Below are 57671 nucleotides of genomic sequence, written 5' to 3'. Positions count from 1 at the left end.
TGCATGCTCATTAGCAGAAGACGTTATTTGAGGGTTATATCCAAATAACATCCAAAGAAGCAGAAAACAAATGAACGCCATAAAAATATTATTATTATATTTACGCATTGGATTCCCCTCCATGGTTGAATGGTTTTTATAATTTAAATAATTTTCTTAAAATTAATTGCAAAAGTACCCTTTAATTTTCTTTTGCAACACCTCGAAAATAAAAACATCCGTTCGTTTACTTGATTATAAACGAACGGATGACAATCTTCCATATTTAATAGCATTATTATTTTTAGACAGGGGTAATTTCAAATTCTCTTATATTTACTCCACAGTCACGCTCTTTGCCAAATTCCTTGGCTTATCTACATCACAATCCCGATGTAATGCAGCATAGTATGCAAGCAGTTGTAACGGTACCACACTTACAAGTGGAGTGAGCAATTCATGGACATGTGGGATAACAAATGCGTCTGTATCCTGTTCCAAGCCTCTCATACTGATCACTAAAGCATTCGCTCCACGGGCAACTACTTCCTGCACGTTACCGCGAATGGAGTAGTTCACATTGTTCTGTGTTGCCAGTGCAATAACTGGTGTACCTTCTTCAATTAGAGCAATGGTACCGTGCTTTAATTCTCCACCGGCAAACCCTTCTGCTTGAATATAAGAAATCTCCTTTAGTTTCAAGGCCCCCTCCATACATACATGGTAGTCAGTGCTTCTACCAATAAAGAATGCATTACGGGAGGTCGGCAAATATTCACGTACCAGTTCTTCAATTCCTTCTTTTTGATCTGTTAATATTTCCATGGCATTTGCCACAATGGCTAGCTCCTGCATCGGATCGAAGTCCAATGTAATGCCTTGGGCTTTTGCGGTATCTACTGCCAGTATGGCAAGCACGGCAATTTGAGCTGTGTATGCTTTTGTTGAAGCAACAGCAATTTCCGGACCTGCATAAAGATTTAGCGTATAATCGGCTTCACGAGAAAGGGTGGATCCCGGCACATTGGTAATCGTTAGTGACGGATATCCTAATTCTTTAATTTTTACTAATACAGCACGACTGTCTGCTGTTTCACCACTTTGCGAAATAAATACGAACAGTGGCTTTTCTGATAATAAAGGCATGTTATAAGAAAACTCACTGGCTACATGTACTTCAACTGGAATTTTTGCCAGCTTTTCAATAAATTCTTTTCCAACCAATCCAGCATGATAACTGGTTCCCGCTGCAATAATATAAATTCGATCACATGCTTTCATAGCAGCACGGATATCTTCATCGAGTTTCAGTTCATTGTCTTCTGTTTGGTATTCGTTAATGATTTTACGCATAACGAAAGGTTGTTCATCAATTTCCTTCAGCATAAAGTGCGGATAGGTTCCTTTTTCAATATCACTCACATCAAGCTGAGCAGTGTACGCTTCACGTGTGATGACTTCCCCATCGAGTGTTTGAATTTCCACGGAATCACGTTGAACAAGTACAATTTCCTGGTCATGAATTTCCACATATTGATCCGTTTCTTTTAGTGTTGCCATTGCATCACTTGCTACAAGGTTGAAACCTTCTCCGATACCTACTAATAAAGGGCTCTTATTTTTTGCAACATATAGTGTATCTTGATCCTCGTGGTCAATGAGTCCAATTGCATAGGACCCTTTTAGCAATTTCAATGCTTGACGGAACGACTCCTTCGTATCCTGGTATTCATCATGTAGTTTTTCAACTAGCTGAACGATAACCTCTGTATCTGTTTCACTCACAAAATTTGTACTTTGCAGATGGTCTTTTTTTATATCATGGTAATTTTCAATAACACCATTATGAACAAGTGTAAATCTGCCAGACGCGCTTTGATGCGGATGTGCGTTCTCTTCACTTGGCACACCGTGTGTTGCCCAGCGGGTATGGCCGATCCCCATTGTTGCATGAATAGAAGGCTCTACTCGGTCGCGAAGTACTGCAATACGACCTTTTACCTTTGTAACATGGACTCCTTCGTTGTTTAACATAGCTATTCCAGCCGAATCATAGCCACGGTATTCCAATTTCTCCAGCCCATTTAATAAAACTTCTTTTGTATCATTTTGTCCGATATATCCTACAATTCCACACATCGTTTGATGGCCTCCTTCGTAAAGGGGCAGAAAACGACCTCATATCTAACAAATCGTGTTCAAAAGGAGGATAAAAAGAACTAATAAATTCCATGTAACATTTTTACCGGTCCTTTTGAACATCCTCTAACAGGGGCCGCTAAACTGCCCCTTTCTCGTGTTCGTATTGGACATCTTACTTCTTCCCTTTGTGCAATGAGTCACCCCACTGTTTTGAGAAAAAAGCCTGACGACTGAGATGTGCAATCGGGAGGTACCCGCCGAAAAAATTCGATAACCCCCACCTCGTCAACTATTTTCCATTGCGGACGGAAAATAGTTCTGGCGCTTTAAAAACTTACTTAAACTTTAATGCCCCTTTCTATGTTTGAATAAACCTTCTTTTTCCAAAAGGCTACATCACATTTTAACCGATTTATCCTGTTTCGGTCAATTGTTTTTTTGTGATGTTATTGTTTAGTTTATGTTAGCGGACATCTTACGTGAGTGAAAATGGTGTAATGGCCATACTCCTATGACTTAAACGCCCTACCGAAATGGCAGGGCGCTAAATTTTCATTTAACTATTTACTTGCTTGATGCTTTTCCATGAAATCAAGCATCCGCTTATAAACATTAATTTCGTTTTCTTTTTTGGAGAAGCCATGTCCTTCATCTTCCAACACAAGATATTCGACATCTCTGCTTTTTTCTTTTAACTTAGCAACAATTTGATCTGATTCTTCTTTTACTACCCGAGGATCTTTTGCACCTTGAATGACGAGCATCGGTCTGGTCATCCCCTCCAAATACGTAATTGGAGAGTCCTTGATAAATCGTTCTTTATCACGTTCCGGATCACCTATCCAACGGTCCATGATTGGTTTCCAATGAGGCGGTACCGAATTTACGAAGGTGAACAAATCGGACGGTCCAAAAATATCTACCACTGCCTTAAAATAATCTGCGTGACGGCCATGTAGCAATAATGCCATATAGCCACCATAGCTTCCTCCCACGAGGAATAATTTTTCCCGGTCAGTGATCTTTTGGTCAAATAACCATTCGATTCCTGCTACACAATCTAATCGTGGTCCTTCTCCCCAATCCTGTTCCACTAATTTTACAAAATTGGAGCCATAGCCCGTACTGCCTCGGAAGTTAGGTGCAAAAATGGTATAGCCCTGGTTGAGAAAGCTTTGGAACATCGCACGATATGTCTTTCTTTCTGCGGCCTGTGGACCACCGTGTGGCCAGAAAATGGTGTGGCCATTGTCATTTTCCGGTAAGGCTTTGAATAAGAGTGCTTCAATTTTCTTTCCGTCAAAGGAAGGGTAGGAAACTACTTCCGGATCCACCATATGTTCTTTGCTTACACCCAATACGGTATTATTCGTAAGCTGCTCCCACTCTATGCCATCCATAGAATAAAAGATGTTAATTGGCTGAATACCACTTGTACCAAGAAGATAAATTGCCCCGGACTGCCCAATACTTAATTGTCCAACTACTTCTGCAGGAGCTTCTAATTTCAAGCACTTTTCTGAATGAAGGTCATAACGATACAACAGGTCAGAAACGCCCTTTTCAGTAACAATGTAAAACGCATCATTTGTCTGATCCCACTTCAGGGAAGTAACACTTTCCTCTTCAAATTTTTGTACAGTTGAAAATTCCTTTTTAGTTATATCAAATTTAGCTATATAACTATACTCACTTTCATAATCAGTTACAAAATATACCGTCTTTTCATCTGTGAATACAGGATCAAAAACGACATGAACTTTCTCGGGGTCTGGTGTTAAAGAAAATTTTTCTGCTCCAATGCTTACAAATCCAGTTACATAGGTATTCGCATATGATTGAAGATATACAAACGAAGACTCCTTCTCTGAAACAGCGGCCAGCTCTGTTAAAGCATCTTTTCCTGTATGGATAAGCTCATCTGAGTTATCCTTAAGGTTGCGGACACGCGTATTTAAAAAAGAAGGGTTTTCCTCTGATGTCATATAATATAATCTTTCACCATCTTTACTCAAATGGGAAAAGAAAAACTTATCCGAGGCTTCCCCGGTAATTAATTTTTGAGAAAGACCGCCTGTAACAGGCAAGCTATAGATATGATGATTTTCGTCACCATCTTTATCAAACCCAGCAAGTACATATCTGTTTTCAGGATCAAACTTAATAAAACTGCACGATTCATCAACATGTGCAAAAAGATATGGAAAGTTTCCTGGCAAATCCATTGCCCATAAGTTCATCTTGCCATTTAAATTTGTACTAAATACGAGTTGTTTCTCATCCTTACTTACTGCAAAATTAGTAATCGCATAGCTACGGAAAAATTGCTCGACAGTTGGTTTTGGAAATGTAATCATGTGTACGCCTCCTGATTTTTTTAGACTTTCATATGTATTTTTCCATGTTGTGGAAAATTACTCCCTTTAAATTATATAATACTTTTGTATGTTCTGAAAATGATAAGAATAGTGTAAGTATAGCAAGCCTTCCCATCAAAGGAAACAGACTCCAGTCGGTTTTCAACTCCGACTTAAGCCGGAAGAATATTTTATATATAGATAAAGTAGAGAGGGGTATCCTGCATGCGATTAATAGCATTACTTTTATCCTGGTCACATATTTACATTTTGTATCTATGGCTTGCTAACTCTCCATTATTGTTTTCCCAATATGGAATCTCAATTTGGATATTTACAGTTGTTCTCAGTATGATTATCATTTACAAAATGAGAAAAGCATCTGCTTTTAAGACGATTCTGCTTGTATCAACTGGTGTCATGCTATTTCTTGTTGCTGTAACTATTGCTATCCATTTCATTACTACTTCCATGCCTTAGGGATACATAATTCCATGTTTGTTGTGCAAACTATAATCATTATCTAATAAAAATGGGGGTTCTATTTATGCCAAATCAAAACCTGCATGAGCAATTACAATCTGCAAGCAGACAAATTAAAGAAGCGCAGGATGCTATTTTACAGGCGCAAGGTAGAGACGCTGAATTATTACAACAGGCACATGATCAATTACAACAAGCAGAGCGAGAATTGCAGCATGCGCAGCAGCATTCAGGGAAAACAGCAACCGAAAACCCACAATTTCAACAAGCTTATGAAAGCTTGCATGATACACGCCAGCAAGTACAGGAAGCACAGCAAAATAATAGTGATGTCCTATAGATTTGGAAAAGCGAAACACCAGCTATCTGGCAATAGCTGGTGTTTCGCTTATTAACTCATTGCTTCTCTATTTTCCCATCCCGAATAGATATGACCCTATCACATACATCAAGCACGCGTTCATCATGTGTGACCATTATTCCAGATTTACCTCGGTTCTTTATTTCATCTGCCAATAATTCCACAACTTCACGACCCCGTTTTGAATCCAGACTTGCTGTTGGTTCATCAGCAAGGATTAACTGTGGATCATTAATTAATGCTCTTGCGATAGCGACACGCTGTCTTTCTCCTCCAGATAGTTCATTTGGATACTTATTAATACGATGTGCTAAACCAAAATGCTCTAATAGTTCAATTGATCTTTTTTCTCTCTTATGTTTTGATAAAACATCAATGAGGTTCAATTGATCCTTTACCTTTAAATAAGGAATTAAATTAGCCGCCTGAAATACAAAACCAATTTCGTCACGCCTTTTTTCTGTTATTTTCTTTGTAGAAAGGTTTGTAATATCTTCACCATGCAGAAAAACTTTTCCTTCACTTGGGGATAAAAGAGCTCCTGCAATAGATAGCATCGTACTTTTACCCGAACCGGACGGACCGATAATTGCTACAAATTCTCCCTGCTTTACTTCTAATGATACATCATCAACTGCTCTAAATTCTTTTGGACCATCACGATATATTTTTGAAACATTTTCCAATACTAAACTCATTTTCCTGCCCCCTCAATCGCTTCAATTGGGTCAATCTTAATTACTTGAACTAAGGAAATAAGTGCACCCACCAGTGATACTGCTAATATTAATAACGAAGATTGCAGCATCCCAATAGAACTTAACTTAAATGGCATATCGGCAGGAAAAGCTGCTCCGATTCCATACGTTAAACCAACACCTACACCGATACACAGAACAGAAATAATGAGCACTTGACCAATTACACTTCGAATTAAATATGTGGTCTTTGCTCCAAGTGCTTTAAGCACACCAAATTGGTCTCTTTTTTGTAATGTAATCACATAGAAAAAAGCTGCCAGCACAAAGGCTGCAATGACGTATAAGAAAGCAATCATCATATTGAGAGATGCTTGTTCCTGTGAATAACTTGGTATCCCCTTAAGCAATTCACCGTTTGTGGCTACTTCATAACTACTTCCGATTTCATCTTGTATTGCAGTTACGCTTGCTCCGTTGGAATTCACAACAAATGCATTCATCTTCTCCGGGTTCTTACTTGTCATAAATACAACCGGTGTATGACTATAGCGCTGTTCATCCGTAAAACCAACAACCTTAACTTCTTTCTCTTCGCCAAAAGTTAATGTATCACCCAGCTGAATCCCTTCTCTTTTAAGTGACTGATCAACAATTACCTCGTTAGCATCATTGATTGCATTGCCTTCTGTTATGGTCGGCAGTAACATACTTTCGGGTTCTGTAACGAAGATAGAAACATCTTCATTTTTATCTGTACCATTTACAGTAGCGTTTCTCATTTGAATGGATAATGAATTAACTTCCTTGATACCATCTGCTTGCTCCATTTGCTTCATATTCGACCGGGATACAAATGACTTGGTCATATCCATTTCCGCATCCGAATTTAATATCACATAATCTGCTTGTAATTCCTGAATTGCTGAAGCATTATCTGCTGATAGCCCCTTTGCCAAGCCAGAAATTATAAAGATAAGACTGGCAACTAAAACCATAATTAAACCAATCAATATATATCGTAGTTTTGAATAAAATAATTCTCTTATTGCAAGAAACAATTTCCTCACTCCTCTTCTTTCAATATATATAGCATACATAGATACTATGAACAGAAGATGAACAAACGGTTACTATGAAAAACAAAAGCAGAAGCACCTGCCAAGGATGAACAACTAAAAAGAGGACTCTTGTTGCTGTTATACAACTCAAAAGCCCTCTCACGCCTAGTTATCTATTGGTAATGTTACAATAAATCGTGATCCTTCTCCCAGTGTACTTTCTACCATAATTGTACCATCATGTAATTCAATAATTTTCTTAACAATAGCAAGCCCCAAACCAGTACTATCTTCTGTACGTGTTCTTGCTTTATCTACTTTATAGAATCGATCAAACAGGAAAGGTATGTTTTCCTCTGTAATACCAATACCAGTGTCCTCTACAACAACATCTATCTCTTTCTTTTTCTCATGCGTTCGTAGTGTTATTTTCCCATTATTATCTGTATAACGAATCGCATTCGATACCAAATTCACCCACACTTGCTGCAATAAACGTGGGTCCCCTTTTAAATAAACGGAGGAAATATCCAATTCAATAGAAATATTTTTCTCTCGCCATTGCCATTCCGTTGTTTGAATGGTTTCTCTTAATTGAGCAGCAACATCAAATTTCTGCCCTTCATTTATATCTTTCTCACTGTCCAAAAATGAGAGGGTTAGCAGCTGCTTACTTAATAATGACAACCTCTTACTTTCCTTTTCGATAATAGTTAAATAATGAATACGTTCCTCTTTCGAAAGCTCTTCCTCTTTTATTAATTTAGAAAAACCCTGTATAGATGTAAGTGGGGATTGAATTTCATGAGAAACACTGGAGACGAATTCCTGCCTTTTCTCTTCTATCTGTTCCAGATTTCTACTCATTTTAGAAAAGTCATTGGCAAGTCTGCCAATTTCATCTTTTCGTTTTACTTTTAACTTCAGATGATAATTTCCTGCAGCAATTTTCTTGGTGGCTATCGTTAAATTTTTAATTGGATTTACAATGTAGCGTGTACTGACTAACACCAGAAGAAAACTGAATAACAAGGTTAATATTAATAATACGGCAAGGAAAAAACGCATCTCACCAAATTGTTGCGAAGAGTTTGGTCGGACAAACAGAGCTTGTCTTTCTCCATCCACCATGACTGGAACCCCGATGGTATTAACCAGCTCATTATCGAAAAATCCAGTAACAAAAGGTTTCCAAGGATAATTTTTTATACCGTGATATACCTGTCCATCGAGTATTTTCTCAATATAGCGCTCATTCATAGCTGTTGAGGAAAATGGATCACCAAACGTTTTTTCAGTTCCTTCCTGATCAATCAAGTAAAATTTATAGCCTAAATCTGTCATGGCATTTAAAAAATCATCAATGGATTGATTATTATTATGGTTATAAATTTCAACAATATTATTTGCTATGTGGGTAATCTTCTCGTCATTTTGGGGCTTCAAATAGTATTGATAATAAATATTTGTAACAGCAAAAGCGATGACAGCACTTGCAATCATAATAGCCATTGTTGTGATAATAATCCGCACATAAAGGGTACGCATAACTAAATTCCTCCAAATGAATGTTCCGTTTAGAATATCACCTATTTATGAATAGATGATGAACAGCATGTATCCATTTTGTTTATTGCTTCATTTCGAGCTTATATCCCAACCCGCGTACTGTCTGAATGGAGAAATCTTGTTCTTCTTCTGCAAACCGCTCTCTTAAACGCTTAATATGCACATCTACTGTGCGGTCATTTCCTTCATAGTCACTTCCCCATACGAGTTCAATTAATTGCTCCCTGGAAAAAATGCGGTTTGGGTAGCTTGCTAGCTGTGCCAATAACTCAAATTCCTTTAAAGGTAGAATTAAGTTTTTATTATGATATGTAACTTCATAACTCCTTCGATTAATTACCGTGTTGCCAAGATGGATAACCTCCTCGTTCACCATTTGGAACCGACGCAGTAATGCTTTAATTCGATACAATACTTCTTTTGGCTCAAAGGGTTTTACAATATAATCATCCGTGCCAGCGAGGAATGCCTTTTCTTTATCGGTAATTTCCCCCTTAGCTGTAAGCATCATTACAGGGATGTCATAATAGTCTCGTATTTCCTTGCATAATTCATATCCATCCATATTAGGCATCATGATGTCCACAAGGGCAAGATGAATTCTTTTAAGTTCTAATATCTTCAATGCTTCATTTCCATCAGTTGCTTGCTCTGTTTGATATCCTTCCTTCTGTAGATAAAATCGAAGCAGCTCCCGAATATGCGGATCATCATCAACAATTAAAATGGTAATCATGAAGGGCTCTCCTAACTTTGGTTGTTTTACATCAGCTTATCATACGCCATTTAAAATGGAAATATTCTTGGGTCTTGGAGGGGGTGATCGTCGAGAAAGGAACTGGTAATAAGTTAGTGTTTTTAGGATTCATTGCAATTTTAGGAGTGCAAATCTTATCTTGTATATTCATAGTAGGAAAGTATAGAACAAGAGGGAATTTGATTCTCCGTAATCTCAAAAAGCTAAACAACATCGCTACGGAAAAATATATTATTAAAATAAATGTGCAATACCAATTGATTGAATGGAAAATCGCAATCTAAGAACGCCACGTCCCGGGACTGCGCTAACTCGCCCCACCAACCACTCTGTGGCAACGATTGCATGACCAACATCCTCGAAAAAGTTCAAGAAAGTTAGCTCAGATTTTTTTCTCCGAATCATTGAATAACCCAACATATATATTAAAACCAAGAAATAAGATAAGAAAAACCTGCTCCGCATAAGGGGGCAGGTTTTCCATTCTGTTACTCTTTCATTCCTAAGAGTTGATCAATCACGTTAGCTACTTGATCAACATATTTCTCACATTCTTCTTTGGTAGGTGCTTCTACCATAACTCTTACAAGAGGCTCTGTTCCAGATGGACGTACAAGGACACGGCCTTGGTCACCAAGCTCTTTTTCGACTGCTTCAATTTCTTCATTAATTCTTGAATTACTTAGTGCTTCGTTTTTATCAATTACTTTTACATTCTTTAATACTTGAGGGAAGATTGCCATCTCGCCTGCCAACTCAGAAAGTGGCTTACCCGTTTCCCTCATTACATTAACTAATTGGATAGCTGACAGCATGCCATCCCCTGTCGTGTTGTAATCTAAGAAAATGATATGACCAGATTGCTCGCCGCCAAGGTTATATCCACCCTTGCGCATTTCTTCCATCACATAGCGATCACCAACTGCAGTTTTATCACTGCGCATTCCGTTTTTCTCAATCGCTTTGTAAAACCCAATGTTACTCATTACTGTAGAAACAACTGTATTCTTACGAAGAAATCCTTTTTCATTCATATACTTTGCACAGATAAACATAATTTGATCGCCATCTACAATATTTCCTTTTTCGTCTACTGCGATTAAACGGTCTCCGTCCCCGTCAAACGCCAAACCAATATCTGCATTCTTTTCTTCTACAAAAGCTTGAAGCGTTTCAGGGTGTGTTGAACCAACCCCATCATTAATGTTTAATCCATCTGGTGATGACCCAATGGAGAAGATGTCTGCTTCCAGGTCAGCAAACAGATGTGTTGCCAGACTGGAAGTAGCACCATGAGCACAATCCAACGCTATCCGTATGCCTTCAAAGTCATTATCAATTGTATCCTTTAAGAAGGAAAGATATTTCTGACCACCTTCAAAATAATCATTTACTGTTCCTACATCTCCACCTGTTGGACGAGGCAGATTATCTTCTTCTTCCATCAGCTGCTCGATTTCATTTTCCTGAGCATCTGAAAGTTTAAAGCCATCCGGTCCAAAGAATTTAATACCATTATCCTCTACAGGGTTATGTGAAGCTGAAATCATTACCCCGGCTTGCGAGCTTGTAGCTTTAGTAAGATAAGCGACACCCGGTGTGGAAATCACCCCTAGACGCATTACTTCTGCACCTATGGAAAGCAAACCGGCAACCAATGCCCCTTCAAGCATATGCCCGGAAATTCTAGTATCACGACCGACGATAACCTTAGGACGCTGGGTTTCTTTTGTTAAAACATAACCGCCAAAGCGACCTAATTTAAATGCTAGTTCTGGTGTAAGTCCCTTATTTGCAATTCCTCTCACACCATCTGTTCCAAAATATTTTCCCATGTAGTATCTCTCCTTCATTTCCATTTCAACCGTTAACACACAAGTGCTATTCTTTTATATTGATTTTTACTTTTTCAAATTCACCTGTTGTTTTTAACCCATCTGGTCCTTCTAGTTTAACTGGTACTTCATGCTCTCCAGGTTCTAGATCTGCGGCACTGATCGTTACTTGAAAATCTTCGGCTGAAAGTTCTTTAACATCTGTTTCTTTTCCTACAACGGAGATATCCATTTTTGCATCATCAGGTTCTATAAAAGATATTTCCAATCCCTCTTCTAAATCTTCAACATCGATGGGTACATTGGTAATCGTTGTTGGTTTTTCAACTTCAACGGATACTTCAATTTTATTATTCGGCACCATCGTTCCCTCTGGCAAAGACAGCTCTGCTTCTACCTTTCCGGATTCTTCGATGTCCGATAAATCTATTTCATTTGTGCTGATTTCCTTAATATCTTTTAAGACATTGCTTGTCCCAAATACTTCAACTTCCTCTACACTTGGAGAAATAGAAGTTAGTGAGTAACCTTCAGGCAATTCACCAGTTGTTTCAACACTTACAGGAACTTTCTTACTTGGATTATCTATATCCACAGAAACTACTGCATTTTCTGGTTGAACATTGACATTCAATTCATTCCCTTGTGTGTCGTAAACATTTATAGGCACTTCTCTGTTATTTATAGACTTATCAATGTCTTTTACATCTACATATACTTTCACAATTCCGATTTGATCAATTACACTTTGAGAGCTTGTGATCGATACCGTTGACGGTTCGATTTCATACTTCCCAAGCTCATACCCTTCTGTTAATTGATCCGTATTAATAAAATCAACATTAATTGGGAATTCAGCAGTTGCCTTCTTCTCTATCGTTACTTCTACTGTTTTCGGTTCAATATAAACATTTAAATCTGCTGATATATTATGCTCCACTTCCACTATATGTTCACCAGCGTCCAACCCTCGCAAATCCACAAAGGCAGAAAAGTTACGCTGCTTAATAAGCGGTGTCAGTACCCCTAAAGAACCTTCTAAAGAGACATTTACATATTCCGGCACACCACTTACTACATAATCATCCTCATCTATTTTAATTTCTACAGGGACATCGTTTAATGTTTGCATTTCTTGTGTCTTCCCTGGGAACGTCGAATCAGAGTTTGTGGAATTATTTGCATCAACATATACAAATACATAGAATAAGATGGCGAATGCCAAGGAGATCACCCGAACAAACCATTTACTTCTAAACCAATTATCCATCATTGCTCCCCCTCCGTTTTTTTGTCTTCTTCTCAGAGGATTTCACGTTTAAAGATAGGTTTTCTCGCAATAGCTCACTTAGACTGTTCTGGTCCAGTTCTCTATGTAACTCGCCATTTTTTGTACAAGAAATATTACCTGTTTCTTCTGATACGACAATTGTCAGGGCGTCTGTTACTTCACTAATTCCCATAGCAGCTCTGTGCCTTGTCCCCAACTCTTTAGAGATAAAAGGACTCTCCGATAATGGCAAATAACACGCAGCTGCTACAATCGTTTCCCCCTTTAAAATAACCGCTCCATCATGTAAAGGGGTGTTTGGTGTGAAGATATTCGTCAAAAGCTGATGTGTTAGTTTTCCGTTAATTGGTATACCTGTTTCAGCATAGTCACCTATTCCCGTTTCCCGTTCAATAGAAATCAGCGCACCTATTCTACGCTTTGCCATATAGTTACAGGACTGAATAATCGCTTCGATATTCTGTTGTATAATTTCTTCTTCTGATCTTGCACTTCTTCCAAAGATGTTCCCTCTTCCAAGCTGTTCCAAAGCCCTTCGCAACTCAGGCTGGAATAGTATAATAATAACAATTAATCCCCAGCCAATAGCTTGACTGGTAATCCATTGTACCGTCTGTAAATTAAATGCTATACTTAAAAGCCATACCGCAAGCACTACTGCGATCCCCTTCAAGAGCTGGATGGCCTTTGTACCTCTAATCAGCATGATTAGCTTATATAACACATACCAGACGAGAGCAATATCTACGCCTACTCTTAGAAGCTCTAAAATATCCAATCCCCCACCAAGCATGTCTACACACCCTTTTTACACATAGATTCGTATCACCATATTTTAAATAGTCACGTTAGTTATTATAACATATTTTTTGAGGGAAGACTTCCAGAGCGTTAAACTTATCCGGAGAAAAATCACATTTAACTTTCTATATAAAGGTGATTTCTATTACAAAAACACATCCATTTGGATGTAATCTGCATGTCGATTCCTAAACTTGGCTAATAAAATATATCCTCATTCTTTACTATGGATGAATGCAGAGTTACACGTGGAGGTTTATTATATTATTTCTTTAGAAAAAGGAACATGTAGGCCATGTTCCTTTAGAAATCGAATATATTTTTAATGAAAGACTTTATGTGAAACCACATCCATTCAAAAATCTGATCAATGTGCTCCAACTCTCCATTTACTTCACCAACAGATGCCATCAAGCCTTCTCCCTGAATAGGCTCCTCAATGAGCTTACCATTTACCAATGTCACATTTCCATCAATCGTTCCACGTACAACCAGGTTACCATTTTTAACAATCAGGTCACCTTCCACCGTGACATCCTCCGGTACAATAACAGTGTCGCCTTTTATTACTAAGTTATCCTGCTTGGATACTACCAGCTCACTACCTTGGTTCCATGCAGAAAAGATTCCACTCATCATAAACACAAAAAATATTGCAGCTGCCGTTAACATAGGGTGTGCTCTGAACCAACGTTTATACTTCACCGACTTCTTTTCGGCAGGTAGATTATTCATAACATTGGCAGTAAAATTTGCAGGAGCGCTCACATGCTCTGTGCTTCGTATTAAAGTTAATGTGCGCTTTAACTCATGAAAATGCTGCTGACACTTCTCGCACTCTTCCAAATGAAGGCGTAAAGCTGTCTCATTTTCCTTTGTTAAATCACCATCTAAATAATTATGCATAAGCTCAACAGCTTCTTTATCACAATTCAAGCGAATTCACTCCTTTACACGTGACGAAGTCTTTTTCGTAATGCTTCCCTTGCCCTGTGGATTCTTGTCTTCACAGTACCCAACGGGATGTCCAGGATTTCACTAATTTCCTGAAGTGAGAACTCCTCCAAATATCGTAATGTAATAACACTGCGATATTTCGGGGGAAGCTCAGAAATCTCATGATGTATATAGCGCTTCAGCTCCAGGCTTTCCACTTCTTCTCCTGGCAGCTTACCCTGATCTGGCAATTGGGAATACATATCCAACCCTTCTGTCCCTTTTATCTTACTATCAAGATAAAAATCGGGCTTACGCTTCCTTATCCGATCAATGGTCAAATTTGTAGCAATTCTGTACAACCATGTCGAAAATTTCCGCTGCTCATCAAAGGATTCGATATTGATATAAGCTCGGATAAACGCTTCCTGTGCTATATCTTCCGCCTCGTGTGCATTACCAAGCATTCGTAAACAATGCTGATAAATTTTGTGTTGAAAATAGTTGACCACATCTTCAAATGCAGATTGGTCTCCTTTTTTAACTTCTATTATTTTGTCTCTAATAAATTGATCCATACGGTTACCTCCGCCGGTGTGCGGTAATCATAATACGAGCATCTATGTGAAAAGGTTTCACTTTAATTTATATTTTTATTAAAATGGGCAAATTAATGTTTATCAGGGTTAACATCTGGGTATCTTCTTTACTATAGTATACTTGATTGGAGGACAGTTTTGTGAGTGATTTTAATTTAAAGAAAGAAATTGAAAAATGTCGCGAAGAGATGATAATGCTTAGTTACAACAATGCGCTTACATCAGAAGTTGTCGTCTCCACGAGTATGAAATTGGATAAGCTAATAAATGAGTACTTAAAGAAGGCATGTTAATGGCCTCATATACAACCAGAGATACATAGAGAAAGACATTAGAGATTAAGTTCACCTAATGTCTTTTTAGTTTTCTTAATTTAACTTTTCTCCAAACAATGAGCCCATTAATGCAACTGCTACTGTAGCAGTTTTATTCTTTTCATCCAGAATTGGATTTACTTCTACAAACTCAGCTGATGTAATCATACCTGACTCTTCCAGCATTTCCATTGCCAAGTGGCTTTCTCTGTACGTAATTCCACCGAGCACTGGTGTGCCTACACCTGGAGCTTCAGATGGATCCAGTCCATCTAAATCTAAACTTAAGTGGACGCCATCTGTACGATCCTTTAAGTATTTTATGGCTTCCGACATAACATTTGGCATACCCAGACGATCAATCTCATGCATGGTAAAAACTTTTATTCCTTTTTCTTTAATAAGCTCCTTTTCACCCGGATCCAGAGATCTTGCTCCGATAATAACAATATTTTCGGGTTGAATTTTTGGAACGAAACCTGAAATATTTACTAACTTCTCATGTCCGATGCCCAGACTAACAGCTAGAGGCATCCCATGAATATTACCTGAGGGAGAAGTTTCACTAGAATTCAAATCGCCATGTGCATCATACCAAATAACCCCAAGGTTTTTATAATGCTTTGCTATACCTGCAAGGCTACCGATAGCTATGCTATGATCTCCCCCCAAAATTAATGGAAAGTTGTATTTTTGTATTTCTTCATCGACCATATCTGCTAATTGTTGATTGGCCTCTATCACTTGATGTAAGTTCTTTAAATTAGTTCCATCTGTCGATTCATTGTTAACTGGTCGATTAATTGGGATATCTCCCAAGTCTTTTACGATATATTTTAGTGTAGTTAACTTTTCAATAGCACCTGCATATCTCATCGCGCTTGGTCCCATATCTACCCCACGACGACTTTGCCCCAAATCCATCGGTACGCCAATTACAGAAATATTTTTGTTCATATGTAAGCGCCTCCTTTTATACTATTGTATATAAAAGAATGAGGATGACTCAACCAAGCATTTTTTTGAATATTTATGCAGTATTAAAAAAATGAATAATCCCTTATAACAAATTCGTAGGCTTTGTTAATTTCTAGCAGCAGTAGATTATACTCATGTCAGTAGGAAATTTCCCGAACAAATATTAAAAAGCTTGTAGAATATGATTTTCTACAAGCATTTGATCTTAAGATGTTTAAGATACAATATGAGCCCCAGTAGGGAATGGTTGAATTGTAAGTGGCTTAATTCCTGCAGCTTCCCAAGCATGTACTATTTCTTCTGCCTGCTTTTTTGAGGGCATAAAGGCAATTCCACAATCTCCACCACCAGCGCCAGAAGGCTTACCAGCACCCCCCATATTTTCTGCAATATCACATAACGTACGTAATAATGGAGTTTCTATTTCTACACCAGCGTTTTCTCCTACAGTCGCCAATGCTTTTCTATTTTGTTTAATCCCTTGCAGTAAAAGGGGAAGATCTCCCTCTGTCATACCTTGTAAGAAGTTACTTACAGCGGTCTCACTATCATCTAGAAATTGTTTAAATTGGCTTTGGTTAGCCGTTTTTAATTTAAGTATATCATCCACTAGTCTTGAAGTAGACGCAGGCTTTCCCGTCCAACCTATACACACATAGACATTTGAAGGAATTTTTACTGGTTTAATCGATAAATATGGCCAATCTTTTTCCAGCAGTTCTGTGATTGTAGGTGTATTTTCATATTGCTCCTGGAGCCATTCAGCCTGAAAAGAGGCGTATTGTAGAAAACCGCCATAGGAAGAGGCAGCTACATCTGCTCCTGAACCATTTCCTTGTGTACGGACATGCGAAATAGCAGCCAGTTTAAATGTTAATAGGGCTGTAGGTTCCTTATCATCATATTTATTTAAGATCGCTGATATGACGCTTGTAACTACTGCAGCACTTGAGCCGAGCCCGTATTTAATCCCGGAGACATCATCAAGTTCACTTTTAATTGCAAGCCGGAATGGAGTTGGATGGATGTTCTTTTCCTTTAAGTATGTTAACGCAGTTGCCATAGCGGCCCCAACAAAACGTGTGCGTTGATCGTCTGTAGAAAAAGTCAGCCGATTATCAGCATACGTCCATCCAATGTCATATAAACCAAAATCATTTAATGTTATTCTATTTGCATCATGGTCTTCAATCGTTGCATATACAAAACGATCAACAGCCATTACAACGAGTTCATGATGTGGTTGTAAAACAGCAAATTCCCCTGCAATCATTAATTTTCCAGGTACTTTTATTGTCATTGGTGCATTAGGCAACATATCCAACCCCTATATATAGGTTACTCCTTGACCAGATTTGCTTAAACGTACATCTGTGACACCAGGAATTTCACGGAGTACTTTCTCCACTGTCTTTTCATTTTCAGGTAAATACAATACTTTTACGTTCGGGCCTGCATCAATAGTGAAATAAGCAGGAACTCCTTGTTCTCTTAACTGCTTTACTGTTTGCATAACAGTCAGTGTAGTATCATGCCAATACGTAAAAGGAGGGTTAGCCCCCAACGTGGTGGCATGCATTCTCAAACAATTTGCTTCTGCTATGCTTCCAACCTTTTCCATGTCTCGTGCTTTAATGCCCTCTTTTATTTCTTCTAAATCCTTGGGTATACTATTCACCCATCCATCAAAAAATGGAGAGGACTCAACCGTCCGCTTCATCCCTTCTCGACTGGATACCTTTTTCATAGTAGAAGAAAGAATCACTGCAGCTACCCGCAAATCCCAATGTTCTACAGGTGCAATTGGCACAGCGTAGGAATCAGAACCGTCATTTTCCTTCCCCATTCTCCACTCGGCAAATCCACCATATATGGATCGACATGCAGATCCTGAACCTTGGCGTGTCAATCGGGAAAGTTCTTGCTCACTTAGATGTATCCCCATTGCTTTTGTTCCAGCTGCGGCTAAAGCTGCGAAGCCCGAAGCTGAAGAAGCGAACCCTGCTGCAGTAGGAACATTATTAATAGAACGAACATCGGCATATATATTTTTACCTGCCAGCTTACGTATAAGGTCTAAAAACGTTGTTACACGTTTATATTGCTCCCCTACTACTGGTTGGCCATCAAGAATAAAGTGATCTTCCGTATAATCCTCATGAAGGGCTACAGTAGTTTCTGTATAAAAGCCATCCAATGTGAGGGAAAGACTATTATTTGTAGGCAGAATAATTTCTTCATTCCGCTTCCCCCAGTATTTGATTAAAGCAATATTTGTATGTGCTTTAGCTGTAGCCTTCATCTTTACTCCCCTTTAATAATTCCTATTGTTTTCCTGTTTTAATGTAAATGGCCACACAGCGTGTGCTCCAAGTTTTCTCAATTTTTCAGCAAGCTGTCTTGAATGTACTTCATTCTGGGCCAAAGCAATAATACAACCGCCATTACCGCCGCCTGTTAGCTTAGCTCCAAGGGCGCCTTCTTTTCTGGCAAATTGGATTAGTTTATTAAGGCCAGTATCACTAACACCCAGAGACTCCAACTCTTTTTGCGCTTCATTTAGAAGGTGTCCAAGAATGTGCTTCCCTCTTTTTTCCAAAGCATGTTTAGCCTGATGTGTTAGATCTCCAATACGATCTAACTTTTTCTGTATCCGTTTCGGTGCTGTTTTCAATAGCTCGGCTACAGATTCCACCGCTAATCTAGTATCACCAATTCTCCCAGAATCGGCTACTACAAAGTGAAAATCATCACTTAAATTTATAAAATCAATTAAATGTTGTTTCTCATACCAAACAGGTGACCCAGAGGTGATTGTTAACGTATCAATTCCACTTGGCGCACCATGGGCATACGTCTCCGCAATGTTAGCAAGATCTAGTAATTCTTGCTCTGTATACTCTTCTCCAAAATAAGCGAAGAGAGATCTAACTAATGAAATAGCTACCGAAGCACTTGACCCAAGGCCTTTACCTGGTGGGATCGATGATTTAATTCGTATCATTAGATCACCATAAGGTTGCTCCAAATATTCTAATGTACCTCTAATACAATTAGCAATACCTTGTAAAGACTCCGGAGCTAAATCAAGTGGTCCATGGTAGAAGGTACTATCTATCTGAATCGAACCTGGTACATGCTCTACCACAGATTCAACACCAACTAATGGGAAAGGAATAGCAATGGCAGGTTGCCCGTGTACAACTGCATGCTCTCCTATCAAAATCAATTTACTATGAGCTACACCGATAGCTGTTTGTTCTGTTGTAGTTACTTTTTCTGCACTCATTTTGTATACATTTCCACCAATTCTTTAGCTTTTCCGACACGGATTTCTTTTTCTTCTACTAACTTTTCTGCAATGATATCAATCATCTCCCCAGAGGCCCCTGCTGCTATTGCAACAGAGCGAGAATGTAATGCCATATGACCTTTCTGAATACCATCTGTTACTAGAGCTTTTAATGCACCGAGGTTCTGCGCTAGTCCAACAGAAACGATAACTTGAGCTAGTTCTTGAGCTGATTCCACATCTAATATACTCAGTGAGGTCTTAGCAATCGGATGGACTCGGATAGATCCACCTACCGTTCCAACAGACATAGGTAATTCAAGCTCACCAACCAGATTGCCTTGTTCATCTACAGACCATGTGGTCATTGATCTATACTTTCCACTGCGAGAAGCATACGCATGCGCGCCCGCTTCTACTGCTCGCCAGTCATTACCTGTCGCAATAACTATCGGATCGATCCCGTTCATAATTCCCTTGTTATGGGTCACAGCTCTATAAGGATCTGAGTCAGCAAATTCAAAGGCATGAATCACACCATCACGAACCTCTTCTCCCGAAAACCCATCGGTCTCTAAAAGGTTTGGAGGTATTACACACTTTGCACGTGCCAGACATTTATCTGCATAATTTGACAAAATCCGCAGATAAACCTTTCCTTTAGTTATACTTTCAATTGTTGGAGCCAAAGACTCTACCATTGTATTTATTATATTCGCACCCATGGCATCACACGTATTCACATATACATGTACAACAAGCATTTTGCTATATGGGGAATCACCATCTTCATTCAGTACCCTTACTTCCAGATCATCTGCGCCTCCGCCCCTTGCTACCATGCTTGGGTAGGCTGCATTGGCACTTTCAATTAACGCTTCCTTCTCTTTTAAGAGGCTTTCCTTTGCAATTTCAAAATCTGGACAACCAACTACTTGAATTTGCCCGATCATAACCCGATCGGTAGCTTCGGCGGTAAAACCACCAGCATTTCTCACAATTTTAGCAATATAACTTGCTGAAGCTACAACGGATGGTTCTTCTATAGCCATCGGTACTACATATTCTTTCCCATTTATTAAGAAATTCAATCCTAAACCTAATGGAAGAGGAAAAGTACCAATTGTATTTTCAATCATCTTGTCTGCTGTTTCAGCAGGTAGAGGCTCCTTAGAAAACAAGTTAGCTATTTCTTCCTCTGTAAAGGAATGCAACTTCTTTAATAAATCTCTACGTTCCTCAACCGTCATATTGTAAAAACCAGGAATCCTGGAAGTTTCCATACCTACTCATCCTTTTGTCCAGCATGCTATAAACACATACACATGGCGCATAAAATTTATTTAGCATCTAAATTATATTTAAAGTATAACACGAGATTGCTATCTATTCACAAAAAAATGACTGTATCTATTATGTAAAAATTTACTCTAAAATGCAAATAAACAAGGCTGTTCATTTTTTAAACGACCTTGTTTATCTTATTTGCTATATATGACGTATTTAACCTCATTTTTTAAGTGGTGAGCCATGAAGGATTCGAACCTTCGACCCTCTGATTAAAAGTCAGATGCTCTACCTACTGAGCTAATGGCTCATATTATTTTTGTGTTCTCTTGCTTAAGACTGCGTTCATCTTGTGGACCCCTGCTTCTTCCAGCTTTTTCAGTGATGTTAGGTACATCGGGGTTACTCGCAGCTTATTCGGTAGAAGGATTGCTCGTTGCTCTACCTACTGAGCTAATGGCTCATATTATTTTTGTGTTCTCTTGCTTAAGACTGCGTTCATCTTGTGGACCCCTGCTTCTTCCAGCTTTTTCAATGATGCCAGGTACATCGGGGTTACTCGCAGCTTATTCGGTAGAAGGATTGCTCGTTGCTCTACCTACTGAGTGTTTATACCTAGTTTTATGTATTACCCTGTTCTCAACAAAAATAATCCTATAAATAAAAAAAGTGGCTGGGCTACTAGGATTCGAACCTAGGATACACGGGATCAAAACCCGATGCCTTACCGCTTGGCTATAGCCCAACAATACAAAAATGGTGGAGGGGGGCAGATTCGAACTGCCGAACCCTGAGGGAGCGGATTTACAGTCCGCCGCGTTTAGCCACTTCGCTACCCCTCCATATTGTTAACTATTATATAAGAATTATACATAAAAATAAATGGTGCCGGCCAGAGGACTTGAACCCCCAACCTACTGATTACAAGTCAGTTGCTCTACCAATTGAGCTAGGCCGGCAGATGGTGGAGGATGCAGGGCTCGAACCTGCGACCCCCTGCTTGTAAGGCAGGTGCTCTCCCAGCTGAGCTAATCCTCCGTATATTGGTGACCCGTACGGGATTCGAACCCGTGTTACCGCCGTGAAAGGGCGGTGTCTTAACCGCTTGACCAACGGGCCAGTGCAATGTAAATAATTTAAAATAGAAGTGGCTTTGAAGATTTCTACTATGCTCTTCTCAAACCAACGAATTTTATTATACCCAGATATTTTATATTTGTAAAGGGTAAAATGAATTTTTTTTATAAAAATGTCGAAACACCGTTTAAACCCTGTCATAATAACCTGTACACAAATATATTTTTCTCAAAGGTTTCTTTCATAAAGGCTGTTAGTTATAATATACAAAAGAAACATATTATGGAGGTACATTTATGGCAAATTTATTAGAAGGTAAAAAGATTGTGGTTATGGGAGTTGCAAGTGAACGTAGTATTGCGTGGGGAATCACAAAATCATTACATAACGCAGGAGCAAACTTAATTTTCACCTATAGACAGGAACGATCCTATCAAAAATTAACTAAGTTACTTGAAAAATATGACATTCAGGCAGAATTAGTTGTATCATGTGATGTTGCTAGTGACGAAAGTGTACAACAAGCGTTTAAAGAAATCAAAGAAAAAATAGGAGTCATTCATGGAGTTATTCATTCTGTAGCCTTTGCTAAACGTGAAGAACTAAAAGGTGAATATGCTGACACCTCTCGTGACGGTTTCTTACTTGCACAGGAAATTAGTGCGTATTCTCTAGTATCAGTAACAAAAGCTGCTAAAGAATTGATGACTGAAGGCGGAAGTATTGTAACTCAAACATATTTAGGGGCGGAACGAGTAATCCAAAACTATAATGTAATGGGTGTTGCAAAAGCTTCTTTAGAGGCCAGCATGAGATATTTAGCAGAAGATATGGGTAAATACAATATACGTGTAAATGCCGTCTCAGCAGGTCCGATTCGTACGTTATCCGCAAAAGGTGTATCCGGATTTAATGAGAAGATGAGTATAATAGAAGAAAAAGCCCCTTTACGTAGAAATGTGGACCAAGACCAGGTTGGGGATGCTACCTTATTCTTCATGAGCGAATTATCCAGAGGAATAACTGGAGAAGTATTACATGTAGACTCTGGTTACCATATTATCGGAGGGTAGAGTATTTCATCTAAAAGACACTTATTCGCAATAAGTGTCTTTTTACTATTAATTAAACAAGGTGGTTTTCATGCGAAAAAAATTAGCATTAATTTATGAAATTTTTTTGATCATACTCATTCTCTTATCAGTAATTTTGATATGGCATGAAGAGGACAACTTAATATACTTGGATAAAATCATCTGGTTCGTATTATTTACAGATGTTCTCATTCGGTTTCTAATCAGCAAAAATAAATGGCACTATATAAAAGAAAACCCCTTTGATATTATTTCTGTGATTCCCTTAGATAGCATCTTTCAGACCGCTAGGGTGGTTAGGCTGTTTCGAGTGCTGCGAATTATATCATTAGGTAAAAAGTATATTACACCATTTAGAAATATACTAAAAACCAATAATTTTCATAAAGTCTTTGCTGTATCTGTGCTCTTAATAGGCTTATCTACTTTCTTGGTCAAGCATTTCGAACCATCAATTAATACATATGAAGATGGTCTTTGGTGGTCCATCGTTACCGCCACGACCGTAGGCTATGGGGATATATCACCTGATACAGGTATGGGACGTTTAATTGCAATTATATTAATGCTTATCGGTATAGGTTTAATAGGTATGTTGACTAGTTCGATTACAACGTATTTTGTCGGTAGCAAAAAACAACAAAACCCAACAATAGAATTTATTAAAAGCGAACTTGATCGATATGAGGAATTACATACTAGCGAGAAAAGACGTTTAGTTTTACTGTTGAAGGACTTAAATGAGACTGAGAATGAATAAAATAAAAGTTTAAAACCAGAGTACAAATGTACAATTTAACACACATGTCCATTTTTAGCTTAAATATATTTGAAAAAGAAATGGTGAGTACAAATTGACGAAAACGAAGTGCTATAGAGGCGGTTAATTTGATGATGCAAGAAGTAAATTTAGTATTATAAGGCTAGACCACACAAAAACTTCTACCATTAGTAGAAGTTTTTTATTAAGAGTGTGTAACAGGATTTGAAGCTATGACTCTCTTTTTCGACCTTTGACCTGGCAAGGAATAAAGGGCCATTCCAACTATCGTGCTATTGTTAAATTCAATTACTGTTTGATCGATAGATTAGTTGAACTACGCCGGAGGAATAGGTTTTTGTATTAATCAAGTTTAGATTCATTCTTTGTTTTAAATCAATAAATAATGGTCTTCCTTCTCCCAATACCACAGGGTGGACAGATAATCTGTACTCATCCACTAGTCCCAAATTAATAAAAGTCGTGATAAGGCTCGCTCCACCATATAACCATATATCTTTACCACTATTACCCTTTAATTTATTTATTTCCTCGGGGATATTTTCATTTATACATATTGCTTTATTATCAAACCCCTTTTGCGTTCTGGAAAACACATATTTTTCCTTACTGTGTATCAACTCCCACATTTCCTTCTCGTCATCAGGAGCCTTGGTTGTTGGAATATATTGCCCCCACAATTCGTAACTTTTTCTTCCATATAAAATTGTATCGATTTGATTAAGAAATTTAGCAAACTTCATTTCAGGGTCCATTATGCACCAATCAATTTCTCCATTTTTCCCTTCAATAAAACCATCTAGAGTAACTGCTAAATCTAAGATAATTTTTCTTGTTCCTACTTCGTTGGACATTATATTCCCTCCTATGGGTTATTTAAGAACTGGCACGTTTGAATCGCAAAGATTATTCAAGAATTGCTCTTAACTTTGGGGGAGAATCTGGTTTTAATTTGAAATAAAAAAATTTCAATATGAATTATTTTTTACTTTTTTTGCCTCATTTAGAAAACAAGAAACCAACGAAACTAGCAACCCTACAAATGAAATGACCAATCCAATTACGTTTGGTAAACCCCTTGAAGTTAGTATTAGGGCTATTCCAAATAATGATATTGAAATGCCTAAAAGTGATAAATGCATAATTATCCTCTCCTAATCTTCTTCCACGATTTGACCCGTTTCAGGCACAGTGTTTGTTACTCCTACTGCGCCCGATGATTGAAAGTCATTACTCAACTAAAGACAATGTATCCTTCCCAGCTTTTATTGGGTATGTCTTATGTATAAATATTTAAATACTGTTTGATTAAGTATAAGTGATGTTCATGAAAAAGATACTTTTCTAAATAACTGAAATCAACCCAACACATTGGCTCTTTTTCAACTGGCTCTGCTATCCTTTCCAATAGCTCACAAGCGTATAATATTCCGATATTATGTTGAGAATCACGAGGGTATTTTGCTGAAACCCAATGTCTTTCGGCTTTCCCTATGGTCTCAACTATTTGAATTTTATGCCCTGTTTCCTCAATACTCTCTCTTAATAATGCATTTTCAGGATCTTCATCTGCTTCAACCCCTCCACCGACTAAAAATAAATTCCCGTCTAAGTCTTCCACACATAAAAATTGTTGTTGATGATTCTGAATGACAGCGTACGCTCCTGTTCTTTTCCAATAATTTAAATCATAGTTGCGTTCACCAAAAATTTTCATTGTCCACCTCCTAATTAAAAATTCAGGTAAAACTTATAACATTAAAATTCGTCCCCAAGCATCGCTTGATAACTTTTCGTGGAAAATCACTCCATTATTTGGCTCAATAAAGCAATAGAGGACGCTTTTCTTTATTCATTGAAAGCACTCTTTAATTGAATAATTACCAAACATTTATTCACATAATATTAATCGATTGAATTGCTCTATAGTTTCAAGGTAATATTTTGACTCCCTTTTCATCTGTTCCTTTATTTCAGGAATACTGTGCGACCACCCAGCAGCGGCGAAGTCTACATTACTGTTTCTTGCCATCTCTAACCCTGGCTTTAGATCATCCAACATTAGTGCTTCAGTTTCTAGAAGATTAAAGCGTCTTAAAATTTCCTTAATTGGATATGTATGTGGTTTCCTCTGATGTTCTGGAAGTTCCCACCCAAAGATTGCGTCCGGCACGAATCCACAATGAATAGAATAATCTCTTTCAATCCGGTTCCTCTCGGAATGAGAAACCACTGTCACAATTCCACCTTGGCGTTTAAACTCTTGAATGGTCTCTACAAACAATTCATAGAAGTCAGGTACAATTGATTCCGTATACCTTTTCCAAACTAGTTGCTGATGTTTTTGTTCTTCCTCTGTGAATTTCATAATGTCTTTACATAAAGAGGAAAAGCCTGGATTGAAACAGTATTTAACAAAATCTTCAAGCGTGATAGGTTGCTCATTTGGTCTTAGGTCTATAAGTGCCTCCACAAATGATGGATAGTGTATATCTGGAGTACTTTTCACCCCTGTATCATCATGGTCTAAAATTAAACACTTATATTTTAGAGTCATAGTAACCTCCCATAATTCATTATAAAAAATTCATTCTTCCATTTAGTTGTGCTCAACAATATGGCCTGTTTGTTCTATTAGCATACTCCTTTCTTCTAATCAATTTTATCAGATATTATTTTAAATAATTACTTTTAATTTTGAACTACCCACCACTTATCGACCTTACGGGGTGATTGAAGTGGGAGATTCCTAAGAACACCAACCTAACGGTTAGTTATGGATTAGGCTATCCCCGCAGTTCCTGCGGTTAATCGTAATGCTTCGTTACGAAGATTGATACTTGCGTTAATATCTCTTTGGTGATGAGTTTTGCACATAGGACACTCCCATTCACGCAAAGCAAGATTTTTAACGTCTTTATGCTTGTGACCACAATTGGAACACAGCTGACTTGAAGCAAAATTTTTAGCTGCAGTCACAACTTGTTTTCCGTACCATTTCGCTTTATATTCAAGCATCTTTCTGAACTCGGACCATGAGACTTCACTAATCGCCTTTGCAAGATGTTGATTCTTTAACATATTCTTAATAGACAAATCTTCAATCCCAATGATGTCGTGGTTTTTGACAATATCAGTAGAGATTTTATCCAACATATCTTTTCTAGCATTTGCTATCTTTTCGTGAAGTCGAGCCACTTTTGTTTTTTGTTTTTTCCAATTCGAAGAACCAACTTTTCGCCTTGAAAGCACACGCTGAGCTCTTACTAACTTTCCTTCTAACGAACGGAAAAACTTTGGATTTGCATATACGGTTCCATCTGAAAGCGTAGCAAAATCTTTCAACCCGACATCAACACCGATTGCCGAACCGGTCTTTTCAAAGACTTCAACTTCTGTTTCAGCTAAAATCGAAATGAAATATTTGCCCGAAGGATTACGTCTAATTGTTGCGTTCATAATTCTGCCTTCCACTTCACGACTTTTAGCAAAACGAACAAGACCTAATTTCGGCAATTTAACATGCTTATCCAAAACAGCAATATTTCCATTCACCCATTTCGTTGTATAGGATTGAACAGGATTTTTTTTGGATTTGAAACGAGGTTCACCGTTTTGCTTTTTATAATATCTTGTGTACGAATCGTTAACGATTTCCACCGATTTTTGAAGGGCAATACTATCCACTTCTTTTAAAAATGAATAGTGCTTCTTTAGTTCGCGAACAGCTTTAATGGATTGGTTTTTATTGAAAAACCCCCCCTTTCCAATTGTTTTCAGTGAGTTGACCGTTCTGCACCATTTCATTGGCGATATGCCAATAAGCGTCTTTGGATTTTTGCTTCCCAACAAAATAGTTGTATACAAAGCGGGAACATCCAATTGTTTTGTTAATCAGTTCCATTTGTTTTTTGGTTGGATAGATGCGGAATTTGTACGCTTTTTTTGCTAACATTGATTTTCACCTTCCTTTCATGTATTATTTTAATATACAATAAGTATACTATATATTATTTTAATAACAACATAGGAGGTTTAAAGTGTCACAGGTTTTAAATATGCGTTATCCAAAACGAATTGATGATTTTAAAGAAAAAAAGGGGGTTACGACTCGTACCCAAACGATTATCTACCTCATCCAATACGCTCTCGAACAGTCGGACAATCGAGATAGCTGAAGCTATCCCTTGTCCGAAGGCGATTCATCCCCCACCTACTCATTGGGTTTTGCCCTTCACATTCCTTGAAGATGGGGGTTTTCTCGCCTATTTTAAATAAATTAATAAAAGTCAAAACGCCTAAAATACAAGACCTAAATTGTAAGCGTTAATACTTTATTAGAACGATAAAAAAGACTTTTGCCCAAAAATGGACAAAAGCCTTATATATCAAGAGCTTCCAACAGGATTTGAACCTGCGACCCCTTCCTTACCATGGAAGTGCTCTACCTGCTGAGCTATGGAAGCAAAAATGGCTCCACAGGTAGGATTCGAACCTACGACCGATCGGTTAACAGCCGATAGCTCTACCACTGAGCTACTGTGGAATAGTTTAAATTAATTTAAATGTTATCAAGGTTTTTAATTCTTTACCTATCATACCATATTCAGCAAACAATTATTCGTAAATAGATGAAAAAAAGCAGCCTAGCGGCGTCCTACTCTTGCAGGGACAAAGTCCCAACTACCATCGGCGCTGGAGAGCTTAACTTCTGTGTTCGGCATGGGAACAGGTGTGGCCTCTCCGCTATTGCTACTAGACAACTTTTTAGCGGTATCTATCATAAAATGAATTTATACCCTAAAAACTAAATAAGAGAAAAACAACGACAATCAAAGAAGAAAATTAGTTAAGTCCTCGATCTATTAGTATCCGTCAGCTCCACGTGTCACCACGCTTCCACCTCGGACCTATCAACCTCATCGTCTCTGAGGGATCTTACTCACTCGAAGTGATGGGAAGTCTCATCTTGAGGGGGGCTTCATGCTTAGATGCTTTCAGCACTTATCCTTGCCACACGTAGCTACCCAGCTATGCTCCTGGCGGAACAACTGGTACACCAGCGGTGTGTCCATCCCGGTCCTCTCGTACTAAGGACAGCTCCTCTCAAACTTCCAACGCCCACGACGGATAGGGACCGAACTGTCTCACGACGTTCTGAACCCAGCTCGCGTACCGCTTTAATGGGCGAACAGCCCAACCCTTGGGACCGACTACAGCCCCAGGATGCGATGAGCCGACATCGAGGTGCCAAACCTCCCCGTCGATGTGAACTCTTGGGGGAGATAAGCCTGTTATCCCCGGGGTAGCTTTTATCCGTTGAGCGATGGCCCTTCCATGCGGAACCACCGGATCACTAAGCCCGACTTTCGTCCCTGCTCGACTTGTAGGTCTCGCAGTCAAGCTCCCTTCTGCCTTTACACTCTACGAATGATTTCCAACCATTCTGAGGGAACCTTTGGGCGCCTCCGTTACCTTTTGGGAGGCGACCGCCCCAGTCAAACTGCCCGCCTGACACTGTCTCCGGACCGGATCACGGCCCTGGGTTAGAATGGTCGTACAGCCAGGGTGGTATCCCACGGATGCCTCCACCGAAGCTGGCGCTCCGGTTTCCAAGGCTCCCACCTATCCTGTACAAGCTGTACAAACATTCAATATCAGGCTACAGTAAAGCTCCACGGGGTCTTTCCGTCCTGTCGCGGGTAATGCGCATCTTCACGCATAGTATAATTTCACCGGGTCTCTCGTTGAGACAGTGCCCAAGTCGTTGCACCTTTCGTGCGGGTCGGAACTTACCCGACAAGGAATTTCGCTACCTTAGGACCGTTATAGTTACGGCCGCCGTTTACTGGGGCTTCGGTTCTGCGCTTCGCGTAAGCTAACGCTTCCCCTTAACCTTCCAGCACCGGGCAGGTGTCAGCCCCTATACTTCGCCTTTCGGCTTCGCAGAGACCTGTGTTTTTGCTAAACAGTCGCTTGGGCCTATTCACTGCGGCTCCTCCTTAAAGGAGCACCCCTTCTCCCGAAGTTACGGGGTCATTTTGCCGAGTTCCTTAACGAGAGTTCTCCCGCTCACCTTAGGATTCTCTCCTCGCCTACCTGTGTCGGTTTGCGGTACGGGCACCTATGAACTCACTAGAGGATTTTCTTGGCAGTGTGAAATCAGGAACTTCGGTACTCTATTTCCCTCCCCATCACAGCTTGAAATTGTTGGACGGATTTGCCTATCCAACTTTCTCACTGCTTGGGCGCACACATCCATCGGTGCGCATTCCTTATCCTACTGCGTCCCCCCATCGCTCAAACGCTCATGAGGTGGTACAGGAATATCTACCTGTTGTCCATCGCCTACGCCTTTCGGCCTCGGCTTAGGTCCCGACTAACCCTGAGAGGACGAGCCTTCCTCAGGAAACCTTAGGCTTTCGGTGAAAGAGATTCTCACTCTTTTTTCGCTACTCATACCGGCATTCTCACTTCCAAGCGCTCCACCAGTCCTCACGGTCTGACTTCACAGCACTTGGAACGCTCTCCTACCATTGTTCGAAGAACAATCCGCAGCTTCGGTGATACGTTTAGCCCCGGTACATTTTCGGCGCAGAGTCACTCGACCAGTGAGCTATTACGCACTCTTTAAATGGTGGCTGCTTCTAAGCCAACATCCTGGTTGTCTGGGCAACTCCACATCCTTTTCCACTTAACGTATACTTTGGGACCTTAGCTGGCGGTCTGGGCTGTTTCCCTTTCGACTATGAACCTTATCACCCATAGTCTGACTCCCAAGTCTAAGTAGCTGGCATTCGGAGTTTGACTGAATTCGGTAACCCGATGAGGGCCCCTAGTCCAATCAGTGCTCTACCTCCAGTACTCATTCCTTGAGGCTAGCCCTAAAGCTATTTCGGAGAGAACCAGCTATCTCCGTGTTCGATTGGCATTTCACCCCTACCCACACCTCATCCCCGCATTTTTCAACATACGTGGGTTCGGGCCTCCAGTCAGTGTTACCTGACCTTCACCCTGGACATGGGTAGATCACACGGTTTCGGGTCTACGACCACATACTCAAATCGCCCTATTCAGACTCGCTTTCGCTGCGGCTCCGTGTCTTCCACTTAACCTTGCATGGGATCGTAACTCGCCGGTCCATTCTACAAAAGGTACGCCGTCACCCATAAACGGGCTTCGACTACTTGTAGGCACACGGTTTCAGGTTCTCTTTCACTCCCCTCCCGGGGTGCTTTTCACCTTTCCCTCACGGTACTGGTTCACTATCGGTCACTAGGGAGTATTTAGCCTTGGGAGATGGTCCTCCCGGATTCCGACGGAATTTCTCGTGTTCCGCCGTACTCAGGATACACTCCGGAGAGAATTCCTTTTCGATTACAGGGCTCTTACCTGCTGTGGCTGATCGTTCCAGATCGATTCATCTAAAGAATTCCTTTGTAACTCCAAAGGAGTGTCCTACAACCCCAGAAAGCAAGCTTTCTGGTTTGGGCTAATTCCGTTTCGCTCGCCGCTACTTGGGAAATCGCATTTGCTTTCTCTTCCTCCGGGTACTGAGATGTTTCAGTTCCCCGGGTCTGCCTCACATAGCCTATGTATTCAGCTATGCGTACTGTTCCATTACGAACAGTGGGTTCCCCCATTCGGAAATTCTCGGATCGATGTCTACTTACGACTCCCCGAGACATATCGGTGTTAGTCCCGTCCTTCTTCGGCTCCTAGTACCAAGGCATCCACCGTGCGCCCTTATTCACTTAACTATTTTTACAATGAATAAGCGTGCTAATTTCTTAGCCTTGCTTTTATATTTAAAATTGATGTCGTTGTTACTCTTATTTAGTTTTCAAGGTACAAAAATGGAGCCTAGCGGGATCGAACCGCTGACCTCCTGCGTGCAAGGCAGGCGCTCTCCCAGCTGAGCTAAGGCCCCGTGTTTTATATAGATGGTGGGCCTGAGTGGACTCGAACCACCGACCTCACGCTTATCAGGCGTGCGCTCTAACCAGCTGAGCTACAGGCCCATCTATTATTGTAATAGAGAATTTACTCTCTCAAAACTGAACCAAACAACCATGTATGTCCTTACCGGAAGACCCGAAGGTCTTCGGCGTTCCGTTCTAAATCCTTAGAAAGGAGGTGATCCAGCCGCACCTTCCGATACGGCTACCTTGTTACGACTTCACCCCAATCATTGGTCCCACCTTCGGCGGCTGGCTCCAAAAGGTTACCTCACCGACTTCGGGTGTTACCAACTCTCGTGGTGTGACGGGCGGTGTGTACAAGGCCCGGGAACGTATTCACCGCGGCATGCTGATCCGCGATTACTAGCGATTCCGGCTTCATGCAGGCGAGTTGCAGCCTGCAATCCGAACTGAGAATGGTTTTATGGGATTTGCTTGACCTCGCGGTTTCGCTTCCCTTTGTTCCATCCATTGTAGCACGTGTGTAGCCCAGGTCATAAGGGGCATGATGATTTGACGTCATCCCCACCTTCCTCCGGTTTGTCACCGGCAGTCACCTTAGAGTGCCCAACTAAATGCTGGCAACTAAGATCAAGGGTTGCGCTCGTTGCGGGACTTAACCCAACATCTCACGACACGAGCTGACGACAACCATGCACCACCTGTCACTCTGTCCCCGAAGGGAACTCGGTATCTCTACCGATTGCAGAGGATGTCAAGACCTGGTAAGGTTCTTCGCGTTGCGTCGAATTAAACCACATGCTCCACCGCTTGTGCGGGCCCCCGTCAATTCTTTTGAGTTTCAGCCTTGCGGCCGTACTCCCCAGGCGGAGTGCTTAATGCGTTAACTTCAGCACTAAGGGGCGGAAACCCCCTAACACCTAGCACTCATCGTTTACGGCGTGGACTACCAGGGTATCTAATCCTGTTCGCTCCCCACGCTTTCGCGCCTCAGCGTCAGTTACAGACCAGAGAGTCGCCTTCGCCACTGGTGTTCCTCCACATCTCTACGCATTTCACCGCTACACGTGGAATTCCACTCTCCTCTTCTGTACTCAAGTCCTCCAGTTTCCAATGACCCTCCACGGTTGAGCCGTGGGCTTTCACATCAGACTTAAAGGACCGCCTGCGCGCGCTTTACGCCCAATAATTCCGGACAACGCTTGCCCCCTACGTATTACCGCGGCTGCTGGCACGTAGTTAGCCGGGGCTTTCTGGTTAGGTACCGTCAAGGTGCCGCCCTATTCGAACGGCACTTGTTCTTCCCTAACAACAGAGCTTTACGATCCGAAAACCTTCATCACTCACGCGGCGTTGCTCCGTCAGACTTTCGTCCATTGCGGAAGATTCCCTACTGCTGCCTCCCGTAGGAGTCTGGGCCGTGCCTCAGTCCCAGTGTGGCCGATCACCCTCTCAGGTCGGCTACGCATCGTTGCCTTGGTGAGCCGTTACCTCACCAACTAGCTAATGCGCCGCGGGCCCATCTGTAAGTGGTAGCTAAAAGCCACCTTTCAACTTTCCATCAGGTGACGAAAAGTATTATCCGGTATTAGCCCCGGTTTCCCGGGGTTATCCCAGTCTTACAGGCAGGTTGCCCACGTGTTACTCACCCGTCCGCCGCTCGTTCCACAAGCGTCACCTCCGAAGAGAATCAGCTTGCTTCCCGCGCTCGACTTGCATGTATTAGGCACGCCGCCAGCGTTCGTCCTGAGCCAAGATCAAACTCTCCATAAAAGTTTGAATAAGATCGACACCAATCAATCTTATCTCATGTCTTAGCTGCAGAAGCGTTAACTTCTGGCTTTTTAAAAATTAACGAAAAACGTCATGTTTTTCTTGACATACTGGTTGTTTTGTTCAGTTTTCAAAGAGCAAATTTATCTGTGTCGTTTTTTGCGACGATATATAATTTAACATGGTTTCAAACTGTTGTCAATATGTTTTCTGCAAAAAGTTTTTTCTTTGTTTCTGCAATGTTTGTCTTTGTTTGACAACAAAAAATAATATATCACATATATTTCACCTTTGCAATACATTTATTAAAAAACTATTTATTTCTTCAATTAAGAAGTCTCCACCGTGCTAGTAAGCTTGATGAAGACTTCCTATCTTTACTTTTCTATTTGACTCGGGATGTACTTCATACATTCCTTCTCACTGGCAACTCTGCGATATAGCTGAAACAATATCCGATATCTTTCCTTCATAGCCCGTTTCACCATATGATCAATTCGGTGATCTTCCAAATCTAATAGTAATTCATCGAGCTCTCTTCTAATTAAGTATTCCATTTCTTTTTGCTCTATCTCACTTATTAATAATCCTAACACTACGCCACCTCTAATCTCTTCATCTCTAATAAAAATTATTACTTTCACTTTTTGCAAAAAAACGAAAAACATTTCCGCATGTAGTAATTGATTGCACTTCTATACAACGACCTATTTCTCGCTATTCTTATTTAAATTTTCCCTCGAATTTACTGAAATACTGTCTATATGTTTATAATTTATATTCTCTTTAATTCGACAGTCTATCCAATTATTACCCTATTTTCGATCTGAGAAACTGGTTTTTTTACTTTTTGTTTATTTGTAATCTTTTATCGAAATTTGTTATTAGTATGTAATTTAAATTTCTGCGAGTTCTATCTAATAGTAGGTTACATAGAATATTTATAGGACAAGTTAAAGAAAGGAGAATTACTAATGCAGCATTTTTATGTGTGGCGATTCAATAAATGGAAACGGTGGTTGGTTATTGGCTTATTTGCTCTTTTTACAGCTACTTTTCTTTGGTTTGAAAGGGATGGAACTTTTTCTGTTTTTTTAAATGATGAACCTTCTGTGTTAACAAAGGGAAATGCTGAAGAACCAAATATCGCGCTAACATTTAACATCAGTTGGGGTGAAGAGAAAGTACATGATATCTTAGCACAGCTTAAAAAAGAAAATGTAAAAGCAACCTTTTTTGTCAGCGGGGAATGGGCAGAACGTCACCCTGATATTTTGGAGAAGATTACGGACGATCAACACGAGCTAGGAATGCTTGGTTATCGTTATAAAAGTTATCTTGAACAGGAAATAGATCAAGTCAGAAAAGATCTCACTTATGCCAAAGAAATTTTCAACAAACTTGGCTACAAAGAGGTGGAGCTGCTTCGCCCACCTAATGGACATTTTAACAAAGAAATTATAAAGCTTGCTGAAAGCTTGAATTATAAAGTGATTCATTGGAATGTAAATCCAAACGACTGGAAGAATCCAGGAACCGAACAAATTACTGATTCCGTAGTAAAGCAAACAAGCAACGGAGATATTTTGTTAATGCATGCCTCCGATTCAGCAAAACAAACAGCTGGTGCATTGGAAAAAATTATTCCTATCTTAAAGAACAAGGGATTTTCTTTTGTCTCTCTTTCAGAATTAATTAACCAGGCACATGCAGAGTCAAAGCTTGTTGAATAAAAAAACTGCCCCAAATTGTGTATTGGAACAGTTTTTTAAGAAATACTATTTTTTTAATTCCTTATTATTTAATCGATGCAATGCAAGCAACTGATATGTATTGCATACCAATAGCGTAATAATCATTAACCAGGCATAATCTGTGCCCTCGGTACGCAGAGCCGGGACCCATTCGATCGATGTCATGACAATCATTAAAAATAATGCAGGTATAAATGCTGTCTGATTTGTTTCTTTTGCTTTTATCTTTGCTACAATCCATCCATATGCAAGAATACCCAGTGACATAAGAATAAACCAATACAATGCTATATTGCCATCTGTCGCTTTATATGGAAAGTAAACCAAGTCAAATAATACGAATGCTATTAATAAAACCTGCACTGTTGGCCAAAAGGAACGGAACATGCCGAGTCCAAAACGATTGATAAATAAATATGCAAAGAACCCCGTTTGGCTGACAACACTAAATACAAAGCCCATCCCAATAAAGAACACTACTAAGCCAAATAATTCACCTAAATCAAATGGATTCAGATTTTTGCTATATTCTCCAGATTTTACAAAAAAACTGGTAATGAGTCCTGCTAAACCACCTAAAAATAAAGTTGTAAAAAAGAAATGCACTAGTTTGCGACTATTCAATCTTATGTCCTCCTACTTCGTTAGCAACAATTTATTTGTTAATTCATTCACCATGTATTCTACCATGTTGGAAGAGTTTTTTCCTTAAGAAAACGCATATTTCCGATTCTCTTTAGACATATTAAGTACATATAGGGAGGAGGATTTCCTAATGAACCGTTCCATATATGTACTTTTTTTCGCCTTTCTTGTCCTTTTTTTAAGCGGATGTAATGGGGGAAATGCCGCTCCTGAAGAAGGCGATTACGATAAAACAAAGAAAATGGTAGTGGATATATTACAGACCGAGGATGGAAAAAAAGCGCTTCAAGAAATGTTAGCAGATGAAAAAATGAAACAAGAGCTTGTCATTCAATCTGATGTGGTAAAGAAATCCATTAATGAAACGCTTGTCTCTGACAAAGGAAAAGAAATGTGGGAAATGTTGTTTAAGGACCCTAAATTTGTCGAGGGATACGCAAAATCGATGGAAAAAGAGCAGGAAAAGCTTTTAAAAAAAATGATGAATGATGCCGATTACCAAAAGCAAATGCTCGAATTATTAAAGGATCCTAAAATGACAGAACAATTATTAACCGTTTTAAAAAGCCAGGAATTTCGTGCTCATTTGGAAGAGACAATTCAGCAAACATTAGAAACCCCTGTTTTCCAAGCTAAAATTCAAGAGATTCTTTTAAAGGCTGCTGAAAAACAAGCACAAGAAAAAGGTGGTAATGATGGCGGAAAGTCTCAACAAGGTGGGGGAGAAAGTGGCGGAGGCGGACCTGATAAGCAAGAAAGCTCATAAAGAAACAGCGGACGTACTTTTCGCCCGCTGTTTTTTACATTTACTCTTCTATTTTTGCAACAATTTTTGCCGCAATTTTATGGTATTCCTTCCCAATCGGGTGGTCTTCTTGATAAATGGAAGGTGCAAATACATCTTCATCTTCATATGGCTGTTGCAATGGCAACTGTCCAAGCACTTTAGTATTTAAGGCTTCAGCTAGCTTTTGCCCCCCACCTTGGCCAAAGACGTATTCTTTTTCTCCAGTTAATTTGCTTTCAAAATAAGCCATATTTTCAACAATACCTAAAATTTCATGCTCTGTTTTTAATGCCATTTGTCCTGCACGTGCCGCTACAAAGGCTGCTGTTGGATGTGGTGTTGTTACAATTACTTCCTTACAGCTAGGTAAAAGCTCGTGAACATCCATTGCAATATCCCCTGTGCCTGGTGGCAGATCGAGTAATAAATAATCCAGATCTCCCCACTCTACTTCTTTAAAGAAGCTGTTAATCATCTTACCAAGCATAGGACCACGCCAAATAATAGGGGAATTATCTTCGACGAAGAAGCCCATGGAAATAACTTTTACTCCAAACCTTTCTACAGGGATAATCTTCTCCCCACGGACTGCTGGACGTTCTTCTACACCCATCATATCCGGCACACTAAATCCGTAAATATCAGCATCAATGATACCAACCTTTTTGCCTAAACGCATAAGCGACATAGCCAGATTTACTGTAACAGTTGATTTACCTACACCGCCTTTACCACTGGCGACTGCAATAAACTTCGTATTGGAGCTTCCTCCCATCAAAGAGGATTCCTTTTCTTGTTCTGCAGTTGGCTGATACTTTTGTATTACCTCATCAGGCAGCTGTTCAAAACGTAAGCCGACTGTTGATGCTCCATTCTTTTTCAAAATACCAACGATTTCTTGCTGTAACTGCATTTGTTCCGCTGTATTGGTTTTTCCAATGCCTATTTTTACACTAACATGCTTCTTCTCTTCTTTAATGGTTACTTCAATTACGCCGCCTGTTTCTTCAAGCGTTCTATGTAAAAATGGATCTTTTACAGGATTTAATAATTGTACAATCTCGTCTTTAGTTAACAAAATATGACACCATCCTTTACTAGCGTTTAATTTCATCCAACGCTAGTATAACATAATTCAGCTAAAATCTAAGTGATATGAATCATGGGAAGGACAATGCACATATTTAATCCAAATAGAAATTAATCTTGAGCTTTCTCGGTGATAAATCGTAAAATTCCATTATAAATACTTGCTGACATTTTCTGCTGGTAATCCTCTTGCTTTAACATTTCTCTCTCCTGTTCGTTAGACAAAAATCCTATTTCTACTAAAGCACCTGGGATGTCTGCATGCTTCAGTAAATATATTCCGTCAATAGCCAGCGCCTGTCTTGTCGTATTCTCCAAATTTCGAGTGATTTCTGCTTGAATCATTTTTGCCAAATGCTTACTTTCATCAAACTTCGAATAATAAAAAGTCTGTGCACCGCTCCACCGAGTAGATGGTAATGCATTAAGATGGATGGTTATAAAAAAATCCGCATCTTTCTCTTTCATTAATTTCAGTCTGTTACGAATATCCTCTGCTTTGCGACGGGCAAGACCTTTTGTCTCTTCATCTGCCAGGTCTTTATCCTCTTCTCTTGTTAAATAGACAATTGCTCCAGACTGCTGTAAATAGCTTTGAAGCTTTTTGGAGACTTGAAGAGAAATATCCTTTTCCAAGGTTTGATCCTTTCCAACTGCTCCCCCATCTGCCCCGCCATGGCCCGGATCAATTACAATCGTTTTTCCGGAAAGTGGTAACGTCCATGAGACAGGCTGTGTCATCTCTTTTTTATTAACTGGGTATACTACTAATGTTACCAGTACAAAGAATCCCAATCCCCACAAGAACCATTTATACTTTTTATTCATTATTTTCTCGTCCCCTCTATAACATATGTATAACTATTTTATGGGACAGGCAAATAGAATATGATTAGTTTACTACTCGTTTAATTTCTTCAATTTGTGGTATTATTATTTAAAGGAACTTCAAGCGGAAGGAGATTTTATTATATGGATTGGCTAGGTATTGGGGTGCTCGTAATAGGTGTTGCCCTATTGGGACTTGTTTTCGTACTTATAAAACCACTTAATAAGCTAGCAGGGGTTTTTAATGGCCTGCAAAAAACAGTTGATCAGCTCCCTGAACAAGTAGATGATGTGATGACACAAGCGAAAGATACGTTAGAGACCGGAAACAGTACACTTCATCAAGTAAATGACCAAGTAAAGCAATTAAGCCCTATATTTTACATTGTAGGTGATGCTGGAAGAGCTACTCAGCATGTATCTTCAACAATGGTTGATCGTGTAATGAGTGTAAAAGAAGGCACATCAGAAGGTAATGATTTCATACAACGAAATCACTTAGAAGGATGGTATGGATTAGCAACATTGGGTTATTTTATTTATCAAAAAAGAAAAGGCTTGAGCAACAACAGAATTAATATAAATTAAAAAATCCCCATCTACAGGGGATTTTTTAATTTATATTTTTTTATCGACATCTAGCTTTATCTGGTTTATTTTCTCTGCTCGTGCCCTTCCGTCCTCATAAATCCTCTGGTCTATTCTCCTAATTTTATCAAGAAAGCCAGCTTGGCGGGATGCCAGAGACTTTGCCGCCCAGCCAAGTGTAACACCAGATATTGCTCCAAGGAGTACTGATTTATTCGTTTCTCTGCTCATGAGAGGATACTCCTTCGGTAACGTCCTTTTTCAATTGTCTGCGTTTTTTCAACCAATAATAGCCAAGCGCAAAAGAACCATATAGCCCGCCGACATTATTTTTCTTAGTAATTTCTTCTGTATCACTTGTTTTACTCTTCATCGATTCTGTTATGTCTACAAGGGAAGAGGAAAATTTTCTTGTTACATTTCCCGCATCACCTAAAATATAAAACAATGGACTTAATTGCTCCATTTTATCGTTTACATCCGCTAATGTGCGATTACTTTCTTGCATAAGATTACCTGTTTCTTTAAAAATCTCATCTAATTGATTAGGCAGTCTTTCTACCGTTTTCTCAACTCCATGAAGCACGCCAGCCAAGTTATTAAGCACATGAGCAACAAAAAAAGCTAAAATTAAAAAGGCTACACCGATAAGTAATACCCCAATTCCTGACAACATACCTATCCCTCTTTCCCTGTTTTATTTAATGGTACGAGCGAGTGGCTCTGGTTTTGAACCATCAATTCATTTTTTGATTTCTTTTTCCATTTGGAATATAAAGTGAAAGCAACCTCGCTCCATTTAATTCCCTCTACAAACGGCTTTGTTTTTCTTTCCATTTCTGTTTTTGACAGCTTATCACTACTGTTATGGATCGTTTGATTAACTGCGTTCATAGAAGATCCTACGTTTTCTACAGTGTCAAAAAGATTATCCGTTGATTTTAGTTTTATTCCTATGTCATCAACTATCTTATCTGTCTCATAAATAGTTTCTTTCAACCGTGGGGTAAGTGCTTCAACTTCCTTTTCCACTTCATTTACCGTTTTTGCCATCGTCTTCATTGTTTTGGAAATACGATACAATAAAAAGGATGTATAGGCTACGATAATTGCAAATGCGATTGAAATAAGTAACAGTGCTACATATATTATTCCTTCCATTGGAAAAACCCCCTCCTTTAAGTGCATTATACCACTAGAAGCTCGAAATAAAACGTATAAGAACTTTGTGGTGATACTGATATATCTATGGTATTTTTCGAATTTTCTTTCGGATTCATTTCCTCGCTAACAGGGTATACGGAATACAAATAACTGTTGGAGGAATGTATATGCCTAAAATGAAAACATATGGCAAATCGTTTATAGCTAGATTTCAAGAAGACAATGTACCTTTATTAGCAGCCGCACAGGCATATTATTATTTATTAGCAATTGTGCCATTATTAATCGTATGTTTTACTATAATCCCCTATTTTAATATAGACCCTAACACGGCGGTGAGCTTTTTGGAAAAAAACTTACCAAGTGAAATCAGCTCCATTTTGCAGGAAAACATCATTAGTATTGTAAACACCCCGCGTGGTGGTCTATTAACTTTTGGTATCATTGGAGCACTATGGTCTTCTTCAGCTGGAATTAATGCTTTTATTAAAGCAACAAATGAAGCTTATGAAGTAGAGGAAACTCGTAATTTTATTGTAGTCCGCCTCTTAGCTCTAGGGTTAACGCTTGGAATGATCCTAGCATTGGGGGTAGCTATTCTTCTCCCTGTATTCGGAAGTGTTATATTAAATTTCCTTGAGTCTATTCTTGGCCTATCGGCAGCAATGAGTTTATTATTTCAAGTACTTCGCTGGGCTGTCAGTATCATTGTAATCACATTAATACTAGCGATGCTATACAGATTCGCTCCTAATAAAAAGCTTCCATTTAAACATGTTATGCCAGGTGCGATGACTGCAAGTATACTATGGTTACTTGTATCTCTTGGTTTTTCATTTTATGTAAGTAACTTTGGCAGTTATTCTGCGACATATGGCAGTTTAGGCGGTATCATTATTTTAATGATCTGGTTCTTCTTAACTGGTTTAATCTTAATGGTTGGTGCTATTGTCAATGTCTTATATCATCAACAGCGTACGAGCAAACATGTAAGCAGAACGGAAAGAGCTTCCAACTTATAAAGAATGAGGGGATATGGCATAATCCTATTCTAAAGTGTGGGAAAAACCGCTCCGGAAAAACGCTTCGCTTTCCGTGGGCGCTGCTAAGCCTCCTCGTGCTACGCACTGCGGGGTCTTACCTAGGCTTTTTCTCCCACAGGACAAGGAAGGCTGCGACAGCTTAGCATCGCACGAAGGAAATGTGTACTTCATTTCCGAGGAGTCTGCGCATTTTCCTCCGCTAATTTGAAACATTAATAAATCCGAGCCATGTGTTAGTATTAGTGTGATTTGGTTCGGATTATTAGTGTGTAAAATTCTCTTGACCCCAGTCTTCTTTTGTTCTTACCTTGATAATAATCCTGTTACAAAATATTTACCCCAATCCTCGTATTTGCTCGAAACGACTTCTTTAACCTTAAATTTATACCACTGTAATGGAGTAATAAATGTCGCTTGATGGCGAAACTGACTTTCCCGTTCGGTAGCGGCCCATTCGCCTGCTTTCATGCCCTTCGTGATTTCCACCATGGATGCCATATACAAACCTGTTTCTACCTTTTGCTTCATTAGCTTTCCATTATCGTTCATTTTCCATACGGCACCTGCATACAGATTTTTTTCAAAGAGAACCGTTGCATCCTTGCTTTCTTCTGTAATAATAGAAAGATTCACATGATAGCCAGGTAATAATTCTTCTGCCTCTTCGTGACTCTCCTCGGCGCTCTCTTCCTGCTCTACCATGTTTTCCTGATTTTCTTGCTGTTCTTCTTCGTCTTCCTTTATCGCCACCGAAAACGGATAAATACTTTTTCCTTTGATACTAACATTTTCTGGTGTTTTCTGGATTTTTTCAAGTGTTCCTTCCAGTGCCATCACCTTTGCATCTACTTGGATATGCACAGGAAGTCCTTCGGCGATCCTGATTCTCTCCTGCTCCGTAAATTCGCCTTCTGCCTGTAATTCCTTGCCGGCAATCGTAAGCAGAGGTGCATCAAGGGTGGTAGAAACCTCCGTTACCAACCCTTCATAGGGACTCTCGACGGTTATCGTATCACCTGTAGCTTCCAACTCATTTAATTGTGCTTCGATGCTGGACAACTCCGCTTCCTTCGCTGCAAGCTCCTTCTTTTTTTCAATAAGATATTGGTCCTTCATCATAGCTGCTTCGACAGGGTTTTCCGGTAATTCGATTTGAATGGTAGGCTGCTCTGTATCTGCAGTTGCCGTTCCTTGCGTTGAACGCGGAATTTGATAGCGATTCATATCCGAGATAGCTCCTTCAACGGCTTGAACCTCTCCAGTCAGCTTCCTTTGTTGTTGTTCCAATTCAGCGACGGTTTCATAGTAATTTGTCACACGGTAGGTATACAATGGATCACCAACCTGGACTTCCACCCCTCCCTCCATCAAAAATTCCTGAAATTCACCTGTTTCCTCACTGAAATAAAGGTGGTTTTCCTGCATAGGAGAAAGTACACCTGGCTTATTTATCTCTTCCTTCATATCCGTTTGAAATGCTGGCAGCCATTCACTCACATAAGCGAGCCGGTCGACCTTCTGTTCTTTATCCAAAAAAAGAAGCAAATAATTTACCCCAATAAAAATAATTATTCCAGCTAAGATAAATCTTCTTCGCCTCATCCGAACCACCCACTTAAAATGTATGTATCAATAAATGCAAGCAAGGCTGTAATAACCCAATAGATCAGATGCAGAAAGATGACATTCACCCAAATCCAGACTTTTCTTATTGCTTGGGAAAGTGTCGTCAGGTACTTCACCTGAAATCTAATTATCCAAAATTGGAACAATGTTATTGCACCAAAGAAAAAAATAATCCAGCTCTTGTCCGTTATATAAGAGGCAATAATACCAAGAGAAAGTGGTGACACATACCAATCGAGTCCATTAACTGTAGCAAGTGGTATCCATAAAAGCCGCTCAATTAATAGTACGAACAAAACTACTTGCTGCATAATCATTAATTTTTTAAAGGGGATATCTGTTAATAAATAGAATAAGAGAGAAGGGATAAATAGGACAAGCATCGCAAATAAAACGGAAAATAATGCACGGCCTACCAAAAACCAAAATTTACTCTGTTCATATGTTAAGGCATTCATTTCCGTTGCATTTGTTGATATATAGTTAGACCCAATCCCCAAATAAGCCATCCAACAATAAATAAGTATACTTAAAAGAACAAGAAGGCCGGTTGCTTTCCATAGTTTATGTATTTTCTCTGCTTTTCCAATCCGAAACAAATGATCGTCCGTGGAAAATAATAGTTTAATAACGTTAGTATGATAACTCATCCTGTCCATCCTTTTCTATGTCCACTTACTTGTATTACTCTCCATTTTATCGCAATGTTCGCTAAAATTCTATCGATTTTGTAAATAATTAAAAAACCAGGAAATTCAACCCAGAAAAAGAACAAAAGTGTATGCGCTCACTATTAAGCATAACAGGATTAATATCCGCCTTAAAAAGGGTACTGCCATTACACGTCAGATAACAGAACAAAAAAACCAGCAGATTTCTCTACTGGTCAATGGCTTTAAAACAATTCATTAAAAAATATGCTTAAAAGAAATCGGTTAAAAAGGTTTGCTTTGCTGGGATGAGCCGCTCTAGAATTTCTATCTCACAGTCAGCAGCAGTTAATAATCCAGCTTTAAAATAATCGCTTGGTCGCTTAAACCCTAACAGCATTCCTGTAAGCATTTGAATGGAACAATTAGCAGACTGCGCCAGATTTTGATCTTCAACCCTAGTAACAGATGTTTTTCCATTCACACACTTAATCTCATATGTTCCTGTGTTTTCAGGAAAGAAGCTATCGTCCACTGTAATCGTTATTTCTCCTTCTCCAGTAAAAGGATATGTTTTTAAAAAAGCAGCAACATCGACAATCCTTGCCATAAAATAAGGGGCTGTTTTTTGTTCAAAACGTGGCTCATCAAGTAGTAAAGGTAGATGATTATCTTCAGGAACAATCATCGTAACCTTTTCAGCCATGGAATCATGATTACCAATAAAGTGAAGTAACAGTTTCTGAGCGTTTAAGCTATTATGTACAAGCTCTTTCACCTTCACTGTATTTTCCTTAACCTCATACATAATATATCCGGAAGCCAGTCCGTTTTCTTCATAAGCTACTGCAATGTGAACATCGTCTTTTAACACACGTTGCTCCCACCACTTTTCATCACGTGCAAGCATACCATTCCACTGTATCGCATATTTGGAATACAACTCATGTAATAAAGAAATATCTGGTTTAATTCTACGTACGTAACCTGACGTCTCCCATTTTTTCTTTAGTTTCTCAATCGGAATGGAGTAATGCTGTTCTGTGAAGGCATGCTCCCAGCCGAACCTCCGATAAAAGGCAAATGAAAAGGGATGAAGATAAGAAATTATTTGTCCGTTCCGCTTCATTTCCGTCAAAGCATGATGCAGCAAGTGCTTCACCATGCCTTTTCTTCGATATTCCGGCCATGTTGCTACAGAGCTGATCCCACCCATGGGGAACTCTTTTCCGTTAATATAACAAGATAAAGGAATGAGATGAAGTTTTGCTGCAATCTTATCTTCATCCATCCACCCCCAGATTGTATGACGGTCCGCTTCTGCCTTCTTCTTCTCCATTTCCTCCGGTGAAAGTTTATACTGAAAAGCGAACTGGGATAAAGCAAAAATTTCCTCATAATTCTTCCTGCTTAATGTTTGAATTGGCTGCTGCAAATAAACTCCTCCCTTATATATATCAATACTATATTACTTTTAGCAGAAGGCTTTTTAATAATGGGGCAAAATGTTCCGGTAGTTCTGAGACGGATGGAACAATTACCCGCTCTTTCCCATAAATATTCTCCATCATGGTGTGCTCTCTTTCCTCTACTTCTCCGTCTGATAAAAATAAACCGATAACTTCCAAACCGCGTTTCCGGGCCTCCGATACAGCCAGATTTGTATCAATAATACCATTTTGTTCATAATTGGCTGCTGCCGGCTCGCCATCAGAGAAAACAAGCAGGAATTTATTTTTTTCCGGCTGTCTTTCCAATTCTTCAGCTGCAACGCGAATACTAAACCCATCTCGATTATCTTCTCTGGGCTCTAATTGCATAATTTTTACCCCATTAGACTCGTAAAGGGAGTCAGAAAAGGAATGGATTCTATGAAAATAGTTTGGCTGATAATCCGCTTCTACCTCCATCGCATCCTCCCAAAAACCAATAATCGAATGTGGAATATGAAAGGATTTTAACACTTCATGGAATAAGATAATTCCTCGTTTTGTTTCCTCCATTTTCCCCTGCATTGAAGCAGAACAATCAACAAGTAATGTAAACGCTGCATCCATTTCCTTCGACTCTTGGTTCTTCTTGTAAAACACTCTTGGCTTCTCATCAAGGATAAGAGGTAATAATTTTTTAGAAAGCCTGCCTGCCATTAAATCTCTTCTCGGTGCATTCTTCTTATGCTCAATTGTTTTCTTTATAATATTGGAAAGCTTTCGTTCATATGGCTCCACATCCTGCAGATATTCCTTGTACAGTTCTCTATCGTCATTCGTTGGTTTATCTGCGCCAAGTTCATGTTTTACTGCAGCTTTATTGGCTTCCCCATACTGATTATCTTTCGTTTTTCCCTGGTCGCTCTCTTCTTTATCTAATGTATCAAGGTCAGAGTAATCATTGTTCTTACTTTGCCCGGAGGCTCCCTGAACTGTGGCCATTGCCTGGTCGCCATCTTCCGTCTCTCGAGCTCCTCCACCTTTTATACTGGTTTTCGTCCCGACATCCAATTCAAATTGAAGGAAGGTTTGCTTTCGGTCACTATTTTCATTTTCTCTATGCCAGGTAGAAAACTCCTCATCAATATACTCATTTTTGTCTTCATCTACTTCTTCCACATCTTCATTAGCAAGCTCATCTGTTCTAGTGAGTTCATCAAATAGCGTATTTTTTGTGTAGGATTCCAGATGACCAATTGGTAAAACAAAATACTCATCCACTGTGTCTTTGTAATCACTTTGCAGACCGAAAACAATACGTTCGGCCAGCTTGGTTATATCATCAGTACTCCTCGCTTCATACACAGCATACAGCTCCGGTTTGAGCATTTCCAATCGATCGAGCTGCTTTTGATTCGCTCTTGGAAAAGTTGGATCTGGTGTGTCTGCTTGCAGTAATAAATAAATCAGACAAAATAGTTCATCAAGAGCAAACCCGCGCGTTACATGTGATGCTAATTCATTCTCAAATTTATGTTTATAATACTTTGTTCGTATATTAAAAACAGAAATCGTGCCAGGTCTTTCTTTTTTAATCTTTTCTTCCAGTCGGATATCCTCCATAAGTGTAGCAAGCTGTCCTGCAAACTTAGGGATAGATGACTCTCTAAGAGCAGATATATAACGCTTCATTGCAGGAAGGTCCGTATACCGAAGGGTGCCAATGGCGCGTAAATAGACATCTGATTTTAACCCCGCTGTCTGAAACTCCGTTGTGGCCGTGTCCCAAGTTCTACTGACTGTCAGCTTATCATCAACTAAGTCAATATAGGATCCATAGCTATGTTCAAAGGACAGATCTGGATGACCTGAAAGCACTATAGACATATCTTGTAACAGCCGAAAAAGGTTTGTATCCACACTGGAATGATGAAAACGATACATAGTCTATTCTCCTATCTAAATAGCGTCTCAGCTATACTAGCTACAAATTCCCTCTCTCTTGCTTCATCCAATTTATCTGTAATTGCACGTTGAATTGCCCTCTTTGGCGGAATTAAAGCACTTAAGTCACAGGCATCCAACAGGGCACGAATTGATGCAGCATCTTCCGCTATTTTCCCTTGGGAAACCGCAAAAATCAGATCTTCGGATAATTTTACAAATAAGTCGATTAACGTTTCATCGGAAAGCTTTGTCGAGTTGTGAATCAGTTGTTTTAATTGTTTTCCCTGTATATAGGAAACCTCAATCACTACAAATCGATTCTTCAATGCTTCATTCAATGGAACGGTGCCAACATATCCTTCATTAATTGCTGCAATGACACCAAAACCTTCATTGGCAGAAACAATTTCATTCGTAAACGGATTAGTAAGTGTTCTTCTGTAATCCAACACCCCATTTATAAGTGGAAGTGTCTCAGGCTTAGCCATATTTATTTCATCAATATATAAAAACGTGCCGTAGTTCATAGCATTAATAACAGGTCCAGGGACAAACTCAATTTGCTGTTTTCCATCCGTGTATTCCAATGTCTTAAAGCCTAGCAGACTTTCTGCATCCAAATCGACAGATGAATTCACACTAAACATGGGCTGATTAAATAGATAGGACAGTGTCTCGGCAAATTTTGTCTTTCCTGATCCAGTCGGTCCCTTTAGGAGTACATTTTTACCCATACTCAATGCTGTAATGGCATCGATAAGTACATCTGGTGTTTCCGGCATATAATTTCCTTTACGGACAAGCTCCGTAAAATGGTCTGTTTGTCTTCTATTTGAAGTTAATAGTTGGTTGATTTGATCTGGTAAGGAATATTCGTTCATTATTGTCAAACTCCTTTCAGGAACAGTTTACCTTGTTTGGGGAGATTTTTAAAAGGATATGGCTAGTTGTAATAACTATAAGATGCAGCCAATTCAAGAAGAAGGTTCTACAACAAAATGCCGAAGTACCAACTTATCTCGTAACAATCATAGTTGGAGGAAACTTCGAACTAGAGTATATCTCATTTTAAGGAAATGGATGGACCCATTGATTTCCACTGCAGGGGGACGCTTTCCACCGGCATGGCTTCAGCCGCTTCCTCCGCTCCGCTACGTCCAGGGTCTTCAGCTCATGCTATTCCGGTAGGAGTCGTCCCCTTCCGCTCCAATCAATTTGTAGCAGCTTTAAAATTTAAATGTGGAGTGGGCTTTCCACTTAATACTAAACTTATTCATTGCTAAAAAAACAACTCAAAGCGAAGGGAAATACGTACACTTCTGGGTGAGATGAGGCATCGGTGAGACCCCGGAATGCATAGCAAAGGCTGGAAGGCTAAAGTCGCAACGCCTTCATGGCCAACATCGTGTTGGCCCGAGGCTCATCAGCCGCCCCCGAAAAGCGCAGTATTTCCCGTAGCGATAGTGGAACTAGACTCCATATTTAGGCGAGCTTTGCAGCATAAAATAACCAAGTTAGTTCGCAATTTGTCTATTTCCTAAATCATTGAATAACCCAACATATATTAGAGCCAATATTAAAAAGAAGTCAGGTTCATCCTCTTCCAATTGATGACTCCTGACTTCTTCTTAATATAATTATTTACTTCGTCACCCTACGCAAGTAACATCTAGCTGCTTACTTCCTTTTCATACTCTATTTTCTTCCATAGCTTTCCTGGCCAAAATGCATATCTGCCCAGAACGGTCGTTAATGCAGGTACAAGTAGCGGCCGAACAACAAACGTATCTAGAAGTACACCAATTGCTGTCACTGTACCAAAATGAACCAAAACCTGGAGAGGTAAAATGGCAAGGACGGAGAAGGTACCTGCCAGAATTAAACCTGCAGAACCAATAACACTACTTGTTTCGCTAACTCCTTCACTAATCGCCTGTTTTAGTGGCTTATGCTTACTATTTTTCCAAATACTAGAGGCCATAAAGATGTTATAATCTTCACCTAACGCTACGAGGAAAACGAAACTATAAACAGGAATTAACCCTTGCATTGCAGTAGCTCCAAGCCCGTAATGAATAATAATCCAACCAAGTCCAAGGGCTGCTAAATACGATAACAGTACCGTTGCAAGCAAGTAAACCATTGCTACTATGGAACGAAGGTAAACGAGAAGTAACAATGCAATGATGATTAATACAGCTGGAATGATAATGGATTGGTCTCGACTTGTTACTTCCTCTGTATCAGATAATGTTGCTGTCTCACCACCAAGCCAAACCGTTTCATCTGCAGCTAAACCTTCTCCTTGCATATATTCCTCAATATTATTTTTTAGCTTAGGAATATATTCAATTGCTTTATTTGAGTATGGATCAATGGATAAAGTGATTTCATATTGCTGGTAGTTTTTATTTTTGGAACCTGTAGCTGGTTCGCTTACTGTTTCTACCCATTTCATCTCTTCCAGTTCCTCTTTTAAGGAAACCTCTTTACCTTGACTATCCACAATCACCTGGATAGGAGCAATTTCCCCTGGTGGATAGTGTTCTGCAATTACTTCAAAACCCTCTCTTGATGGCATATCTTCCGGAAAGGAATCAAGTAATCCGTACGTGTATTTAGCTTGTGGAACAAAGGCAGCCAATCCTCCTAATACAATGACACAGCTAATTATTATGAGCCATGGCTTTTCCGTAGACCAACGCCCTAAAGCTCTGCCAAATGGGCCAGTAGCCTGTGGTCTGCGAAGCTTTTTCCCTTTCTTCTGCTCTACTTTCTGGATCATTTCCTCCGTTCTTGGAATAAACGGGATAAATGCAAATCGTCCCAGAATAGCTAAAATTGCAGGTAATAGAGTTAAAGCAGCAATTCCCATAATGAAAATAGACAAACTAAATGGAACAGCAAAACGGTCATAAGAACCATAATAAGCTAGTGCTAATGTCAAAAGACCAGTAACGGTTGTTAAAGCACTAATCATGATGGCACCACCTGTGCCTGTCACTGCCTTATGCAATGCTGTGTATTTATTTGACTCCAGCCGTAACTCTTCACGATAGCGAGAGATTAAGAACAAGCAATAATCAGTACCTGCTCCAAACAATAGAACCGTCATAATCGAAATTGCCTGTGCATCTACCTCAATCCAATTTTGCTTAGCCATGAAACCAAGCAAGGGACTTATTAATCCATATGCAACACCTACTGCTACAAGTGGCACAATGGCAAGAATCGGAGATCGATAAAGGATAATGAGTAATATAAGTACAAGCAATACTGTAGCAATTAAAAGTGTCACATCCGCACTGCTAAATAAAGAAGTAGCGTCTGTTTGTATTCCCACTGGACCTGTTAAGCGGAGGTGTAATCCGTTCTCTTTTAAATCTGATTCGAGAACGCTGTCCCCTATCACGGATTCTACCCTTTTTTGTAAATCATCAAGCGATTGTTGCAGTTCTTCTGTTGAGGCGCTCTCTTTAAAGATCACTGGCGTAGTTAATGCCTTTCCATCATCAGATGCAGCTTCCTTTAAAGCTTGCGGTGGCATGTTCGCAAACGGCGGAATCGTTTTTTGATGATCAAGAGGCTGGTCTTCCAATTTCCCGTAAAGCTCTTGAATTTGTTTATAATCTTCTTCACTTAAGCCATCATTTGCGTACCAGGCTAAGAGTAATGGTACACCTGCATCCTCTGAAAATTGTTCATCGGCAATTTTAGAAGCCTCCACAGACATGGTATCTTCAGGCAAAAGTTGATTAGATTTCGTTTCCTGACTGTTTACCTGTGGCCATACTACCGAAACAACTCCAACTAATAGTACCCACAGAATGATTGTCAGCCAACGTGTTTTCGGGCCTATACTTTTTCCCCAATTTGCAAGTAAATTTTTCAAAAACTCACCCTTTCTCGTCATGATGCATGCGTTGTGAATCTTTATTTGCTATAATTATATATACTAGTTAGTTAATTATCAATATAAAAGATTGTGAAGGAGTCATCACCGATGGATAAAAAGCCTAGCCGCCCACTTGGCCGCCCTAAATCAACCCAACAGAAGCAACCTACGAATGAGCTGATTCTCCAAGCTGCTTCCACGCTCTTTATGGAAAATAGCTTTGCAGATGTTTCCATGGATGACGTTGCTTCAGCTTCGAATGTGACGAAGGCTACTGTTTATTATTACTATAAAACAAAATCGGACCTCTACACAGATGCTATGGTTAAGCTCATGTACCGGGTTCGAAAACAGATTATTGAACTGCTCCGTCAACCAATAGAATTAAAAACAAAATTGCAACAGGTGGCTGAAGTATACTTACAGATAGCAGTACATCTGGATATGGATTTTTTTATTCAGAATGCGAAAAGTATGCTTGACCATGACCAAATAAAAGCAATTCATACTGCCGAAGATTACATGTACGAGGGAATGGAAGAAATTTTTGAGGAAGCAATAGCTAACGGGGAAATTAGACAGGTTAATCCTGCATTTACCGTACATTCCTATATATCTCTTCTTAATGCGGGCAATTATCAAAATGCAAATGGAGACACATTATTTACCAATTCTCAAGAAGCTGCTAAGGAAATTGTAGACTTCTTCTGGAGAAGCGTCATGATAGATAAATCATAACTTTTCAAAACAGCTCTTCACTAAACTACCGGAGAGCTGTTTCTTTCTATATTCAACAGAAAATACATGTTAGGATGTACTACTTCTGTGTTTCCATATAGGACTCATTATCAAAAAGTAGAAGATCTAGAATGGTCCAATCAGCAAATTTATTTAGCAAGGCGCTAGTAATACTTTATTCAGCGCGAAATAATACAGCAATCCTGCTGCATGTACTAATTATAGCTGATCCTAAGCAGGTAAAGATCTATGCTATGCTATTATCCACATTTTTCCTGATGGGCTTTTTTCAGCTTAAGATAGTCTTCATCTTCCCGTACTTTTTTCCATTTCACTTCAAAAATAGCAGCTGATTTTGCCTTTTCTGAATCCATATGTCTATCATTCACTTCACCGTGCTTGTCATATTTTTTTCCACCTTTATAGTTTGCATAGCGACGAGACCTGGTATAACCCATTTGAAGAAATTTCTAGCCATATCCATGCCAATAAAGTCATCGTTTTCTTTATACTCCAGATATTTTTGATAGATTTTATCAGCAGAGTCCTTTGCTATCTCAGGAGTTTTAAACCGCCAGCATGGAAGGATCTCGCTTTTATAAGGCTCCACCATCAAGACTCCTTGTTCACCTCTGCCTACTCTATACAGCTCAGGTTGCTCACGGAAATTGATGTTATCAAAATCCAGATCATAGTCAAAAGCCATTTTGATTCCCCCTTATCTATTGCTTTTCGTCCGCTTATGTCCGTAATATTTCCAGCCAATTTGATACCTACTATGTTACCTTTTTATACCACTTGCAAACGTTTATTGGATGATGTATCAAAGGGGAAAATCCTGTACTATTCTATCATCAGCTTAAAAATTAACAGTTTAAAAGTTGGCATATTACTTTATATTTTTATTTTTTATAACCATGCAATGATTCCATGTACCAGCATGGGCGGTCTTTTGATCCATATATGTTTATTTATTGGTGAAATTAAGGTATGCTGTATATAGAAACACATACAATGTTATTTTTTGTTCGGTTTGGTCATAGCGTAAAGACGCATCAAAATTTTTTCCTTTTTTACTTGTAAATCCTTTAATTAAATTGGTTTTTTCGCCACCCAATAACTTTTTAATGTTTATCTGACTTATGGATTTGCCAAGGAATTTCTTTGGTAACGTAAATGTACACCCTTCACGATAACGACTGCATCCATAAAATTTTCCTTTATCTTGAATCTTTCCGTCTTCATGATTACAACGGGGACATTTGCCTATAAAAAATTTTTCATTCACCTGTTGCAAGAACTGTTCCATGCTTCCAATTTTCTTAGGGGCTTCTTGCATTAAAAACTCAATCATTTGTTTGATTTTATTGAAAAACATTTCTTGAGATCCTTCATTCTTTCCGATTTTCTTTAGATACGTTTCCCATTTTGCTGTCATCTCCGGACTAGCAAGTAACGTTCCTTCTACGGCTTGACAAAGTATCTTTCCTTTATCTAATACAGTTACTTGATTCTTTCTAATTCCAATATACAATTGGTGTTTTAATGTTTCTATGATGCTTGCTCTTGTTGCCTCTGTCCCAATCCCTTCACTTTCTTTTAAAGTGTGTTGCAATGCTTCGTCATCTACCTCTTTTCCAGCGTATTTCATCACATTAATCAGTTGCCCCTCGGTATAATACTTAGGGGCTTTTGTCTGTCCTTTCGCTATTTCTACATTAACTTGGCAAGCTTGATCTTTTTCCATTGCTGGTAAGACAATTTCCTTTTTCTTAGCTTGTTGTTGATTTTTGAATAATGATTTCCAGCCTAATTGTTTCTCAACCTTTCCAGTCGCTTCAAAGTTAATCCCTTTCACATCAATCGCTACCTTTATTTCTTCATATTCATAGTCTGGAGCGAACATTGCTAAAGTATTTGCAACCACTTCTTAATAAATATTCTTTTCTTTTTCGTTTAAGGCACTAAAATTTGGCGTTTGTTTTGTTGGAACGAGGGCATAGTGATCGGATTATCAATACCTATATATTAAAAAGTATGAATTAGTCAATGTTATTTCATTGTATCCATGTATTCAATGAATAAATGTAGACCCCCCCGTTTCTGCTTATTTAGGGCGATTGTAATTTCATCATATTACAATCGACTGTTTATGGAATTATGAGTATTACTTGGCAAACAAGTTACGTCCACAAATATTTCATCAGTTGAAGCCAAAGTTGCCTAATAGATCATTTTGTTACGCTTATTCATCAAGGACTTCCCCAATAACATCGGTTGAATACTCTAATTGTAACCCAAGGCTTCACTAATCGCTAAATCACTATCGTATCACCAGAGTGTAAAATTGGAAGTCTCCTAGCGCCACTAATTTAGATGACCTAAATTATAGGGATTTACCATGCCATTCATAACCTGTTTACTTTATGATAATATCTTCATTAAGCATCTGAAACACAGGAGGAATAATATGGATATACAACACATGGTCTATTTTGTTGAAGTTGTAAAACAAGGAAGTATGACTAAAGCATCGGAAAAACTATTTATCGCCCAACCTACTATCAGTAAAACGATTAAAAACTTAGAGGATGAATTACAATTAATTTTATTTGATCGAAGCAAAAAAAGTTTAAAACTAACAGATGCAGGTAAAATCTTTTTTGAACAATGTAATGAAATTGTAAATTTATACAAAGACTTACCAGTTGTGATGGATAATTTACTTGGGGTTAAAACTGGACATCTCAAAATTGGTCTTTCTCCAATTATGAATGTTAAGAAACTCATAAAAATTTTAGCCAATTTTCATAATTGCTATCCCAATATCACTTATGAACTTATCGAAAATGGTGGAAAAACAATAGAGCAAAGTATTCAAATTGATGAACTCGATGTTGGAATTACTGCTTTACCTGTTGATGATCGTCTTTTTCAATCCTTTCCATTTTACGAAGAAGAATTAAAACTTGTTGTAAATAAAAATCACCCTTTAGCAGATAAAGAAAAAGTGTCTTTAATACAACTAGAAAATGAAGGCTTTATATTATTTAACGAAAATTTTTATCTGAACGACATAATAACTGACTCTTGTAAACGCGCGGGCTTTATACCTCATATTGTTTCGAAAATTTCTCAGTGGAATTCTATTGAACAAATGATTATTGCACAAATTGGTATTGGTATCCTTCCTAAAAGTATTATTGAAATGCTAAGTGACGATGTTCGAAGCGTTAGTATCGAGTCGCCATCTATTGTATGGCAACTTGGTGTGATATGGAAAAACAATAAATACATGAATTTTGTCACTAAAGAATGGCTTCACTTTATGCAAAAACAGCTGGATTCAAAATAGAAGATATCGCTTACATAGATAAACGTAATATCTATTATGACAAACCACTATTTTTGTAATAACATGTTCCGTCTTATAATGAGTATGTAAACAAAACGAGGGAGGAAGAATTAAGGATTTTTTAGAACCAAAAGACAATAAGGAATGAAGCCGAATGTTATTAAAGTTTTTTAGAATTCTGTCACAGATTTCCATAATATTTTTAATCACCGCGTTAGGTAATAAGATACAAAGTGTGTTACACATACCAATTGTCGGAAGTATTGTAGGGTTAGCGACTTTCTTTTTATTACTTCAATTCAAAGTGATACCTGAAAGATGGGTTCAAGAAGGGGCTAATATATTATTAGGTACAATGGTTCTCTTTTTTATTCCCTCTATAGTTGGAGGTATGAACATCATTGAACAAATCAACCTTAATTACTTAATATTTATCGCTTTAATCATATTAGGTACATGTATTGTTGCGTTAGCATCTGGTTATTTGGCCGAAAAAATGGTGCAATGGACACCTAACGAAAAGCATGATTCACCATGATTTTAACGGGCTTTATGATGGTTATTTTAACAATATGTATGTATGTCATTGCACGCTATATCCAGAACAAATTCAACTATTCCATACTGAACCCGGCACTGATTGCATCACTGGCAATCATCTTCATTTTAATTATATGCGGCCTTGATTATAAAGATTATATGATTGGCGGCCAATGGATTTCCAAATTTTTAGACTGTACCGTTGTATGTCTAGCTTACCCATTATATAAATATAGACATATGATAATGCGTAATCTTAAAGTCATAATGACCAGTGTGGTATCTGGTATTTTACTTAATTTTATCATTATCTATTTCGTTATGAATTTATTTGGATTTTCAAAACAAATGATTGTTACATTGCTGCCGCGTTCCATTACGACAGCAGTTGGAATTCAAGTATCCCACCAAATGGGAGGATTAGAAACACTTAGCATTATCTTTATCATAGCAACCGGGTTAATAGGGAGCATATTAGGCTCTTCTTTAATAAAGATAGGTAACTTCCAAAGCTCAATTGCCAAAGGATTAACTTATGGTAATGCATCCCACGCCTTTGGTACCGCAAAAGCACTTGAACTGGATTTAGAGTCTGGTGCTTTTAGTTCAATTGGTATGATACTCACTGCCGTTTTAAGCTCAATATTTTTGCCTTTTATCATCACATTATTCTATTAATTCCTTGTTGAAGTAATTTTAAATAACGGTAGTGCACGTTAATCCCTTGATGCATAATTGAATACGCAAATTGGCATACTAAATCAAGAAAAATAAAGGAGTAAATGTATGTATGCCTAAAAAAATCAAAGCAAATCACGCATTAATCTCAGCCTTGAAAGCATGGGATATTGATCATGTATACGGAATTCCAGGAGATTCCATTGATGCGGTCGTTGATGGATTAAAAGTTGTAGAAGATGAAATTGATTTTTATCATGTTAGACATGAAGAAGTAGCAAGTCTGGCCGCCTCCAGTTTCACAAAACTGACTGGTAAAATCGGTGTGGCATTAAGTATCGTTGCCCTGGGGCTATCCGCTTAATAAATGGAATGTATGATGCAAAACTGGACAACATCCCTCAATTAATATTAGCTGGTCAATCTGACAGTGATGTTCTCGGTCCAAAAGCATTTCAAGAAACAAATCTTACGGAATGGTTCAAAGATGTTGCTGTCTATAATAAACAGATTAAGGAACCGGAAACTATCTTTGAAACAGTAAATGAAGAAATTCGTACTGCATATGCCAAAAAGGGTGTAGCTGTGCTTGTATTACCAAATGATTTATTAACTCAAAAAATTGACGACCATACAGATAAAAAAATAGATAAGGAGCCACCTGCACCAAAGAAACCATCAGTTGAGTCTATTCAAGATGCAGCAAAACTGATTGAAAATAGTAAAAAACCTGTTATGTTAATTGGTTTAGGTACCAAACATGCAAAAAAAGAATTACGCATATTTATTGAAAAAGCAAATATCCCATCGATTATTACCTTGCCTTCGAAGGGAATTTTACCGGATGATCATCCTTATAATCTAGGAAACCTTGGTAAGATAGGCACAAAACCTTCCTATCAAGCCATGCAAGATGCTGACTTGCTCATTCTTGCAGGAACCAATTAACAAATTACAATTGTAATTTGCAGCTTTCTAGTTGCAGTTGAATCTGTTAACTGATGATTCGTTTTCTTCATTTCATTTACCTTCTTTATAATTTTCCCTATATACTTTACTGCTACAAAAAATAAGGGGAGATGATACCTTTCGCTAAATAAAACAATAATCTATTTCAATTTATCATTTTTTCTTATGTTTTAACATGAGACCCTAGTTCAATTTTCATATAAGTCTTGAGGCTTAACTTTCACGTTAAAAAAATCGTTCCTCCGTATTAGCCAATCTCTCTCTTAAATGGAACAAAGGGTGTAATTCAATTTTCTTGAATTACACCCTATAACAGAATAAACCATGTTTTTAAACCAAGTCTCACAGTAACTTACTGACACACTGTAAATAATCTTTATTCAAGTGTAAGAACAAATTCTTCGACATCTTCACCACGAGCGTTAGAAAACCCACTGTCTTCACCAGAGATTGTAAAACCACATTTCTCCAGTACCTTGAGTGACCCTATATTGTCCTTTGTAACACGAGCATAAAGTGGACGAATGGTAACTTGTTTTAAAAATCCCCTTAAAGCAT

General features: G+C 38.9%; 49 protein-coding genes, 10 tRNA genes, 3 rRNA genes and 3 pseudogenes (2 of these 65 cut by a window edge). 15 read left to right on the top strand and 50 right to left on the bottom strand.

The genetic code is table 11. From position 1 onward, the window contains the following. The 3 genes from BME96_RS01290 to BME96_RS01280 all read right to left on the bottom strand — a co-directional run. A protein-coding gene (locus tag BME96_RS01290) for a serine hydrolase domain-containing protein (protein WP_071648075.1) crosses the window boundary here: on the bottom strand, positions 1 to 108 show its 5' portion. 1716 nt of this gene lie to the left of the window's left edge; only the first 108 of its 1824 coding nucleotides appear in the window; the start codon lies at positions 106 to 108; its stop codon lies beyond the left edge, outside the window. Positions 109 to 315: 207 nt separating this feature from the next. Beyond that, positions 316 to 2118, bottom strand: coding sequence for a glutamine--fructose-6-phosphate transaminase (isomerizing) (gene glmS, locus BME96_RS01285; RefSeq protein ID WP_071648074.1), 1803 nt, complete (start codon positions 2116 to 2118; stop codon positions 316 to 318). Positions 2119 to 2681: 563 nt separating this feature from the next. Then, positions 2682 to 4478 carry a S9 family peptidase gene (locus BME96_RS01280; RefSeq protein ID WP_071648073.1) on the bottom strand — a complete coding sequence of 599 codons (1797 nt, stop codon included), beginning with the start codon at positions 4476 to 4478 and terminating at the stop codon, positions 2682 to 2684. 225 nt (positions 4479 to 4703) lie between these two features. On the opposite strand from BME96_RS01280, the gene BME96_RS01275 reads away from it, so the two are divergent. Both BME96_RS01275 and BME96_RS01270 read left to right on the top strand, forming a co-directional pair. Then, the gene (locus BME96_RS01275) at positions 4704 to 4958 is read left to right on the top strand and encodes a hypothetical protein (protein ID WP_071648072.1); all 255 of its coding nucleotides are present in this window, start codon (positions 4704 to 4706) and stop codon (positions 4956 to 4958) included. 67 nt (positions 4959 to 5025) lie between these two features. Continuing rightward, entirely contained in the window at positions 5026 to 5301 is a 276-nt protein-coding gene (locus tag BME96_RS01270; protein WP_019376952.1) for a hypothetical protein, read from the top strand. A 56-nt stretch (positions 5302 to 5357) separates the two neighbouring features. Here BME96_RS01270 and BME96_RS01265 read toward each other — a convergent pair whose 3' ends face one another. The 9 genes from BME96_RS01265 to sigW form a co-directional block, all read right to left on the bottom strand. Next, entirely contained in the window at positions 5358 to 6020 is a 663-nt protein-coding gene (locus tag BME96_RS01265; protein WP_019376953.1) for an ABC transporter ATP-binding protein, read from the bottom strand. Beyond that, the gene (locus BME96_RS01260) at positions 6017 to 7090 is read right to left on the bottom strand and encodes an ABC transporter permease (RefSeq protein ID WP_231478657.1); all 1074 of its coding nucleotides are present in this window, start codon (positions 7088 to 7090) and stop codon (positions 6017 to 6019) included. Before BME96_RS01260 ends, BME96_RS01265 begins: the two co-directional genes overlap by 4 nt. 156 nt (positions 7091 to 7246) lie before the next feature. Continuing rightward, a complete protein-coding gene (locus tag BME96_RS01255) occupies positions 7247 to 8629 on the bottom strand; it encodes a HAMP domain-containing sensor histidine kinase (RefSeq protein ID WP_071648071.1) in 1383 nt (460 codons plus the stop codon). 82 nt (positions 8630 to 8711) lie between these two features. Then, positions 8712 to 9386, bottom strand: a complete 675-nt coding sequence (locus tag BME96_RS01250) for a response regulator transcription factor (protein WP_071648070.1) — start codon at positions 9384 to 9386, stop codon at positions 8712 to 8714. 509 nt (positions 9387 to 9895) lie between these two features. Further along, the gene (gene glmM / locus BME96_RS01240; protein WP_060680624.1) at positions 9896 to 11242 is read right to left on the bottom strand and encodes a phosphoglucosamine mutase; all 1347 of its coding nucleotides are present in this window, start codon (positions 11240 to 11242) and stop codon (positions 9896 to 9898) included. Between the two features lie 46 nt (positions 11243 to 11288). Further along, a complete protein-coding gene (locus BME96_RS01235) occupies positions 11289 to 12512 on the bottom strand; it encodes a CdaR family protein (RefSeq protein WP_019376959.1) in 1224 nt (407 codons plus the stop codon). Then, complete coding sequence (cdaA, locus tag BME96_RS01230) at positions 12505 to 13326, bottom strand: diadenylate cyclase CdaA (protein ID WP_040954010.1); 822 nt, start codon at positions 13324 to 13326, stop codon at positions 12505 to 12507. Before cdaA ends, BME96_RS01235 begins: the two co-directional genes overlap by 8 nt. A gap of 311 nt (positions 13327 to 13637) precedes the next feature. Beyond that, the gene (rsiW, locus tag BME96_RS01225) at positions 13638 to 14270 is read right to left on the bottom strand and encodes an anti-sigma-W factor RsiW (protein ID WP_019376961.1); all 633 of its coding nucleotides are present in this window, start codon (positions 14268 to 14270) and stop codon (positions 13638 to 13640) included. A gap of 14 nt (positions 14271 to 14284) precedes the next feature. After that, positions 14285 to 14848 carry an RNA polymerase sigma factor SigW gene (sigW, locus tag BME96_RS01220; protein ID WP_019376962.1) on the bottom strand — a complete coding sequence of 188 codons (564 nt, stop codon included), beginning with the start codon at positions 14846 to 14848 and terminating at the stop codon, positions 14285 to 14287. A 161-nt stretch (positions 14849 to 15009) separates the two neighbouring features. Between sigW and BME96_RS01215 the strand changes: the two genes are divergently transcribed. Continuing rightward, on the top strand, positions 15010 to 15162 hold the full coding sequence (locus BME96_RS01215) for an aspartyl-phosphate phosphatase Spo0E family protein (protein ID WP_071648068.1): 153 nt from the start codon (positions 15010 to 15012) through the stop codon (positions 15160 to 15162). A gap of 75 nt (positions 15163 to 15237) precedes the next feature. Here BME96_RS01215 and rocF read toward each other — a convergent pair whose 3' ends face one another. The 11 genes from rocF to BME96_RS01160 form a co-directional block, all read right to left on the bottom strand. Continuing rightward, complete coding sequence (gene rocF / locus BME96_RS01210) at positions 15238 to 16140, bottom strand: arginase (RefSeq protein WP_071648067.1); 903 nt, start codon at positions 16138 to 16140, stop codon at positions 15238 to 15240. Positions 16141 to 16375: 235 nt separating this feature from the next. After that, positions 16376 to 17479: a phosphomevalonate kinase gene (locus BME96_RS01205; protein WP_071648066.1), complete on the bottom strand. Its 1104-nt coding sequence runs from the start codon at positions 17477 to 17479 to the stop codon at positions 16376 to 16378. 9 nt (positions 17480 to 17488) lie between these two features. Then, positions 17489 to 18463 carry a diphosphomevalonate decarboxylase gene (gene mvaD, locus BME96_RS01200; RefSeq protein WP_071648065.1) on the bottom strand — a complete coding sequence of 325 codons (975 nt, stop codon included), beginning with the start codon at positions 18461 to 18463 and terminating at the stop codon, positions 17489 to 17491. A gap of 12 nt (positions 18464 to 18475) precedes the next feature. Beyond that, complete coding sequence (gene mvk / locus BME96_RS01195; RefSeq protein ID WP_019376967.1) at positions 18476 to 19450, bottom strand: mevalonate kinase; 975 nt, start codon at positions 19448 to 19450, stop codon at positions 18476 to 18478. Continuing rightward, a complete protein-coding gene (locus tag BME96_RS01190; protein WP_071648064.1) occupies positions 19447 to 20736 on the bottom strand; it encodes a hydroxymethylglutaryl-CoA reductase, degradative in 1290 nt (429 codons plus the stop codon). Before BME96_RS01190 ends, mvk begins: the two co-directional genes overlap by 4 nt. Before the next feature lie 238 nt (positions 20737 to 20974). Further along, positions 20975 to 21050: transfer RNA gene (locus BME96_RS01185), tRNA-Lys, on the bottom strand. A 360-nt stretch (positions 21051 to 21410) separates the two neighbouring features. Then, positions 21411 to 21485: transfer RNA gene (locus BME96_RS01180), tRNA-Gln, on the bottom strand. A 12-nt stretch (positions 21486 to 21497) separates the two neighbouring features. Beyond that, positions 21498 to 21582, bottom strand: a tRNA-Tyr gene (locus BME96_RS01175). A gap of 41 nt (positions 21583 to 21623) precedes the next feature. After that, positions 21624 to 21699, bottom strand: a tRNA-Thr gene (locus BME96_RS01170). A 3-nt stretch (positions 21700 to 21702) separates the two neighbouring features. After that, positions 21703 to 21778: transfer RNA gene (locus BME96_RS01165), tRNA-Val, on the bottom strand. 6 nt (positions 21779 to 21784) lie between these two features. Next, positions 21785 to 21859: transfer RNA gene (locus BME96_RS01160), tRNA-Glu, on the bottom strand. 254 nt (positions 21860 to 22113) lie between these two features. On the opposite strand from BME96_RS01160, the gene fabI reads away from it, so the two are divergent. Together fabI and BME96_RS01150 are read left to right on the top strand one after the other, a co-directional pair. Beyond that, complete coding sequence (fabI, locus tag BME96_RS01155) at positions 22114 to 22890, top strand: enoyl-ACP reductase FabI (RefSeq protein ID WP_060680615.1); 777 nt, start codon at positions 22114 to 22116, stop codon at positions 22888 to 22890. Between the two features lie 70 nt (positions 22891 to 22960). After that, positions 22961 to 23671: a potassium channel family protein gene (locus BME96_RS01150; RefSeq protein WP_071648063.1), complete on the top strand. Its 711-nt coding sequence runs from the start codon at positions 22961 to 22963 to the stop codon at positions 23669 to 23671. A 305-nt stretch (positions 23672 to 23976) separates the two neighbouring features. Here BME96_RS01150 and BME96_RS01145 read toward each other — a convergent pair whose 3' ends face one another. The 4 genes and pseudogenes from BME96_RS01145 to tnpB form a co-directional block, all read right to left on the bottom strand. Next, positions 23977 to 24546: a dihydrofolate reductase family protein gene (locus BME96_RS01145; protein WP_071648062.1), complete on the bottom strand. Its 570-nt coding sequence runs from the start codon at positions 24544 to 24546 to the stop codon at positions 23977 to 23979. A 425-nt stretch (positions 24547 to 24971) separates the two neighbouring features. Further along, a complete protein-coding gene (locus tag BME96_RS01140) occupies positions 24972 to 25409 on the bottom strand; it encodes an NUDIX domain-containing protein (protein WP_071648061.1) in 438 nt (145 codons plus the stop codon). 174 nt (positions 25410 to 25583) lie between these two features. Then, positions 25584 to 26249, bottom strand: a complete 666-nt coding sequence (locus tag BME96_RS01135) for an HAD family hydrolase (RefSeq protein WP_071648060.1) — start codon at positions 26247 to 26249, stop codon at positions 25584 to 25586. A 224-nt stretch (positions 26250 to 26473) separates the two neighbouring features. Further along, a pseudogene (gene tnpB, locus BME96_RS01130) lies at positions 26474 to 27647 on the bottom strand (IS200/IS605 family element RNA-guided endonuclease TnpB). An 85-nt stretch (positions 27648 to 27732) separates the two neighbouring features. Between tnpB and BME96_RS19740 the strand changes: the two are divergent. Beyond that, entirely contained in the window at positions 27733 to 27870 is a 138-nt protein-coding gene (locus BME96_RS19740) for a hypothetical protein (RefSeq protein WP_197035829.1), read from the top strand. A gap of 215 nt (positions 27871 to 28085) precedes the next feature. On the opposite strand, the gene BME96_RS01120 is transcribed toward BME96_RS19740, so the two are convergent. From BME96_RS01120 to BME96_RS01085, 8 genes are all read right to left on the bottom strand, one after another. Next, positions 28086 to 28158 (bottom strand) — tRNA-Thr (locus BME96_RS01120). Positions 28159 to 28163: 5 nt separating this feature from the next. Next, positions 28164 to 28238, bottom strand: a tRNA-Asn gene (locus BME96_RS01115). A 98-nt stretch (positions 28239 to 28336) separates the two neighbouring features. Beyond that, positions 28337 to 28452, bottom strand: a 5S ribosomal RNA gene (gene rrf / locus BME96_RS01110). 85 nt (positions 28453 to 28537) lie between these two features. After that, positions 28538 to 31452, bottom strand: a 23S ribosomal RNA gene (locus tag BME96_RS01105). Positions 31453 to 31549: 97 nt separating this feature from the next. Further along, positions 31550 to 31622 (bottom strand) — tRNA-Ala (locus BME96_RS01100). Between the two features lie 14 nt (positions 31623 to 31636). Continuing rightward, positions 31637 to 31713, bottom strand: a tRNA-Ile gene (locus BME96_RS01095). A 108-nt stretch (positions 31714 to 31821) separates the two neighbouring features. Continuing rightward, a 16S ribosomal RNA gene (locus BME96_RS01090) occupies positions 31822 to 33387 on the bottom strand. Together the 16S, 23S and 5S rRNA genes with 4 tRNA genes alongside form the textbook arrangement of a ribosomal RNA operon. A 377-nt stretch (positions 33388 to 33764) precedes the next feature. Beyond that, a complete protein-coding gene (locus tag BME96_RS01085; RefSeq protein ID WP_019379286.1) occupies positions 33765 to 33983 on the bottom strand; it encodes a hypothetical protein in 219 nt (72 codons plus the stop codon). 378 nt (positions 33984 to 34361) lie between these two features. Between BME96_RS01085 and pdaB the strand changes: the two genes are divergently transcribed. Next, positions 34362 to 35120 carry a polysaccharide deacetylase family sporulation protein PdaB gene (gene pdaB, locus BME96_RS01080; RefSeq protein WP_071648057.1) on the top strand — a complete coding sequence of 253 codons (759 nt, stop codon included), beginning with the start codon at positions 34362 to 34364 and terminating at the stop codon, positions 35118 to 35120. A gap of 45 nt (positions 35121 to 35165) precedes the next feature. On the opposite strand, the gene BME96_RS01075 is transcribed toward pdaB, so the two are convergent. Further along, complete coding sequence (locus BME96_RS01075; protein WP_019379288.1) at positions 35166 to 35765, bottom strand: KinB-signaling pathway activation protein; 600 nt, start codon at positions 35763 to 35765, stop codon at positions 35166 to 35168. A gap of 151 nt (positions 35766 to 35916) precedes the next feature. Between BME96_RS01075 and gerD the strand changes: the two genes are divergently transcribed. Beyond that, positions 35917 to 36552 (top strand): spore germination lipoprotein GerD, encoded by a 636-nt coding sequence (gene gerD, locus BME96_RS01070; RefSeq protein ID WP_071648056.1) that lies wholly within the window; start codon positions 35917 to 35919, stop codon positions 36550 to 36552. Between the two features lie 40 nt (positions 36553 to 36592). Here gerD and BME96_RS01065 read toward each other — a convergent pair whose 3' ends face one another. Beyond that, a complete protein-coding gene (locus tag BME96_RS01065; protein ID WP_071648055.1) occupies positions 36593 to 37651 on the bottom strand; it encodes an Mrp/NBP35 family ATP-binding protein in 1059 nt (352 codons plus the stop codon). A 122-nt stretch (positions 37652 to 37773) separates the two neighbouring features. Beyond that, positions 37774 to 38490 (bottom strand): N-acetylmuramoyl-L-alanine amidase CwlD, encoded by a 717-nt coding sequence (gene cwlD / locus BME96_RS01060; protein ID WP_071648054.1) that lies wholly within the window; start codon positions 38488 to 38490, stop codon positions 37774 to 37776. Between the two features lie 144 nt (positions 38491 to 38634). On the opposite strand from cwlD, the gene BME96_RS01055 reads away from it, so the two are divergent. Then, complete coding sequence (locus BME96_RS01055) at positions 38635 to 39078, top strand: DUF948 domain-containing protein (protein ID WP_060681700.1); 444 nt, start codon at positions 38635 to 38637, stop codon at positions 39076 to 39078. Between the two features lie 30 nt (positions 39079 to 39108). Here the strand turns inward: BME96_RS01055 and BME96_RS01050 are convergent, their stop codons facing one another. Genes BME96_RS01050 through BME96_RS01040 form a run of 3 tightly spaced genes read right to left on the bottom strand, consistent with a single transcriptional unit; the run spans position 39109 to position 40239 of the window. Then, entirely contained in the window at positions 39109 to 39309 is a 201-nt protein-coding gene (locus BME96_RS01050; protein ID WP_071648053.1) for a hypothetical protein, read from the bottom strand. After that, entirely contained in the window at positions 39290 to 39754 is a 465-nt protein-coding gene (locus tag BME96_RS01045; protein ID WP_019379294.1) for a DUF948 domain-containing protein, read from the bottom strand. The genes BME96_RS01050 and BME96_RS01045 overlap by 20 nt, the downstream gene beginning before the upstream one ends. A gap of 2 nt (positions 39755 to 39756) precedes the next feature. Then, on the bottom strand, positions 39757 to 40239 hold the full coding sequence (locus BME96_RS01040; RefSeq protein WP_071648052.1) for a DUF948 domain-containing protein: 483 nt from the start codon (positions 40237 to 40239) through the stop codon (positions 39757 to 39759). Positions 40240 to 40409: 170 nt separating this feature from the next. On the opposite strand from BME96_RS01040, the gene BME96_RS01035 reads away from it, so the two are divergent. After that, complete coding sequence (locus BME96_RS01035) at positions 40410 to 41264, top strand: YihY/virulence factor BrkB family protein (protein WP_060681696.1); 855 nt, start codon at positions 40410 to 40412, stop codon at positions 41262 to 41264. 324 nt (positions 41265 to 41588) lie between these two features. On the opposite strand, the gene BME96_RS01030 is transcribed toward BME96_RS01035, so the two are convergent. The 6 genes from BME96_RS01030 to BME96_RS01005 form a co-directional block, all read right to left on the bottom strand. Beyond that, positions 41589 to 42887 carry an efflux RND transporter periplasmic adaptor subunit gene (locus tag BME96_RS01030; RefSeq protein ID WP_071648051.1) on the bottom strand — a complete coding sequence of 433 codons (1299 nt, stop codon included), beginning with the start codon at positions 42885 to 42887 and terminating at the stop codon, positions 41589 to 41591. Beyond that, positions 42884 to 43561: a hypothetical protein gene (locus BME96_RS01025; protein WP_071648050.1), complete on the bottom strand. Its 678-nt coding sequence runs from the start codon at positions 43559 to 43561 to the stop codon at positions 42884 to 42886. The genes BME96_RS01030 and BME96_RS01025 overlap by 4 nt, the downstream gene beginning before the upstream one ends. A 271-nt stretch (positions 43562 to 43832) precedes the next feature. After that, positions 43833 to 44996, bottom strand: coding sequence for a GNAT family N-acetyltransferase (locus BME96_RS01020; RefSeq protein WP_071648049.1), 1164 nt, complete (start codon positions 44994 to 44996; stop codon positions 43833 to 43835). Positions 44997 to 45024: 28 nt separating this feature from the next. Continuing rightward, positions 45025 to 46935, bottom strand: coding sequence for a vWA domain-containing protein (locus tag BME96_RS01015; protein ID WP_071648048.1), 1911 nt, complete (start codon positions 46933 to 46935; stop codon positions 45025 to 45027). An 11-nt stretch (positions 46936 to 46946) separates the two neighbouring features. Next, complete coding sequence (locus BME96_RS01010; RefSeq protein ID WP_071648047.1) at positions 46947 to 47819, bottom strand: ATP-binding protein; 873 nt, start codon at positions 47817 to 47819, stop codon at positions 46947 to 46949. A gap of 788 nt (positions 47820 to 48607) precedes the next feature. Next, complete coding sequence (locus BME96_RS01005) at positions 48608 to 50851, bottom strand: MMPL family transporter (RefSeq protein WP_071648046.1); 2244 nt, start codon at positions 50849 to 50851, stop codon at positions 48608 to 48610. Positions 50852 to 50941: 90 nt separating this feature from the next. Between BME96_RS01005 and BME96_RS01000 the strand changes: the two genes are divergently transcribed. Continuing rightward, positions 50942 to 51571, top strand: a complete 630-nt coding sequence (locus BME96_RS01000) for a TetR/AcrR family transcriptional regulator (protein ID WP_040953981.1) — start codon at positions 50942 to 50944, stop codon at positions 51569 to 51571. 260 nt (positions 51572 to 51831) lie between these two features. Here the strand turns inward: BME96_RS01000 and BME96_RS00995 are convergent. Both BME96_RS00995 and BME96_RS00990 read right to left on the bottom strand, forming a co-directional pair. Beyond that, a pseudogene (locus BME96_RS00995) lies at positions 51832 to 52277 on the bottom strand (DUF4385 domain-containing protein). A gap of 261 nt (positions 52278 to 52538) precedes the next feature. After that, a complete protein-coding gene (locus BME96_RS00990) occupies positions 52539 to 53498 on the bottom strand; it encodes a type IA DNA topoisomerase (protein WP_231478656.1) in 960 nt (319 codons plus the stop codon). Between the two features lie 543 nt (positions 53499 to 54041). On the opposite strand from BME96_RS00990, the gene cidR reads away from it, so the two are divergent. From cidR to BME96_RS00970, 4 genes and pseudogenes are all read left to right on the top strand, one after another. Then, complete coding sequence (gene cidR / locus BME96_RS00985) at positions 54042 to 54926, top strand: cidABC operon transcriptional activator CidR (protein WP_071648044.1); 885 nt, start codon at positions 54042 to 54044, stop codon at positions 54924 to 54926. Between the two features lie 154 nt (positions 54927 to 55080). Then, complete coding sequence (locus BME96_RS00980; protein WP_071648043.1) at positions 55081 to 55464, top strand: CidA/LrgA family protein; 384 nt, start codon at positions 55081 to 55083, stop codon at positions 55462 to 55464. Continuing rightward, entirely contained in the window at positions 55461 to 56144 is a 684-nt protein-coding gene (locus BME96_RS00975; protein WP_071648042.1) for an LrgB family protein, read from the top strand. The genes BME96_RS00980 and BME96_RS00975 overlap by 4 nt, the downstream gene beginning before the upstream one ends. Positions 56145 to 56256: 112 nt before the next feature. After that, positions 56257 to 57089: pseudogene (locus BME96_RS00970) on the top strand (thiamine pyrophosphate-binding protein); the annotation flags it as partial. A 400-nt stretch (positions 57090 to 57489) separates the two neighbouring features. Here the strand turns inward: BME96_RS00970 and BME96_RS00965 are convergent. After that, positions 57490 to 57671 carry the 3' end of a GNAT family N-acetyltransferase gene (locus BME96_RS00965; RefSeq protein WP_019376684.1) on the bottom strand. Its footprint extends 292 nt past the window's final position, so only the last 182 of its 474 coding nucleotides appear in the window; its start codon lies beyond the right edge, outside the window; the stop codon is at positions 57490 to 57492.

The organism is Virgibacillus halodenitrificans, from assembly GCF_001878675.1.
GTDB lineage: Bacteria > Bacillota > Bacilli > Bacillales > Amphibacillaceae > Virgibacillus_Q > Virgibacillus_Q halodenitrificans.
Note: the sequence above shows the minus strand (reverse complement) of the source record. Positions and strands in the feature narration are given on the sequence as shown.

Coding starts and splice junctions, on each gene's coding strand:
- glmS (WP_071648074.1), bottom strand. CDS start 2,118: ATGTGTGGAATTGTAGGATATATCGGACAAAATGATACAAAAGAAGTT.
- BME96_RS01280 (WP_071648073.1), bottom strand. CDS start 4,478: ATGATTACATTTCCAAAACCAACTGTCGAGCAATTTTTCCGTAGCTAT.
- BME96_RS01275 (WP_071648072.1), top strand. CDS start 4,704: ATGCGATTAATAGCATTACTTTTATCCTGGTCACATATTTACATTTTG.
- BME96_RS01270 (WP_019376952.1), top strand. CDS start 5,026: ATGCCAAATCAAAACCTGCATGAGCAATTACAATCTGCAAGCAGACAA.
- BME96_RS01265 (WP_019376953.1), bottom strand. CDS start 6,020: ATGAGTTTAGTATTGGAAAATGTTTCAAAAATATATCGTGATGGTCCA.
- BME96_RS01255 (WP_071648071.1), bottom strand. CDS start 8,629: ATGCGTACCCTTTATGTGCGGATTATTATCACAACAATGGCTATTATG.
- BME96_RS01250 (WP_071648070.1), bottom strand. CDS start 9,386: ATGATTACCATTTTAATTGTTGATGATGATCCGCATATTCGGGAGCTG.
- glmM (WP_060680624.1), bottom strand. CDS start 11,242: ATGGGAAAATATTTTGGAACAGATGGTGTGAGAGGAATTGCAAATAAG.
- BME96_RS01235 (WP_019376959.1), bottom strand. CDS start 12,512: ATGGATAATTGGTTTAGAAGTAAATGGTTTGTTCGGGTGATCTCCTTG.
- cdaA (WP_040954010.1), bottom strand. CDS start 13,326: ATGCTTGGTGGGGGATTGGATATTTTAGAGCTTCTAAGAGTAGGCGTA.
- sigW (WP_019376962.1), bottom strand. CDS start 14,848: ATGGATCAATTTATTAGAGACAAAATAATAGAAGTTAAAAAAGGAGAC.
- rocF (WP_071648067.1), bottom strand. CDS start 16,140: ATGAACAAAAATATTTCTGTAATTGGCGTACCGATGGATTTGGGGCAA.
- BME96_RS01205 (WP_071648066.1), bottom strand. CDS start 17,479: ATGTTGCCTAATGCACCAATGACAATAAAAGTACCTGGAAAATTAATG.
- mvaD (WP_071648065.1), bottom strand. CDS start 18,463: ATGAAGGCTACAGCTAAAGCACATACAAATATTGCTTTAATCAAATAC.
- mvk (WP_019376967.1), bottom strand. CDS start 19,450: ATGAGTGCAGAAAAAGTAACTACAACAGAACAAACAGCTATCGGTGTA.
- BME96_RS01190 (WP_071648064.1), bottom strand. CDS start 20,736: ATGGAAACTTCCAGGATTCCTGGTTTTTACAATATGACGGTTGAGGAA.
- fabI (WP_060680615.1), top strand. CDS start 22,114: ATGGCAAATTTATTAGAAGGTAAAAAGATTGTGGTTATGGGAGTTGCA.
- BME96_RS01150 (WP_071648063.1), top strand. CDS start 22,961: ATGCGAAAAAAATTAGCATTAATTTATGAAATTTTTTTGATCATACTC.
- BME96_RS01145 (WP_071648062.1), bottom strand. CDS start 24,546: ATGTCCAACGAAGTAGGAACAAGAAAAATTATCTTAGATTTAGCAGTT.
- BME96_RS01140 (WP_071648061.1), bottom strand. CDS start 25,409: ATGAAAATTTTTGGTGAACGCAACTATGATTTAAATTATTGGAAAAGA.
- BME96_RS01135 (WP_071648060.1), bottom strand. CDS start 26,249: ATGACTCTAAAATATAAGTGTTTAATTTTAGACCATGATGATACAGGG.
- pdaB (WP_071648057.1), top strand. CDS start 34,362: ATGCAGCATTTTTATGTGTGGCGATTCAATAAATGGAAACGGTGGTTG.
- gerD (WP_071648056.1), top strand. CDS start 35,917: ATGAACCGTTCCATATATGTACTTTTTTTCGCCTTTCTTGTCCTTTTT.
- cwlD (WP_071648054.1), bottom strand. CDS start 38,490: ATGAATAAAAAGTATAAATGGTTCTTGTGGGGATTGGGATTCTTTGTA.
- BME96_RS01055 (WP_060681700.1), top strand. CDS start 38,635: ATGGATTGGCTAGGTATTGGGGTGCTCGTAATAGGTGTTGCCCTATTG.
- BME96_RS01050 (WP_071648053.1), bottom strand. CDS start 39,309: ATGAGCAGAGAAACGAATAAATCAGTACTCCTTGGAGCAATATCTGGT.
- BME96_RS01045 (WP_019379294.1), bottom strand. CDS start 39,754: ATGTTGTCAGGAATTGGGGTATTACTTATCGGTGTAGCCTTTTTAATT.
- BME96_RS01040 (WP_071648052.1), bottom strand. CDS start 40,239: ATGGAAGGAATAATATATGTAGCACTGTTACTTATTTCAATCGCATTT.
- BME96_RS01035 (WP_060681696.1), top strand. CDS start 40,410: ATGCCTAAAATGAAAACATATGGCAAATCGTTTATAGCTAGATTTCAA.
- BME96_RS01030 (WP_071648051.1), bottom strand. CDS start 42,887: ATGAGGCGAAGAAGATTTATCTTAGCTGGAATAATTATTTTTATTGGG.
- BME96_RS01025 (WP_071648050.1), bottom strand. CDS start 43,561: ATGAGTTATCATACTAACGTTATTAAACTATTATTTTCCACGGACGAT.
- BME96_RS01015 (WP_071648048.1), bottom strand. CDS start 46,935: ATGTATCGTTTTCATCATTCCAGTGTGGATACAAACCTTTTTCGGCTG.
- BME96_RS01010 (WP_071648047.1), bottom strand. CDS start 47,819: ATGAACGAATATTCCTTACCAGATCAAATCAACCAACTATTAACTTCA.
- BME96_RS01005 (WP_071648046.1), bottom strand. CDS start 50,851: ATGACGAGAAAGGGTGAGTTTTTGAAAAATTTACTTGCAAATTGGGGA.
- BME96_RS01000 (WP_040953981.1), top strand. CDS start 50,942: ATGGATAAAAAGCCTAGCCGCCCACTTGGCCGCCCTAAATCAACCCAA.
- cidR (WP_071648044.1), top strand. CDS start 54,042: ATGGATATACAACACATGGTCTATTTTGTTGAAGTTGTAAAACAAGGA.
- BME96_RS00980 (WP_071648043.1), top strand. CDS start 55,081: ATGTTATTAAAGTTTTTTAGAATTCTGTCACAGATTTCCATAATATTT.
- BME96_RS00975 (WP_071648042.1), top strand. CDS start 55,461: ATGATTTTAACGGGCTTTATGATGGTTATTTTAACAATATGTATGTAT.